Origin of the sequence: Chryseobacterium sp. AG844 (assembly GCF_003182335.1) — a bacterium.
Taxonomy (GTDB): domain Bacteria; phylum Bacteroidota; class Bacteroidia; order Flavobacteriales; family Weeksellaceae; genus Chryseobacterium; species Chryseobacterium cupriresistens.
In genome coordinates, this window is the sequence record NZ_QGTV01000027.1 from 1 (window position 1) to 57,671 (window position 57,671).

Here is a 57,671-nt window from a genome sequence, read left to right on the forward strand (position 1 = left end):
CGGAAGAGGCTGCAGCCGAGGAAAACGCAGCGCCTGTAAAGGATTCAGTGAAAGTTACCGGGACCGTTACTGAAAATCCTGCAAAAACTGAAACTACGATCACAGAAGCTTCAAAACTGGATCCAAAGCAGTTGAAAATTGCAACCATCGATTTCAAAAAGCCATTGACAGATTGCGGTACTGCGTCTGCCAAAGTGGATGAAAATTACTGGACGTATCTATTCCTTGGATTTATCGGAGGATTAATCGCTTTGCTTACGCCATGTGTGTTCCCGATGATCCCATTAACGGTTTCTTTCTTTACCAAAGGAAGTAAAAACAAAGCCAAAGGAAAAAGAGACGCTCTTATTTATGGCTTTTTTATCCTTCTGATCTTTGTTTTATTAAGTATTCCTTTCCATATTATTGATGGAATTGCCGGAAATATCTTCAATGAAATTTCCACAAGTGTATGGCTGAACATTGCGTTCTTCATCATATTCATCTTCTTTGCCGGAAGTTTCTTCGGGTATTATGATATCACGCTGCCAAGTTCTATCGCCAACAAATCTTCCAAAGCGGAAGAAGCGGGAGGAATTATCGGTATTTTCTTCATGGCATTAACGTTGGTGATTGTTTCTTTCTCCTGTACAGGACCTATTTTAGGAAGTTTACTGGGAAGTGCAGTAACAGGTTCATCCAATGTTCCTATGCTGCTGACCTTTGCTTTGGCTGGATTCGGGCTGGCATGGGCGATTATTTTTGGACTGCTGGCATTATTCCCGCAGGCATTACAAAGCCTTCCGAAATCCGGAGGATGGATGAATACGGTAAAAGTTGTTTTAGGATTCGTAGAACTGGCATTAGCATTGAAATTCTTGTCTAAAGCCGATCTTGTATCCAAAACATTCTTCTTAAAAAGAGAACTTTTCATTGCGATCTGGATTATTATCGCCTTAGGATTGGCATTATACTTATTAGGATTGATCAGATTCCCTCATGATGATAAAAAGCCTAAAATCTCTATCACCAGAAAAATATTAGGGGTATTGGGAATTGGTTTCGTGATCTATCTGGTTCAGGGGTTAATCCCATCTGACCGTCCGAAACTTCAGTTATTAAGTGGAATTTTACCTCCACTGAATGTAAGCTATTTCCATGATGAAAAAGACGGGATTTTAGGAATGCATCCGGAGCACGATTTCTTCAAAGCTGTAGAACTGGCCAAAAAAGAGGATAAACCCATCCTGATCGACTTTACAGGATACGGTTGTGAAAACTGTAGAAAAATGGAGGAATTTGTATGGAGCGAACCGGATATCTTACCGATTCTTCAGAACGATGTAGTACTGGCTTCTCTCTATGTAGACGACAAGGAAGAGCTTCCTGAGGATCAGAAAACCAAAATCGACCTTGGAGACGGACAGATCAAGAAGGTAAAAACAATTGGAGACAGATGGAGTTTATTCCAGCAGGTGAACTTCAATAATAACTCTCAGCCTCACTATGTTTTAATTACTCCTGATGGTAAAGTAATCAACACGCCTGTTTCAGGATATATGCCTAAAGAGGATTTCAAAAAATTCCTTGAATGCGGGGTAAATTTCTATAAAAAGAATAAATAATTTATTAACATATCATTTAAAAACTCACACTTTATCGTGTGAGTTTTTTGTTTTAAAGAATTAAATAAACAATAAAACACCAAACGTAGGCTAAAATTAATTATATTTGAATAACTATCAACCATTCAAATACATATGAGATATTTAACATCTACTTTTTTATTTCTTATCTATTCCGTATTAGCAGCCCAGTCTGCCCCTTCCATAGAATGGCAAAAAGCATTGGGAGGCACCCATGGTGAATCTGCCAATGCCATTCAGCAAACCTCCGACGGAGGATACATTGTAGCCGGACATTCTATGTCCAATGATGGAGATGTCACCGGGAATCATGGAGGAGGAGATTACTGGATCGTAAAATTAAACCCTGCAGGAGGCATACAATGGCAAAAAACGTTAGGAGGAAGCCATGTTGATGATGCACAATCCATCCGTCAAACTACCGATGGAGGATATATTATTGCCGGATCATCCAATTCCAGTGACGGGGATATCAGCGGAAATCATGGAAATTATGATTACTGGATTGTAAAACTTGATTCCAACGGGAATATGCAATGGCAGAAATCGCTGGGTGGAAGCAGTATGGATATGGCACAATCTATTCAGCAGACTTCTGAAGGAGGATATATTGTAGCCGGATCTTCAAGTTCGAATGACGGAGATGTGAGCGGAAATCATGGAGGAGGAGACTATTGGATCGTAAAATTAGATATTAACGGAAATATACAATGGCAGAAATCGCTGGGTGGAAGCAGCAGTGAACAGGTCAATTCTGTGCAGCAAACTTTTGATGGCGGGTATATTATTGCAGGAACCACCGTGTCTACAGATGGCGATATTACTGTAAGCTACGGAAACAATGACTTTTGGGTGGTAAAACTCGATTCCGGCGGAAATATGCAATGGCAAAAAACGTTGGGCAATATTGGTGATAACATAGGATATTATGCGCAACAGACTTTTGATGGCGGTTATATTGCCGTGGGCACTTCTTTTAATTCTTCAAATCTTGAGAGCGGACTTCCCGATTATTGGGTTATCAAACTAAGCAATAACGGAACCATCGAGTGGGATAAATATTTTGGAGGAAGTTTTCATGACAACGCCATAACTATTCGCCAGACTCCCGAATGGGATTATATTGTTGCAGGTTGGACAGCTTCCAACAACGGACAGGTAACCAATCACCACGGTAATCTGGATTACTGGATCATAAAACTGGACAGCAGCGGAAATCTGAAGTGGGAGAAAACCCTGGGAGGCCCCGATTTCGATTACTTAACTGCTCTTGAACTGACCGCTGATAACGGGTATATTGTTTCAGGAAGTACAGGATCCACAAGTGGAGACGTTACCGGACATCATGGTATGACCGATGCCTGGGTAGTTAAATTAAGTCCGGAACAACTTGGCATTCCGGAAAATCAACAGAGGCATAAACCCAACCTCTACCCTAACCCTGCAAAAGACTTTTTCTATTTAGATCATCTGCCCCGGGAAAGTACTATTAGCATCACTGATATGTCCGGAAGAAAACTTTTCTCTCAAAAATATAACGAAGAAAAAATTAAAATCAGCACATCTGCATTCACGGAAGGAGTTTATATGGTACAGGTAAAAAACAGAGAAAAAATTATTCTTACAAAGAAAATAACAATCACCCGGTAACCCCCTTGAAAATATCATAATTACCCTTTCCCTTCAGGAAAAGTATTAAAAAACAGAAATATATAAAATTCACACGATAATAATCAATAGATTCATGAATCTATAAAGTTTTTAATAATCAAGGCATATGTTTTGTATGAATTATTCAAAAAAAATATAGTCTAACATTTAAAAACTTTAATCATGGCAGAAGTAATTGCACAAGAAAAACAAGGCGGAAAGCAAAAGAAAAAAATGATCCGAGTGGACATGACGCCTATGGTCGATCTGGGATTCTTACTTATCACTTTCTTTATGTTCACCACCAATTTTACAAAACCGAACGTAATGGACCTGGGACTACCCGCAAAAGACCATAATCCTAATCCAATCCCAACTGATCATGTAATTGGAGATCAAAACCAGATTACCTTTATTCTTGGAAAAGACAACCGCGTATTTTATCATCAGAGCAATCAGAAAGATCTGAATACAGGAAACCTGAAAGAAACAGATTTCAGTGGAATAAAAATTTCAAAGATCATTGCTGAAGCCTATAAGAAAGCTCCGGCACCCGATATATTCACTGTTATTGTAAAGCCAACGGATGAAGCCAATTACAAGAATTTTGTAGATATGCTGGACAATCTTGCTATTTCTAAAAAGGAAAGATATGGGGTTACAGATATCAAGCCCTGGGAAACAAAGGTTTACAAGGAATTAACTCAATAAAAGACAAGGGCATTTTTTAAATGCTCTTTTTTTTGACTAAATTTGAAAGGAGAAACGGATCTGCAGATAACCTGCTGTATTATTTTTAACCTTCTAAATTTTGGAATCATGCTGAACTTTGAAAGAAAAGGAAACGGAAAAGAAACATTGGTACTTCTTCACGGATTTATGGAAAACATATCCATCTGGAGCGATATGGAACCTCATCTTTCCAAAGATTTTTCACTGCTTAAAATTGACCTTCCCGGCCATGGACAGTCTGAAATTCTGGCAGAAGTTCATACCATGGAACTGATGGCTGAAGAAGTAAAAAAAGTACTGGATGATCAGCATTTAGAAAAAATACATCTTCTGGGACATTCCATGGGAGGATATACGTCTCTCGCTTTTGCAGAAAAATATCCCGGTTCTTTAAAAAGTCTTACTTTATTTTTCTCTACTTATTTTCCGGATGATGAAGAGAAAAAACAGCAGCGTATCAAAAGCTACAGAATCATCAGGGATGCTTTCGCACACTATGCAAGAGCCGGAGTTCCCAATTTATTCAATCCAAATGAAAGGGATATCCTGGAAGGTAAAATTGAAATAGCTCTTGAAACAGCCCTTTCCACCAACAATCTGGGAGCACTTGCCTGTGTAAAAGGTATGGTGGAAAGAACCGACAAAAAACATCTCCTTGAAAACCTGGAAGCTAAAATCTTAGTACTGGCAGGTAAACATGACAATGCTGTAAAAACAGATATGATGATCAAACATCTTCCGGACAGGACCAATATCAAATCTTATATTCTTGACTGCGGACACAACGGGCATTGGGAAAAGCCAGGAATCTGTGCAGAAATTATCAATACAGAACTTCTTCACAATCTTCCTAAAAAACTGGTTTTATAAAACAGGTTACCTGACAATTAAGCTGTGCATAACAAAAAATCCTGTATATTAGTAGAGGATAATTTTGGTAATGGCTTTATTTTCATTCAAAAAAAAGAAACCACCGGCACCACCGGTTATCGGACTTACACTTTCAGGCGGAGGAATGCGTGGGATTGCCCATATCGCCGTACTGAAAGCTTTGGAAGAATACAATCTGAAACCAAACATTATTTCAGGAACCAGTGCAGGTTCCATCATTGGTGCTTTTTATTCTTTTGGAAAAACGCCGGACGAGATGATGGAAATTGTAAAACAGACTTCTTTTTTCTCCAGATCATCCTTAAAATTATCCAAAAACGGAATTTTCAGTTCCAATTTTATTTTGAAACTGTTCAAAGATTATTTCCCGGAAGACAATTTCAGTATTTTAAAAATTCCGATGTATGTAGCCGCAACGGAAATGACTCATGGCATTGTAGATTTCTTTTCTGAAGGAGAGCTTTTTGGACCATTACTGGCTTCCTCAAGCGTTCCTTTTATTCTTCCACCGGTAAGAATTGGTGAGAAAATTTATGTGGATGGCGGCGTTCTGGATAATCTTCCCATTGAGCCTATCATGGATAAATGTAATTTTCTGATTGCCTCTCATGTCAATTCCATCAGCTATGATGAATTAAACAAAATGAGTCTGATGAAGGAATTTGACAGAATCCTTCACTTAGCCATTGCCAAGTCAGTATATTCTAAAGCGAAATACTGTAATATATTTTTAGATCCGCCTAAAATGACCAAATACAGTCTTTTCAACAAAAGATATTTGGATGAAATGTTTCAGCAGGTATATGATTACACCTGTCAGGAACTGGAAGAAAAAGGATATCGTAAAAATGTCTGATTATTCCGGAAGAATTTACAACCCTTTCACATCCCTACAAACCTTCTTCTTTCACTTTCTCTTTAAAGTTGACTATTGTTCCGGCTAAAGAATCTAAAGATTTTCCTCCGGCTGCATTAATGTGACCGCCACCGTTGAAATATTTTCTTGAGAATTGGTTTACATCCACATCATCTTTACTTCTGAAAGAAATTTTAACGAAGTCTTCATATAAATCTTCCATAAAGAATGCTGACATTTTTACACCAGCAATACTCAAACCATAATTAACAAAGCCTTCTGTATCTCCTTTCTGGAAACCGAATTCTTTCAGTTCGTTTCTTGTCAGGCTTAAAACCGCTACGGTTCCGTCATTCACCACTTCTATTCTTCCAAGAACCAAAGCAAGCAAATGCAGGCGGGAAACCGTATTGGTATCCCATGTATTGGAAGTAATCATGGCAGGATCTGCACCGTGTTCGATAAGATTAGCGATAATTCTGTGGGTAGTAGCACTGGTAGAACGAAAACGGAAACCTCCTGTATCAGTCATGATTCCGGTATAAAGACATTCTGCCATATCCTGATTCACCAGCTTTTCATCCTCCATTGCTTCAATGAAATGATAAATCATTTGTGAAGTGGCAGGAATGACTGTATCAGAATACACAAAATCAAATTGTTCCGGCTGTTGGTGATGATCAATAAGAATTTTCTTCCCCGGTGCTTTTACCAGCCAGTCGCCCAATAATCCGATTCTTGACGGAGAATTAAAATCCAGGCAGAAAATAACATCTGCTCCCGCAATCAAATCCGCAGCCAGTTTTCTTTTATATTCTGCAATAATAACTTTTTTAGATTCCGGCATCCATTTCAGAAATTTCGGAAAATCATTGGGTACGATAACCTCCGCATGAATTCCTTTTGCTTTCAGATAATGTTTTAATCCAAGGCTTGAACCAATAGCATCTCCATCCGGGTTATAATGGGTAAGGATCACTATTCTGCTATCCTGGGTAAGTAATGTATTGATATCTAAAAGTTCTGCTGGTGTAAACATCCGGTGTTTATTTTTCGTTAAAATTAAAGTTTTCAAAGATAGAGCTTTTATATAAATCATTTAAATATTATTTTTGTACCGGAAAAATGGTTTTGTGATGAGGGTTTGTTAATACCCGACCAAAAAACATTACATTTAATTTTAAAAAAAGATAATTAAAGTTTGTAACTTATAAAAATTTATATATCTTTGCAACCTGAAAATTAATAGATTAATTACGATTTAAACATATAGTAATGAGTAAAAGAACATTCCAGCCATCAGAAAGAAAGAGAAGAAACAAACACGGTTTCAGAGAAAGAATGTCTACGCCAAATGGAAGAAGAGTTTTGGCTGCGAGAAGAGCTAAAGGCAGAAAGAGATTAACTGTAAGTGCTGCACGCGCTAAGAGATAATTTCTAATTATCATATACAAAACATGCTTGAGAAGATCCTTTTCAGGCATTTTTTGTTGTTAAAATTTACTAAAATTTAGGCTACATCAACATCTTTTTTCTATTTTTAGAAGTTGAAATATTTTTATAAGAAACAGCCTTTAAAATTAAATTATGCCACATACCAATATCTCCGGAGACAATATTATAAGTTTGCAGCACGCGAAGATTGCGCAAAAAAATTTCACTGTTCTTTCTGATGTAAATCTTAACATTAAAAAAGGTAGATTCTGCTACCTTATCGGAAAAACAGGTTCCGGAAAAAGTTCCCTTCTGAAAACGCTTTACGGACACATTCCATTAGCATCAGGACACGGGGCTGTTGTAGGATTTGATCTGGCAAAACTAAAGCCGTCTGATATCCCTAATTTAAGAAGAAAACTGGGAATTGTATTCCAGGATTTCCAGCTGCTTTCAGACAGAACGGTTGAGAAAAACCTGAAGTTCGTTCTTGAAGCAACAGGATGGAATGATAAAGTAAAAATGGAAGACCGTATCAACGAGGTGTTGGGAAGCGTGAACATGAAAAGCAAGAAGCACAAAATGCCTCACGAACTTTCCGGAGGGGAACAGCAGCGTATTGCCATCGCAAGAGCCCTTCTGAATCACCCGGATCTTATCTTAGCCGATGAGCCAACAGGAAACCTTGACCCTGAGACTTCCAACGAAATTATGACGCTATTAAAGCAGGTTGCCCTTGAAAATGGCGCTGCTGTAGTAATGGCAACACACGATTATCACATGATTCAGAACTTTCCTGGTGAAGCCATCAGATGTGAAGACGGAAAAGTTTCTGTATTGGATACTTCAGAATTATTCGAATAAGAATAAAAAGAAACAAGAAGGTCAGAAATAACTAACTTCTAATCTAATTTCTAACTTCTTTATTTAAAAACATGAAACTCTTTGGTGAGTTCAAGATATTGGTCCGAGTATTGTCTCGGACTTTTTTCTATAATAAAATCAGATTCGTTGATTTCTTTTTCTTGTAACGAAAACTCCAGAATCAATCTTTTTGCCTTTGCATTTTCAATTCCTCTGATATTCGCTTTTCTGTTCAGATGCAGGTTATTTTCTTTACCAATTGAAATAAAAACTTCCCCTGCTTCCACAGGTATGATTACAGAAAATATCCCTTTTTCTGACAATAATTCTGCCGCCTTACTGATCAACTGCATGAAGTTCAATTCTACGGTCTGACGTGCAACCTTATCTTTTTCAGATCCTGATTCTTCAAAATACGGAGGATTGGACACAATAAGATCAAACCGGTCTTCCGTTTCAAAAGTTTTAAAGTCCTGATGACTGTTTTTCAACCTGGCATGAAAAGGAGAATTTTCAAAATTGAGCTGGGTAAGTTTTGCTGCCTCTTCATTAATATCTAATCCCAAAAAGCCGGCCTGAAGATTTCTTTGCGCCAGCATAAGAGAAATTAGTCCCGTACCTGTTCCTACTTCCAAAACACTGGAAGCATTTTCAACATCTGCCAAAGCTCCAAGCAGAACACCGTCTGTTCCTACACGGAAGACATCTTTAGACTGCTGAATTTGAAATTGTTTAAATGTAAATGGCTTCACTATAAATTGGTAGGCAGTGTAATAATGAATGTAGATCCCTTCCCTACTTCTGATTTCACGGAGATCTCACCTTTATAATCTTCGATCATTTTTCTCACCATGGATAAGCCAAGCCCCATCCCACTGCTTTTAGATGTAAAGTTTGGCTCAAAGATTCTTTCGTACATATTTTCAGGAATCCCGACTCCGTTATCCTGAACAGAGATAATGACTCTTCTCTGGTGCTGTTCGACATCTACATTGATGATCAGTTTTCTCTTATCACTTTCTGCCTGCTTTGCGTTGGTAACAAGGTTTGTGATAATTCTGGAAAGATAAATCCTGTCCATATTGATCATAATATTCGCCTTGTTGGCATGCATGAAAATACTGTCATCGTTGAATACACGGAGAATATCTTCAACTTCGGTATTCAGATTGATCACTTCATTATTCTTTTCAGGAAGTTTCGCAAATTCTGAGAATGCTGAAGCTACGGTAGCAATCAGATCAATCTGATCAACAATAGTTTTACTCATTTGCTTTACTCTTTCTCTGATATTCGGGTCTTCAGGATCAAATTTTCTTTCAAAATTCTGAATCGTCAGCTTCATTGGCGTCAGCGGATTTTTCACCTCATGAGCCACCTGCTTGGCCATCTCTCTCCATGCTTCTTCGGATGCTTTGAATCTAAGTCTTTCTTTCTGGTCCTGAATCTGTAGAATCATTCTGTTATAAGCTCTTGCCAAAGCATTAAGCTCATCATTCTTATAATATCTGATAGGGCGCATTTCGTTTTCAAACAAGGTAATACGGGTAATCATATCAGAGAATTTCGTAATGGTTTTGGCAAGACTATTAGACGTAACCCAGCTAATCCATATACTAAAAAGGATAAGAAATATATCTACTAAAAGAATATACTTTACATACTGATGAAGAACTTCAAGATAAGCAGATTCATTGTGGTATAAAGGAATATAAACAATTCCGATAGGCTCAAGTTCATTGTTTTTCAGCAAAAGATAGGAAGAGGTAAGCTTTGCATCCTTAGCCGCATCATAATTCACCATGTCTACTCTTGCGTCAGTAGACAGGATCTTATTGATGATTTCTATAGGAATTGTTTTCTGCTCAATTAATCCTTCATCTTTGTTGGAAAGCAAATAGTTTCCTTTCAGATCATAAATAAAAATATCATGCTGGTTGATATCCGCTATTTCAAAGATTTTATTCCCCAAAACCTCCGGAAGATCTTTTGTTTCAATAAGTTTCTGGCTTACCGCATAGTCCAGATATCGCATTACAGCATTGGTTTTATCCTGCATATCGATATTACTCTGCTGTAAAGAATGATTTCTCAATACAAAGTAAGGAACAAGTGATGTAGCAACCACACTTAAAAAACATACCAGCAGAAAACCGAAAAACACACGATTCCTTAAGCTATATCCTTTATACTTATTTATTGACATTCTACTTTTTAATTAACCTAGCAATATACTTACCAATGATATCAAATTCCAGGTTTACTTTGTCACCAATTTTCAAATGTTTCATATTCGTAAACTCCCAGGTATAAGGAATAATAGCTACGGAAAACTGATTATCTTCACTTTTAGCAACAGTAAGACTGATTCCGTTTACAGTAATGGATCCCTGAGGTACCGTTACAAAACTTCCGTCATTATCATACTTCATGGTAATAAAATAACTTCCGTCTTTATTTTCGATACTCACCACTTCACCGGTTTTATCAACATGTCCCTGAACAATATGACCATCGAGTCTTCCATCCATTTTCATACAGCGTTCAAGGTTGACAACGGTTCCCAATTCCCATTTTCCAAGGTTGGTTTTTTCCAATGTTTCATTGATTGCCGTCACCACATAATGATTGTCTTTTATTTCAACAACTGTAAGACAACAGCCGTTGTGCGCAAGGCTTTGATCAATTTTCAGTTCATTTGTAAAAGGGCAAGTCAGGGTAAAATCTATATTGCTTCCTTTTTCTTCAATCTTCTCAATAACACCAACTGCTTCAATAATTCCTGTGAACATATTATTTTTTGCTAAATTTGTAAATTATAATCTTCAAAGATAATCAAAATGAGCCCAAAAAACCATAAAGTACGAGTAGGAATTTCAATCGGTGATTTCAACGGCATCGGCCCGGAGATCATTATGAAGTCTCTGAAAGACAAAACTATTACAGATTTTTTCACACCTGTAATTTTTGGGTCGGGAAAATTATTCACTTATCAGAAAAATATTTTTAAGCTGAATCTTAATTTCAACTATGTGAATGAACCTTCGCAGGCACAGGCAGGGAAACTCAATATGGTGAACCTTACCAAAGAAAACGTGAATGTAGAACTGGGAGTTCCGACCGAAGAATCTACAAAGATGGCCATTGATTCTCTGGAAGCAGCTACTGAAGCTTTGATGAAAGGAGACATTGACGTTCTGGTAACCGCTCCGATCAACAAGGATGAAATGGTAAAGATGGGTTTCAAACATGCAGGACACACAGGATATTTTGAAGAGAAATTCAATAAAAAAGGATTAATGTTCCTTGTTACCGAAGATCTTAAAGTGGCTGTTTCCACACATCATATCCCAATTGCAAAGGTAGCTGAAAATATTTCCAAGGAAAAAATAAAGAAACAGATCCGAGTTTTAAACCAGACGCTGATAGAAGATTTCTGTATTCAAAAGCCTAAAATTGCAGTGCTGGGATTAAATCCTCACGCAGGAGATGGCGGTGTTATCGGAAATGAAGAAATCGAGATCATCAGCCCAGCTATTAAAGAACTTTCTGACAACGGAATACTGGCATTCGGACCTTTTCCTGCAGACAGTTTCTTCCAGCCGGACAAATACAAAAATTTCGATGCTGTTTTAGCGATGTATCACGACCAGGGGCTGGCTCCTTTCAAAACATTAGCGTATGAAGAAGGAGTAAATTATACGGCAGGACTTCCTTTCATCAGAACATCTCCGGATCATGGAGTTGCTTATGACATTGCAGGAAAAAATATGGCTGATGAGCAAAGTTTTACAGAAGCAATCTTTACTGCTATTAAGGTTTTCAAAAACAGAAGTGAATACAGCGAACTGATGAGCGACCGCCTGCAGCCTAGAAAAATGGCTGTAGACAACGGAATAGATGAAGATCTGCCGGAGGAAACTGAAGCATAAATCTTTAAAACAAATTTTAAATTAATTTGTTTCAGATTTTATTTGTTATTATAAAAAAAATGCATATTTTTGCACACTCATTTTATGGACAAGTTAAGAAACTATGACGTAAGCTTTTCCGGACTTAAAAACGGAAGACACGAGTTCAAGTTTGAGATAGATAAAACGTTCTTTCAATTATTTGACACTGAGCAGGAATTTACAAATCCTAGAATAGAAGTGAATGTATCGCTTGATAAACACACTACTTTTCTAGAATTTGAGATTAAAATTAATGGATTAGTTGAATTGGTTTGTGATATCACCAATGAAAATTTCGACTATCCTATTGAGAATGAAATCAAGATTTTGGTGAATTTCGGGGAAGAATATGATGACAGCAATGAAGATGTGATTACCATTCCTACCGGAGAGCATGCTTTCAATGTAGCACATTTGATTTATGAAAATGTAATGCTTTCTATCCCGATGAAAAAGATTTCACCGAATGTAAGTGATGAAGATCTTAAAATTCTTGACCAGTTCAGTCCTAAAGATATTGAGGTAACTGAAGAAGAAGAACATGAAAGTGACCCAAGATGGGATGCTTTAAGAAAATTAAAAGACAATAATTAAATAGAATAATTTAAATATGATGAGATGATGAATCTCATCGCTCATCAATTAAAAAAGTTATTAGAAAATGGCACATCCAAAGAGAAGACAGTCGTCTACAAGAAGAGATAAGAGAAGAACTCACTACAAAGCTGTAGTTCCTCAATTAGCTAAAGATGCAACAACAGGAGAGCTTCACCTATACCACAGAGCTCACTGGCATGAAGGAAAATTATACTACAGAGGTAAAGTAGTATTGGAAAAAGAAGTAGCTGCTACTGAAGAAAACTAAGAGTCGCTTTTCGCTGAAAAAGCCTCATTTTAATACAAAAACCGCCCAATTTTGATAAAATTCGGCGGTTTTTTGTTGTTTTTTACGTTTTTTTGGTATCTTTGGCATCAAATCAAATATCAAATTTATGGACATTAAAGACATACAAAATCTTATCAAGTTTGTATCTAAGGCTGAAGTTTCAGAAGTTAAGTACAAAACTAAAGATTTCGAAATCACTATTAAAACTCCATTAGCTGGAAGCGATGCTGTTTATGCACAACCTGCAGTATACCACACTGCTCCACAAGCGGTAGCTGCTCCGGCACCTGTTGCAACTCCGGCCGCTCCTGTTGCTGAAAAAGCTGAAGCTGCATCTGATGACAGCAAATATGTAACAATCAAATCTCCAATGATTGGTACTTTCTATAGAAAACCATCTCCTGATAAAGATGTATTTGTAAATGTAGGGGACGAAGTTTCTGTTGGTAAAGTAGTTTGTGTTATTGAAGCAATGAAGCTATTCAACCAGATTGAATCTGAAATCAGCGGAAAAATTGTTAAAATTTTAGTTGACGACGCTACGCCTGTAGAGTACGACCAACCTTTATTCTTAGTAGATCCATCTTAATTAAATATTGATTAATGATGATTGATAATTGATTATAAAATCAATTTCAAATTTCAAATTTTCAAATTTCAAATCGTATTAAGATGTTCAAAAAAATATTAATAGCCAATCGTGGCGAAATTGCAATGCGTATTTTACGTACTTGTAAAGAAATGGGGATCAAAACCGTTGCAGTATACTCTACTGCTGACAAAGACAGTCTTCACGTAAGATTTGCTGATGAAGCAGTATGTATTGGTCCTGCAATGAGTAAAGACTCTTATCTTAAAATCCCTAACATTATTGCTGCAGCGGAAATTACCAATGCTGACGCTATTCACCCGGGTTACGGATTTTTATCTGAAAATGCTAACTTCTCAAGAATCTGCCAGAAGAACGGTATCAAATTTATTGGTGCTTCTCCTGAACAGATTGAAAAAATGGGAGATAAAGCAAACGCTAAGGCTACTATGAAAGCAGCAGGCGTACCTTGTGTACCAGGTTCTGACGGATTGATCGAATCTTATGAACACGCTGTAAAGATAGCTGAAGAAACAGGATATCCGGTAATGATCAAAGCTACTGCTGGTGGTGGAGGTAAAGGAATGAGAGCTGTTTGGAAAGCTGAAGACCTTAAAGATCACTGGGAATCTGCTATTCAGGAAGCTGTAGCTGCCTTTGGAAATGGAGGTATGTATATGGAAAAACTGATTGAAGAGCCAAGACACATCGAAATTCAGGTTGCTGGTGACCAATTCGGAAAAGCGTGCCATCTTTCTGAAAGAGACTGTTCTGTACAGAGAAGAAATCAGAAATTAACTGAAGAAACGCCTTCTCCTTTCATGACAGATGAACTTCGTGAGAAAATGGGAGAAGCTGCCGTAAAAGCTGCTGAATTCATTGGATATGAAGGTGTAGGAACTATCGAATTCCTTGTAGACAAACACAGAAATTTCTATTTCATGGAAATGAATACAAGAATCCAGGTAGAGCACCCTATCACTGAGCAGGTAATTGATTATGACCTGATCAGAGAACAAATTCTTCTTGCTGCAGGAACTCCTATTTCAGGAATCAACTATTATCCTAAGTTACACTCCATCGAGTGCAGAATCAACGCAGAAGATCCTTATGCAGATTTCAGACCGTCTCCGGGGAAAATCACAGGATTAAATATTCCTGGCGGACACGGAATCAGAGTAGACACTCACGTTTATTCCGGATATACAATTCCTTCCAACTATGATTCAATGATTGCTAAGCTTATTACTACGGCTCAGACCCGTGAAGAAGCCATTGCAAAAATGAGACGGGCTCTTGAAGAATTCTATATTGAAGGAGTAAAAACAACTATTCCTTTCCACAGACAGCTGATGGATAATGAAGATTATCTTTCAGGGAACTATACTACAAAATTCATGGAGGATTTTGTAATGGATAGAAAATACGATAATCACTAAGATTATTTTATATACAAATTAAAACTGCCTCAAAAGGGGCAGTTTTTTTATTTAAATCCATCAATAATTCTGCCAGTCAACATATCATAAAAATCAATGAATCAAGTCCTTATTAATCGTTAATAAAAATTAATAAACAATCAGAAAATAAAATTCTGCCGGCTTAAAGATATAATACCTAAAACAAGCAATCAACAAAGAAAATATTTTCTGATACGATATTATTCCAACCTAAAATCTACTTCAATTTTCCCCCCGAACGATACTGGGTATTTGTTTATGCATATCATTAATATTGTGTAAATTTGTAAAAAACAACAATATGTCAACAGCAGAACAAACAAAAAACTCACAGTATTTTATTGACCTTGAAGACAAACATGGAGCGCACAACTATCACCCCCTTCCAGTAGTTCTGGACCGTGGAGAAGGTGTTTTCGTTTGGGATGTGGAGGGCAAAAGGTACTATGATTTTCTTTCAGCATATTCTGCTGTGAACCAGGGACACTCTCATCCAAAAATCGTAGGAGCCCTGGTAGAACAGGCTCAAAAACTGGCGTTAACTTCAAGAGCTTTCTACAACTCTAAATTAGGAGAATATGAGCAGAAAATAACCACTCTTTTTGGATTTGACAAGGTTTTACCAATGAACTCCGGAGCGGAAGCTGTGGAAACAGCGGTAAAATTGGCCAGAAAATGGAGTTATGAAGTAAAAGGAATTGCAGAAAATGCAGCGAAAATTATCGTTTGCGAAAACAATTTCCACGGAAGAACAACCACTATTGTTTCTTTCTCCAATGATCCGGATGCCAACCAGAATTACGGACCTTTTACACCAGGATTTATCAAAATTCCTTATAACGATATCGCTGCATTGGAAGAAGTATTAAGCAGAGAAGCAGGAAGTATTGCAGCGTTCTTAGTAGAACCAATTCAGGGAGAGGCCGGAGTGTATGTTCCGGATGAAAACTTCCTTAAAAATGCTTCTGAACTATGTAAAAAATATAATGTCCTTTTCATTGCTGATGAAGTTCAGACAGGTATTGCAAGAACAGGAAGACTGATTGCCTGCCACCATGAAGAGGTACAACCGGATATCCTGATCTTAGGGAAAGCACTTTCCGGAGGTATGTATCCTGTATCTGCTGTTTTAGCGAATGACAACATTATGAATGTTATCAAACCGGGACAGCATGGCTCCACGTTCGGAGGAAACCCTATTGCGTGTGCCGTAGCAGTAGCCGCATTGGATGTAGTAGCTGACGAAAAACTGTCTGAAAGAGCAGAAGAATTAGGAAAGCTTTTCAGAGCTGAAATAGAGAAGCTTATTGAAAAGACAGACCTTATTACCAAAGTAAGAGGAAAAGGTCTTTTAAATGCTATCCTTATCAATGATACACCTGATAGCTCTACTGCATGGAACCTTTGCTTGCAATTAAAAGAAAACGGATTGCTGGCAAAACCTACGCATGGCAATATCATCAGACTTGCACCGCCATTGGTCATTACTGAAGAACAATTGCTGGATTGCGTGAAAATTATTGAAAAGACTATTCTTGAGTATAAATAAACTGATATTCATCGGATATTTTAAATCGGATATTTTAATATGATCAACACTATTTGAATTGTTGATTTCCGGAAAAGATTAATGGGTATGGTAGTTAAAAACCATACCCTTAATGTATCTCATCAATACATGTATTTCCCTAGAAATACCGTCAGCAATGACTTCAAAAAAGCATAAAAAAAATCATATTTTTTCACTTTTTAAAAATTTAGGAATTGTATTTGCTATATACATCCGAATACAATAATGTATAGTCTTCGAAGGCGGCATTTTTTCGAAATTTGCATAATAGAGATAAATGACAAAGATTGGTCTATAAAATTCAAATTTAGACTTATCTTTGAAAGATTAAAACTATTTAGAATGACCTTAAGAGAGATAGTACATATTTCCTTATTAAACAAAACGTTGTGATGAATATAAGTGGTTTAATCATAACATATAATGAAGAAAAAAATATACAGGATGTCCTTGAGTCTTTTGATTTTTGTGATGAAATAATTGTGGTAGACTCTTTTAGTACGGATAAAACTGTAGAAATTGCAAAGAAATTCCCTCATGTAAAAGTGATTCAGAATAAATTTGAGGACTTTACAAAGCAGAGAAATTTAGCTCTTGATCATGCAACCAACGACTGGGTATTATTTTTGGATGGTGATGAAAGAATTACTCCGGCCCTGCAGCAGGAAATTATCGGTGAGCTGAACAAACCCGGGCAAAAGGATGCCTATTATTTTTACAGGAAATTCTTTTTTGCCAAAAAACCGATTCACTTTTCAGGAACACAGTCTGATAAAAACTTCAGGCTATTCAGAAAATCGAAGGCCAGATATATGGCGGGAAAAAAGGTACATGAAACTCTGGAGGTTAACGGAACCATCGGTATTTTAAAAAATAAATTACTCCACTACTCCGTTTCAGATTATGAATCTTATAGAAAAAAGATGATTCATTACGGAGTTTTAAAGGGGAAGGAACTGGCTGCAAAAGGGAAAAAGTACAGTGTTTTGGTTCAATATCTTAAAACAGCTTTTAAATTCTTTAAGGCCTATATAATGAGACTGGGTATTTTAGACGGAAAAGAAGGCTATCAATTATCTTATCTGCAGTCTTTAAGCGTTTATGAAACCTATGAATCATTAAAAAAAGAGCAAAATTAGTTAAATGAAGATTTGTATCATTAGTTATGATTTTTGGGATTATGATAAGTATATTGTTGAGACATTATGCAAAAGAGATATTGATGCTCATCATATAAAGATCAGTAGCGTTACTCATTCCAACTTCAATGAAAGAGCTGTAAATGCTTTAAGCAAAACTTTTTTAAATAAAAATCTCAAGACTGAAAAAAGACAGAAATATGTTCTGGACTCTCTGGAACAATTAGGCCATCAGGATCAGATTCTGGTGATGAATCCGGATACATTTGATCTTTCTACTCTCAAAAAAATTAGAAAATATACAGATCGTCTGTTGACCTATCTTTATGATAATCTTGAAAGAGTTCCTGTAGAAGATAAGCTGTATCTTTTTGACAAAGTATTCTCATTCGACTATGTTGACGTCAAAAAGCACGGGTTCGAAAAGTTAACAAACTATATTTATCTTCCCCATTGTTCACAGGAAATCCAACAGCCTGAAATGGATCTTTTCTATATCACATCTTATGATAACAGAAGAGTTTCATTAATAAAATTACTGGCTAAAAAGCTGATTGAACAGGGATTAAAATTCCAGATTATGATCATTGGTAAAAAATCCTGGAAGCATCAGCTGACCAATATTTTCATGACGGTACCGAAAAATCTTTTTCTGATTTTCAGTATCAAAAAAATTCCGCATAACGATCTTCCAAAGTATTATAAAAACTCTAAAGTTTTACTGGACCTTATGCGTGAAGGGCAATACGGGCTCAGCTTCAGGGTTTTTGAAGCCATGGCTCTGGATAAGAAAATCATTACTGATAACGAAGCCATTAAAACCTATGACTTTTACAATCCCAATAATATTTTGATTTTAAACAAAAATATTAGTAATCTTGACAAATCTTTTTTTGAAACACCCTACGAGAAAATTCCGGAAGAAATCTATTACAGATACACTTTGGATAGTTGGGTGAATAAAGTTTTTGAACTTGATACTAAAAACTGACAAATGGGAATCTTAAAAAAAATAAAAAAGCACTTCGAAAGAAAAGAAAAACTTAAATATCTTCAGTCTAAGGATATCGTCAACATTAATCTGTATGATGCTTCCCAAAAAACGATCCTGTTTGCATCAAGAGATTTCCCAGCCCATGATAAAGAATCCGGGGCTAACAGACTGAAAGAACTTATATTTATTTACAAAGAATTAGGATACAACTGCATTATATTTGCTCCCCATATGTTTGAAGACGATTCTTATGTGAAGTTTTATCAGCAGCGCAATGTTATCATTTACATAGAGAACACTAAGTACAGGAATATTTATGATTTCCTGTCTTCTTTTAAAAAGATAGATTACGTTTGGTTCAACGGGCCTCTGGCTCTGAATCTTTTTTATAAAAAAATGAAAGCCGTTTTATCTTCTGCCAAATTTATTTATGATATGGTGGATATTCATTTTTTAAGGTTTAAAAGAGCCATAGAACTGGAACCTACCCGTATTTCATTAAAGAAGAATTATAAACATTTTTTCCGCCTGGAAACAGTTGTTGCACCACAACTGGATTATATCATTGCCATATCTGATAAGGAGAAAGCAATTATGAGCCAGTATGCAGATAAAAATAAGATCATTACAGTATCTAATATTCATTATCCCAAAATTGATATTTCTGAAAGAAAAAGTTTCAGTGAAAGCAAAGGAATTACCTTCATCGGATCTATCCACGAGCCTAATATTGATGCGGTAAAGTTTCTCTATGAAAAAATAATGCCTATTGTCTGGAAAACCAATCCTGAGCTGGAAGTAAGCATCATCGGGAATGTCGCTGAAAAACTTGATCTTAAATTATTTCCTAAGTTTAAATTTTTAGGCTTTGTGGAAAGCATTGAAGAGCATTTTATGAATTCCAGAATTATGGTTGCACCCTTACGATTTGGAGCTGGAGTAAAAGGAAAAATAGGACAGGCATTTGAATATTTCTTGCCTGTAATCACAACAGATATCGGAGCGGAAGGAATGAGACTCGCCAACCATAAAAATGTATTGATAGCGAATGATGAAAATAGTTTTGCTCAGGCAATTCTACAATTAAATAATGATGAAGAGCTTTGGAATACATTAAGTCAAAATTCTATTGACAGTCTGAAACCATTTTCCATTGAGTCCGTAAGTTCTACATTGAAAAAAATTTAATTAAGAATGGATAATTCTTTTTTTTTAATCAGCATTATTGTTCCGTGCTACAACGCTTCTTATTATGTAAAAGAAGTACTCGAAAGTATACAGAACCAAACTCATTACAATATTGAATGTATTGTTATTAATGATGGCAGTACAGATAATACTCTTGAAATCATCAATTGTTTTTCAGACGAAAGATTCCATATATACAACCAGAAAAACAAAGGTCTTTCAGATACCCGAAATTTCGGATTGGAAAAAGCCTCCGGAGATTTTATTTTTTTCTGTGACAGTGATGATCTTCTTCCTTCTAATGCCTTGGAATCACTCATATCTGAGTATACAGGTAAAGAGGATATTATTGTGGGAAAAACATCAACCTATTCATGGGAAGAGAAACGAAACGTTTCATTCTTACCTCAGCCTAAAGAAAAACAACGCTTAGAAAATAAAAATACGGAAGTCCTGCTTAAAAAAATAACGGAAAACTTAAGTCCAATTGCCCAGAATAAATTATATAAATCTTCATTTTTAAAAGAAAATAATCTCACATTTTTAAGTGGAATTTATCACGAAGATGAATTATGGTTCTTTGAAACGATGTTCCAGGCAAAGAATGTTGTCTTTATTCCTGATATTACTTATTTCTACACTATCGACAACGCACAGTCCATCACTAAAAAGAACAGTGATAAAAATCTTTTAGGATACCTAAGTGTTATTCAAACGATATATAACAACTACTATTTACAATATCCTGAACAAAGCAATATTGCCTACTATATTGCCTACTTAAAGAAAATTATTATTGGAAATTACAAGCATCATTCAAACTATTCCAATACAGCAATTCATAAGATGGAAACGATATTCAAAGAAGTTAATCCTAAATTCAATGATAATATTTCATTGAAAAGTATTGAGAAAAAATATTTCCGGTATATTAATACCCTCAGTTTAAAAGATGCTGAGACCATAAAAAAAGAATATTTCAATAATCCTGTCAACAGTCTCAGAAAATACTACAAAATATTAAGATTCAGTATACTTAACTTAAATTAAAAAAGTGAAAAAAAGAAAATTTCTTTTGGTAATGCCTGATTATTCCGATTTTCCAAAGCTATTTTTAGAAAACTTGGAGAAGGAAGGTTTTGAACCCTATTTAATCACAGACAATGTTTCAAGATTTAAATACAAGGGCTGTGAAAGCATAAAAAATTTTTTCATTAAAAATATTCTTAGAAATAAAGAGTATAAACAATATCTTATTCAAAAGCATTTTCTCGATGAGCTGAATAAAAACCTTTCTGCCATTACGGAAGAATTGGATTATGTCCTGGTGATTCGTCCGGATAATTTCCCAATTACATTTATAAAGAATCTAAAAAGTAAAACCCAAAGATTAATTGCTTATCAATGGGATGGTATTGAAAAATTTCCAGAGATCAGAAACTATTTCAATTTATTTGATATCTTCTTTTGTTTTGAAAGGGTAGAATCTCAGCCCAATATTCAACCTATTACTAATTTTTATTTTGATCACCTTCCTTCTCCCGAAAAAAAATATAATGCAGAAAAGCCTAAGCTTTACTTTGTAGGTTTATATTGGAAAAGCCGTGAAGAAAAAATTAACCGATTTATTGATGAAGTCTCAGGTTTATCTATTGAACTTTCTATTTTCATTCAATATTTTCAGGAACCTGAAACGAAAAATGATAAAATACAATATATTCAAAACAGAATTAGTTTCAGAGAAAATCTGGATCTTGTTAAAAGTTCAGACATTCTTTTGGATTTTGTTGATCCATTACACAACGGACTTTCCATTCGTTTCTTTGAAGGAATATACTATAAGAAAAAAGTAATTACGGATAATGTGACGGTTAAAAAATACGATTTTTACCATCCTGATAATATCTTTGTTGTGGAAAATAATAATTATAAAAATATTGAACAGTTTCTAAAAAAACCTTATTTTACATTATCAGATGACATTGTAAAAAAATATGGTTTCAGTAATTGGATCAAAAAAATCATAACATAAAAAATAAGCTTTATTGATAAAAGCCTTCTTTATTTAATCTTTAAATCCTAAATAATTTATAATATTATTGATATTCTTTTCCTGTTGCCCAACTGAGAACTTAGCCAGTGGTAGTGCGCTGTTACTATGAAGAGTTTTCCACAAATTTTCATCGTAATATAGTTCCAATATCTTATTTGCGAAATGCTGCGGATCTTCATTGGAAACAAGGGCTGTTTTCTGATCTTCCAAATCCATTCCTTCTGCCCCAATAGATGTAGTGACTACAGGCAATCCAAACTCCAGAGCCTGCCCGATCTTTCCCTTCACTCCAGCTCCATATCGTAGAGGAGCAACAAATATTCTCGAATTTTCAAACCAGTAATCTACACTCTTCTGATAGCCTAATATCTGAAACTTCTCAGAATTATATTTTCCTTTAATCTCTTCGGGAAAATGTGGTCCTAAAATATATACTTTAATAGAATCGTCTTTGGCCCAAACTAAAGGCATTATATCTTCATACAAAAACTTGACGGCATCCATATTGGGCATGTGATAGAAACCTCCAATGAATAAAACACCTTCCCGAACAGAATAATCCATATCTCTGCATTCTACAGGTTCATGAATATTACTAACAGTAAAGATCTTTTCATTTTTGATCCCTTGGCCCGAGACAATTTTCTTTTCTTCATCACTGATGGAAATAACCACATCTGACTTTTGCATTCCAAAATATTCCTTTTCCTTAAAGAATCTCATCTCTTTTTTACGGGACTTTGTCACTTCAATATATTTGTTTTCTCTCTCCATTCTTAGATAATGAAGATCGACCATATCATAAATAATCCTCTTTCCAGAGATATCATTTTTAATTTTCCCATACCAAAAATCAAATCCAATCGGTCTGAAAATCCAAACAATATCAACATAATGAAGAGCTTCTTTCACTTGATCCAAAACTCTTACAATTTTGTTCTGAGCATTTACATAGTCTTTACAAACTTCCACACCAATGCTCCGAAAAAAATCAACGTAGATATCATCCTCTTGGTTGGGCTGCTGAATCCCTAAAATAACTCTATGATTATTTTTTTGCAGAATCTTTACAATTTCAAGAAACCTTCTTGAGCCAGAATCCTTATCAGGTTGTGGCATACGTTCCTCCAGAATAAGAATATTGGGCTTTTTATAAAATCTATTAATATTATTTCTTCCTTCATTATCCAGAAATCTTGAATCAGTAAAATACGAATCCCATCTATTCATAAAGACAGTTCTGTTTTTCTGAAGCAAAAGTTCCTTTCCATTATCTTTTCCATTATAAGAAATATTTTCAAAATGAACAATTTCCGATTTAGGCTGATAATAAATATCCAGATTCTGCTCATATTTCAAGCGTTGGCATAGATCTGTTTCTTCATAATAGGCAGGTAAAAAAGCTTCATCCAAAAGATTAAGTTTTCCATCAGTATCAGTTCTATGTAATAACAAACTACATCCTGAACAATAATCTACTTTTCTTAAAAAGTTATATTTCGGAGTATCAATAGCTTCACCTCTTCCTAGATTAACAATTTCAGTATTATTAAAAATAAGACAGCCCGCCTCTTGCAATGTATTGTCTGCAAATACCATTTTAGAGCCAACTGCACCTACATTTTTATTGTTCTTAAAAACCTCCAACAGACTGGATAAATAGTTTTCCTGAACTTCTACGTCATTGTTCAACAAATAAATATACCTTCCTCTTGCCTTCCGAATTCCTTTATTTATATTTCTTAAAAATCCTAAATTTTCAGTATTATTAATAATTGTAATTCCGGGAACTGTATCCAGATACTTTAAAGTTTCATCTGAGCTGTTATCATTGATAATAATAATTTCTTTTGATACGTCTTTATCATACTGTTCAATTGTATATAAACAATTAAGAGTATATCTGATCTGATTGTAAACAGGAATTATGATAGAAACTTCTGGCTCATTTTCATTAATAAAGTCAAATGTATGTTTTTTAAAAAAGTCGAGTTCAAAATGATTGATCTTTAGTTTTCTCTTATTATTGATAAAATTCCGATCCTTTATTTTATTTTTAAAAAACCTTTTAATTCCCATTTTAAATTTATTATTTTGTCCAGCCTTTTTAGAAAAACAAAATTAAGCATTTATTGTAAACTATGAGAGTAATAAGTTGGTTATCTTTTGTTCCTGGAGTGCAATAAATTCACTTCTGTTTATAAGATTTGATTAATCAACAAAATCATTTAATGCCTAATAAATACCGAAAACTTTAAAGGATATTGATTTCCGCTAATCAAAACATATATGGAAGCATTGTATTCAAAAACAGTAATCTTATTATGAAAAAAAGAAAGATATATTTTGTTTGCCCATCAGTTTCTGTACCTTTTGGGGGTATAAAACAAATTTATAAATATGTAAATATTTTAAACAATCATGGTTATAATGCTACTGTTTTATTAAAAAAAAAGAGAAAAAGAGATAATATCTGGTATCGTGACACAAAAATATCTTATCATTATGAACTTTTAAAAAACATAGAAAATAGTAATAATCCTAAAGAACATAAAAATAGTTTTTACGAAAGATTAAAACTGTTCTATAACAATTTATTTTCACATCCCATAGAGAAAGATGCGCTATTTGTTTTTCCGGAAATATATGGAAAATCATTCCATAAAACTATTCCCAATCATCAGTACGTAATACTTAACCAGAATTGCTACTACACCTTTCAGGGGTATGGATTTGATTATAATGAAAAGAATCCTTATTTAGATAAAAATTGTTTAGGAACTATTGTAGCATCAGAAAATGCACAAAAATATTTTAATGTTGTATTTCCTGCTCTTGGTCTATATAGAGTCCGTTTAGGAATTGATACCCATATTTTCAGTTTTGAAAATAAAAAAAAGAAAAAAATTGCTTTTATGCCAAGGAAACTTGCTGAGGATTCTTTACAAGTTATTAATATTTTAAAAGCACGAAAAAAGATGGATGATTGGGAGTTTTTCCCAATTGACAATATGGATGAACAGGAAGTTGCAAAACATTTAAAAGAATCCGTATTTTTTTTAAGCTTCAATCATAGAGAAGGCTTTGGGCTTCCTCCTATAGAAGCTATGTCTTGTGGATGTTTTGTAATCGGTTACTCTGGACAAGGAGGAAAAGAATATTTTAAAGAAGAATTTTCTTGCCTGGTTGAAGAAGGTAACATTATTGATTTTGTTGAAAAAATAGAAAGCCACGCATTAGAATATCATGAGAATCCGACTCTTTTTTCTGAAAAAGGGAAAATAGGGTCACAATTTGTGATGAAAAATTATTCCCTGGAAAATGAAACACAAGATTGGATCAGTACGTGGGAAAAAATAATTTCCCAATGCTAGAGTACGATATTCTTTACAAAAGAAACGCTATATTAGGACGAGACAAACTGCATAAAAAAAGCTAACCTTTTCGGCTAGCTTTTTTTATACTTAACTTTTTTTTTATTAAATTATTATTTTTTATTTGCCCAAACAACACTACCGTTGTTATTGTAAATCACAATATTTCCATCATTCTGAACTGAAAGTCTTTCAATATTTGATGAGCTTATACCTGTACTGTAAACAGGTTTATGTGAAGAATCATAGACTACCAGATTTCCATCTTCCTGAAAAATAGCGCTTCTTCCACTTCCTGCTGTTGCCGAAGACCAGATATCATTTTTAGTTCCGTTACTATACATTACCAAATTACCATCTGTCTGGAAAATTAAATAATAGTTATAATTTTCAGAAAATATCTTTTGTCCTTTTACAAATCTAAATCCTTTGTAAATATTACCATTATTATAACTTCCTGTATTAGAACCTCCGTTTCCACCGAAATTGTTTCCGTCATAACCTCCCTTAGAAGACCACAAAGCATTTCGTCTCCTGTTATAAATTACAAGATTGCCATCATCCTGCATCTCAAGGTTGGCTGCATTCTTGTTGGTGGTGTTGGTACTGAATAAGGGTCTGTTTGAAGAATTATAAACGACAAGATTACCATCTTCCTGAAAAATAGCCCTTGAACCTTCACCAGGAGTCCTGGAACTCCATTCCGGCTGATTCTGGCTATTATAAACTACCAAATTTCCATCATTTTGAAAAATCAGAAAGTGCTGATTATTTCGGGAATAGTATCTTCTATCCTTTACCAAATTAGTGCCAAGTGTAATATTTTGAGCCATTATACAAATTCCTGCCAATAGCCCAAACATTGCTAATAAATGCTTTCTCATAAGTTTATGTTTTTTATTTCCTTATGTAAAGATAAATAATAAAAATCATACTTCTATTTACCCCATCAAAATTAGTTGTAAAAGAAAAAATCCAACATCAATTTAACATTTGCTTAAGTCCATATATGTACACCCTGGAAAAGGAATAATTAACAGCACATTATTATAATCAATGAAAATGAATACAAACAGTAAGGCAGTACTATCTTTTAATGGTAAAAAAATATATCATATTATTTATCATTAAAAACCGTCTCAAAACTGAGACGGCTTGTAGTTATAGAATATCAATATTTTTAATTAATAAGCATAGAATTCAATTCCCTCCTTAATATAACCTGAAGGTGTTACGCTGGATCTTGAATAATAATGATCTTTACCGTTCCAATATTGGTAGATAGGAACTGTATTAGGCTGCTGAGTAGCAAAAGCATTAAACTCGATTCCTTCATCTACATATCCCGGATAATATCCCGGAGTTTTTGTATAGTAATGATCTTTACCATTCCAGTATCTGTAGATAGGAACTGTATTGGGAGCTTTGTACAAGAATGCGTGAAACTCTGTTCCTTCAAAAGAATATCCGCTGTAGCTTCCAGCAATTTTTGTATAGTAATGATCTACTCCGTTATAATATCTGTAAATTGGAATGGTGTTAAATTCTAAATACACCTTATTATCAATCAGATATTGATCTACATAGGCTTTAAGCTGAGCTTTTTTAGCAGGGTCTTTTACAAAGTCATAAATAATAATCAACCCGTTGCTTCCAAAGTCAACCAAAACAGAATTATTTACATTTGAGCTGTTCTGCCAATTGGAAATATTAACTTTAGTATTGGTCTGATCTAGGTTCAAATCTCCTACTAAGCCTTTTGAAGGATCCCCGCCTCTGGTTTTGTAAGTCAACTTTTTAGAAAAATTCATGTGGTATTCAGAAGTATTCACATCATTATCCACATTCACATTAAAAATATTCAGCATTCCTGCCTTTATTCCGATTCTGGCTGCCTTATCACGAGTCTGGCTCGTTGTTTCAGACTGGAATAAAATATCAAGTTTTGCTCCTGTATAAATATCCGTCATTACGTGAGTTCCATAATCCTGAACAATCTGCTGCGGAGTTTTTGTCTGTAAATCCTGAGCAAATTCAGGAGTTATATAATCACCCAGCATATCGGTAGTAGCATTGAATCTTACTCTTTTCTGTTTGATCGTAAGGTTATAACTTCCGTAGATATATTTTGCATCAAACTTATTGTTGGTTGTTACCGCTGAGCCAAAACCTACAGAAAGTATTTTTTTAAACAGTGGAAAATTAACTGTTGCATCCACTTTGGTTGAAACCATTTTGGAATAAGCCTCAGCATTTTCACCATAATCTTCGGAGTACTCCTGAGAATTTGTGTTTTCGCTGATTAATCTGTTGCTCTGCTCTAATTTAAAGCGATCAATATCAACCACTTTAAAACCCGCAGCTGTTGCATTGGCATATTCACCGGTAACGTTGTAACCATGTCCCAGAACATCATAAATTCCGTCTCCCGCAAATTTGGAGGCAGATAAGCGATTATTAGCTTTTACCGCAGGGCTTTCAGGGGTTATCTCGCTATTCAGCTCCTCCGTTGAACATGAACTCATAAAAAGCATCAGTAGACTACTGAAGCAAAATAAAATTTGTTTTTTCATAGATTATTTAAAAGTTTCAGCAAATATACTATTCCACAATGAGTGAAGTAAGTAAAACGAGATGATTTATATCATCATTTAGTGAATTTAATAATTAAATGAAATAACCTTTAATAAAGCATAACCCATTCACGTAAAAGGGATTTAATAAATAAAATTATTTGCAGAAATAAATTTGATCAGATATAGAAAACAACATTATCATCAATTTAACAACAAGCCAGGCGAAAAAAAACAATCAACGGCTATAAATCATCCCGTAAACGTATAATTTTAAGTAAATTTGCAAAAATTAAAATTGAAATGGAGAAAGTAAGAGTACGTTTTGCTCCAAGTCCTACAGGACCATTACATTTGGGAGGCGTAAGAACCGCATTATATGATTATCTTTTTGCTAAAAATCAAGGGGGAGAATTTGTATTAAGAATTGAAGATACAGACACGGCCAGATATGTAGAAGGAGCTGAAGAATATATTGAAGAAGCTTTAGAATGGTGCGGAATAATTCCTGATGAGAGTCCTAAAAAAGGAGGAAAATTCGCTCCTTACAGACAGTCTGAAAGAAGAGACATCTACGACAGATATACTGAGCAGATCCTGAAGACAGACTATGCTTACATTGCTTTTGATACTGCAGAAGAACTGGATGCAATGCGTGCAGAATATGAAGCGAAAGGTGATGTTTTCTCTTATGATAATAAAACAAGAAACCGTTTAAGAAACAGCCTTGCCCTTTCTGAAGAAGAGGTTCAAAGGTTATTAGACGAAAAGACGCCTTATGTAGTACGGTTTAAAATGCCTGTTGACAGAGTATTAAATCTTGAAGATATTATTCGTGGAAAATTTTCAGTCAATACCAATACTTTAGATGATAAAGTTCTGGTAAAGAATGACGGAATGCCAACGTATCATTTTGCCAATATTATTGATGACCATGAAATGGAAATCTCTCACGTGATCCGTGGAGAAGAATGGCTTCCATCTTTAGGACTTCACACTTTATTATATGAAGCAATGCAGTGGGAAGCACCACAGTTTGCCCACCTTTCTTTAATCTTAAAACCTGAAGGAAAAGGGAAATTAAGCAAAAGAGACGGAGATAAATTCGGATTCCCGGTGTTCCCGCTTGATTTCAAAGATCCTTCTACCGGTGTGATTTCTAAGGGATACAGAGAAAACGGATATCTTCCTGATGCTTTCATTAATATGGTTGCATTATTAGGATGGTCTCCGGCAGATGATAAAGAAATACTTCCTCTGGATGAAATGATCAGGGAATTTGATCTTCATAAAGTACATAAAGCGGGCGCAAGATTCAGCAAAGAAAAATCTGAGTGGTTCAACCATCAATATATTCAGATGAAGTCTGATGAGGAACTTCTTCAGATCCTGAAAAACACAGATCTTGATCTTTCCGGTGTATCGGATGAAAAACTGTTGAAAGTAATTCATCTGATGAAAGAAAGAGCTACTTTCCCGAAAGATATCTATGAAAACGGCAAGTTCTTCTTCGAAGCTCCTGCTTCGTATGATGAAAAAGCATCAAAAAAAGCATGGAATGAAGAGACATCGGCAATTTTAGGTGAATTGGCGACTGCTTTTGAAACGACAGACTTTGTGGCTGAGACATTAAAGCAGACCATGCATGATTTCGCGGAAAACAAAGGATTAGGAATGGGTAAAGTAATGATGCCGTTACGATTATCTTTAGTAGGAGAATTGAAAGGACCGGATGTTCCAGATATTCTGGAAATCCTTGGTAAAGAGGAAAGTATCTCCAGAATAAACAATGCTGTAAATAATTTTAAATAGAATAACCATAATTTTTCATACATTTGAAAGATTTAATTTACTTCAAGAAATGGAATATTTAAGTTTCGAACTTCCTATCAAAGAATTGATGGATCAATACCAGACGTGTTCTTTAGTAGGAGAAGAAAGTGGTGTTGATGTAAAATTAGCATGCAGCCAGATTGAGGATAAGATTTTAGAAAAGAAAAAAGAAATCTATGGAAATCTTACACCTTGGCAAAGAGTACAACTGTCCCGTCATCCGGATCGTCCTTATACATTGGATTATATTAACGGAATGGCAGACAAGGGCAGTTTCTTAGAACTTCATGGAGACAGAAATTTCGCTGATGATCCGGCAATGATTGGAGGATTGATTACCCTTGATGGTCATAAAGTAATGATCATAGGGACTCAAAAAGGAAGAACGACCAAAGAAAGACAGCACAGAAGATTTGGGATGCCAAATCCGGAAGGATACAGAAAAGCTTTAAGATTAATGAAGCTTGCTGAAAAGTTCAATATCCCTGTGGTAACTTTAGTAGATACACCGGGAGCTTATCCGGGGCTGGAAGCTGAAGAAAGAGGACAAGGTGAAGCTATTGCAAGAAATATTTTTGAAATGGTTCAGCTGAAAACTCCAATCTTCACGTACATCATCGGAGAAGGTGCCAGTGGCGGAGCATTGGGAATAGGTGTAGGAAATAAGGTATATATGTTGGAGAACACATGGTATACAGTAATTGCACCGGAAAGCTGCTCTTCTATCTTATGGAGAAACTGGGATCACAAAGAAGATGCAGCCAATGCATTGAATCTTACTCCGGCAGATGCCTTAAGAGAAAAGTTCATCGATGGTATCATTGAGGAACCGCTTGGAGGCGCTCATTATGATCAGGAAACAACCTATCTGAATCTGAAAAATTCAATTTTACAAAATATCAAAGCTTTTTCCAAATTTACAGGACAGGAGCTTGAAACCCAGAGACAGGACAAGTTCATTGCAATGGGTCAGTTTAAAGGATAAAAAATAAAAAAAGGTTAAGAATTTTTTCTTAACCTTTTTTCTTTAGTTTTCTTCTGTTTTCTATTCTGCAACATTCAGTGCAATTTCAATATCCTGGCTGATTTTCTTTAAGGAAGAATATTTGGCATCACAAACCATTGTGGTCAGCACGTACTCTCCTTTATCTACCAGAATAAAATTTTCTCCTTTGGCAGGTACACTGAGATTATAATATTTTTTACCACTTATCTTTACAATAAGATTGCAGGTAGATCTGTTTTTAATATTGATATATGCTTCGTTTTTATTAATATCATTATTAAAAAGGTGGGTAAGCATTGCTGCTGTTCTTTTATTTTCTTCACTGGGTCCTGCTTTAGAAGTACCGGCACTTTTTGCAGAACTTACTGATGCAAAGGTAGTTGTTCTTCTTTCTTCTTTTAAAGCTTCTATAGCAGCTGCTGTATTATTAGAGACAGGTTTTCCATTAGCAGTATATGTTTTTTTTGCGGCCATCGTCTTTCCGCTGTTCAATTCATTATTTTTAACGATATTTTCAATTTTTTCTTTGCTGATAGGTTTTATGGTAGGTTTTGCTTCCGGAGAATTCCCTGCCATGATAATATCAATCAGCTTTCTTTTAAAATAGTCTGTTTTAGCATGTCCGGGATTCTGCTTCAAAAAGCCGGCAATTACCCTTGCCTCTTTTGAGATCTCGGCTTCCTGTTCGGTATAGATGATTACCGTTTCTTTTTCAACAACCGCTTTAGATTTTGTTTTTTTCTTTTTTTGAGAAAAACCTAGTGCAAAAATGCATATAAATAGAAGGAAGAAGATTTTTTTCATTAATCAAACCTTTAAAATAGTATTAAATATATTAATAACGTGAAAAGTCATTTTTTAGTTTATCATTAAAATCATTATCTTTGCACTGCTCTAAAATTAAGCTAAAAATTAATACTAATCTTAAATAAAAAATAATAGATATTATGTCTTATACACCAGTTGCTGCAGATGTAGCTAAATTAAGAAACCAAACAGGTGCAGGTATGATGGACTGCAAGAAAGCTCTAGTTGAAGCTGAAGGAGACTTCGAAAAAGCGGTAGATATCCTTAGAAAAAAAGGACAAAAAGTTGCTGCTAACAGAGCAGACAGAGAGTCTACTGAAGGGGCAGTAATCGCAAGAGTAAACGAAGACAACACTTTAGGTGCTGTAATTTCTTTAAATTGTGAGACTGACTTCGTTGCTAAAAACGAAGCATTCGTTGAGCTAGCTTACGAATTAGCTGAAATGGCAATCTTCGCTGCTACTAAAGAAGAGCTTTTAGCTACAGATTTCCACGGAATTACTGTTGCTGAGAAATTAGTTGAGCAAACAGGAGTTATCGGTGAGAAAATTGAGATCGGATCTTTCGAAAGAATCCAGGGAGCTTTCTTAGGAGCTTACATCCACGCTGGAAACAAAATTGCTGCAATCACTTCTCTATCTGCAAAAGTAGACGGAGCTGAAGAAGCTGCTAAAGCTGTTTCTATGCAGGTTGCTGCAATGAACCCAATCGCTCTTGACGAAACTGCTGTTTCTCAGGAAACTATCGACAGAGAGTTGGAAATCGAAAGACACAAACTTACTGAAGAAGGTAAGCCTGCTAACATTATCGACAACATTCTGAAAGGTAAAATGCAGAGATTCTACAAAGACAACACTTTGGTACACCAGGATTTCATTAAAGACGGAAGTATCTCAGTTGCTGATTATGTAAAATCTGTAAACGCTGACTTAAAAGTAACAGGATTTGTAAGAGTAAGCCTATAAGCTGACTTTTTCAAGAAATATATGATCCCGGTGAATTTCACCGGGATTTTTTATTAACATTATTTATACCTATCTGTACAATAAACATTTAAAAAAATTAACAAATATAAATAATTCACCTACTAAAGAACTAACTAACGATAATCAAAAAGATTAAGCCCAACAGCTATTACCAGTTTCATACCCAAGAAGGCTTTTATTTAAAAATAGAAGGCTTTTATTTAACATTTATTTAAATTTTATTAAAAGTATTTCATTTTTTATTTTATTTTTGTAGAAATCCTAATTCCATACTCATGAAAAGATTTCTACTCAGTTTGGTATTAATTTTTTTGACAATTAATACACTCTTTGCACAAAGGGATACCGAGCACTGGATAGCTCCCTATTACGACAGTGTTGGCGGCAACAGCTATGTCAACATGCTCTATCTTTCCACAGACTCTCCAACTCCCGTTGATGTAACCATTTACAATTACAATGCTCCAGTAACCACCGTTACCATCAGTAAAGGTAATCCGCAGACTTACAAAGTTACCAATAGTCTTATTTCTGCTACCACTACTACTGATGCATTTGTTGTGGGTAATAAGGGACTGTATTTAAAAGCAGCCAAGCCTTTTTACTGCAGCTTAAGACTGGCTCAGAGTGTTCACGGGGAAGTAATAACCAGTAAAGGTAAAGCCGGAATTGGAAAAACATTTTTCGTGGCTGCCGCTCCCAACACCAATACCAGCAGTATTCAGAATTTTACAGCAGGTGTACTTGCAACCGAAGACAATACCAATGTAACCGTATCATGGAATCCAACTGCAGGAGTTGTTTTTATTAATGGAAGCCCCACTGGAAATACTCAGACTTTTACTTTACAAAAAGGACAATCTTTCATTCTTGCAGGATCCGGCTCTCAGTCCGGAAATAAAACAGGCTTTATCGGTGCCAAAATTGTTTCTGATAAGCCGGTAACACTGACCAATGGAAGCTGTAATGCCAACTTCTCTGCTTCAACAACCGGAAGTGATCCGGTTCTTGACCAATCAGTTCCGGTTGACAGACTTGGGAATACTTTTGCCATGGTAAAAACAAGATCTACTCAACCTTCATTAAACATGGAAGGAGGCCTTATTGTGGCTACCGAAGATAATACTGAAGTATATTTAAACGGCGGAGGTACTGCTGTTGCAACACTTGCTGCCGGAGAATGGTATAGAATTAATGAAACCAGCTATGTTGCTCAGGGTACATCAGGGCATTCCAACATGTTCATTTCCACCACCAAAAATGTATATTTATACCAGTTTATCGGAGTATTGCAAAGTGATGCTACCAATGGATTCAACTATATCCCGCCATTAAACTGTTTCCTTCCAAGAAAAATTGATGAAATCGGGAAGATTAATGAAATGCCTCTTGGCGTGGGAGGAGCCAGCTCTACTCCCAGTGATCTGGTAGTAAAATTGAACATTCTAACAGAGGCTGGTGCTACTGTAATGTTGAATGACGCGCCTCTTCTCCCTGAAGCTGGTCCTTATCCCCTTGCAGGAAATGCCAACTGGGTAACGTATGCCATCAACAGTGTAACCGGAAATATTAAGATTACGTCTACAAAAGCTGTAACAGCAGGTATCAACGGAGGATATAGCTCTGCAGGATATGGAGGTTACTTTGCAGGATTCTCATCAATCCCTGTTATTGCAAAAAAGACAGGTGAATGTGTTCCGGGAATCGTTCTTGAAGTAGATGATGGATATGAAACCTACCAGTGGTTCCGTGACGGGGTGGCTATCCCAGGTGCTACCAGTTATACGTATACTCCTACACAATCTGGAAATTATACCGTAAAAGTAACCATGGGAACATGTCCTCCTGTGACGACTCCTATTTATAAAGTACAAAATTGTTTAAAAGAAACCACACAGGCTCTTAATGCTTGTTCTACTAAAATTATTACCCCGACGTTTACTTCTTCCACTCAGACTGTGGTTCCAAGTACAGTAGTAATTTTGACTCCTCCTACCAAAGGAACAGCCGTGGTTAATCCAAACGGAACGATCACTTATACACCTAATCCCGGATATCTGGGACCAGACAAAATCGTTTATAAATTCTGCGGAAACTCAGTTGAGTTTACAGATTGCGAACAGGTAACCTTAAACCTTACTGTAGTACCATTCATTGTAACGGATACTTCTATTAAGGCTTGCTGGTATGATGTAGATCCTTATGCTTATTTTGACCTTACCAAAGCAAAGGTAACAGATTATAATGCTGTTACAAAAAAATATTACCGTACAATGAATGACCTTACTGCAGGTATCAATGCAATTACAACACCAGAAAATTTCCCTTCAACAGGAGGATTTGTATATGTGAAAGTAACTACTGCTGAAGGATGTACGGCAAATGCCAAAATTGAATTAATTGTACTTCCAATTAAAAAGTCTCCGGTCCTTGTAGATCAGTACATCTGTATGGATGCTAAAACTAACCTGGATGCTGGTCCTGGATATGATTCATATCTATGGAGCACAGGAGCTACCACATCAGGTATCAGAGATATAGGTGTTGGGGAATACACCGTAATCCTTGGTAAGAACGGATGCTTCCTTACCCAGACTGTAAAAGTTAAAAAAGTGGAAGATCCGGTAATCCAAACTATTGAGATCAATAATAATACAGCTACTGTCATTGTAAGCGGTGGTAAAGCACCTTTCAAATATGCGGTTGATGGAACTGCTAACTGGCAGGATTCAAATACCTTCACAGGTTTAACAAGAGGTCAGCACACGTTCTATGTAAAAGATTTTTATGACTGTACGCCTATTGCTGTAGAAGTCACAATTCCTAATCTGCTCAATGCAATTACCCCTAACGGAGATAATGTAAATGATTATATAGATTACAGCGAACTGGCTTATAAGGAAAATCTGAGCTTTGTAGTGTATGACAGATACGGAAACATGGTGTTTACCGGAAACCGATTCAACAACTACAGATGGGATGGAAAACATTTTGATAAAAAGCTGGGAACAGGAACATACTGGTACCATATCAGCTGGAATGAATCCAACAAAGAAAAGACTCCAATAAAATATACAGGTTGGATTCTTGTTAAAAACAGAGAGTAATAATTAGTTTAAAACTATATTGAATAAGCCGCGATCAAACAATCGTGGCTTATTTTTATTATATTTCCAAGTAATCAACGCTTTTTATTATTAAATTTGCTATAAATACTAATACTGAATGAAGAAAATTCTATCTTTTTTATTTATATTTTACATTTTCAACTCTGTTTTTGCCCAACTGGACAGGGAACATTGGTTTGCTCCGATGGTAGACAGAACTGGCGCCCCGAATCCTAATCAGAAACTGTATTTATCTACCAGCAGAACGACTCCTTTCCCGGTAAGCATTTACAATAATAATGTTTTGATTGGTACAGTAACAATCAGTAAGAGCAATCCACAGAAATTTGATGTTTTAAGAAATTATATTATTACCACACAGCAGACAGATTTGTTTACTCCTACGACAAAAGGGCTGTACCTTAAAGCAGAATTTCCTTTTTATGCCAACTTAAGATTCTCAGTATTTAATCATGCTGAAATCATTACTTCAAAAGGGATCCCCTCTACAGGACAAAAATTTTATGCAGCTTCCGCTCCCATCACAGTAAGCAATCCTATCTTGAATTTTATGACAAGTGTATTGGCAACTGAAGATAATACATCCGTTACAATTTCCGGATACAGCCCTACCGTTCAATTTTCAAACGGGACGACCGGAGCAACTAATCCAACAATCACTTTCACTTTAAATAAAGGACAATCTTATATTATTGATGGGATTGGGAATATAGCATCAAACTTTGACAGTTTCATTGGTTCAAAAATTACGTCAAACAAACCCATCAATGTTACCAACGGAAATTTTAACGGACAATACGCAGGAAATTTCCCTTCCAGTTCAGATATTTTAATGGATCAGGCAGTACCTGTCGACAGACTTGGAAATGAATTCGCACTCGTAAAAGGTAATGGTCCCATTGACTCCCATATGGAAGGAGCTATTGTTATTGCTACCGAAGACAATACACAGATTTTTGTCAATAATGAAATTCCACCTTTAGCAACCATCAATGCCGGAAAATACTTTGTAATCCCAGATTCAAAGTATATCCTTCAGGGAAACGGACATTACAATTTGTATCTCAAAACATCAAAAAATGCTTATGTGTACCAAATTTTAGCAGGAGACTCCAATATAGGAAATGAAACAGCCACCGGTGGATTTAATTATATCCCTGCTTTGAACTGTTATCTACCGAAGCAAATCAATGAACTTGGCCTTATCAACGAAAATTTTGTTCATTCCAATGGTAATCCCGGAGGGATTCTAAATATTCCAACAAAGTTAAATCTTATCACAGAAAGAGGAGCTACCATTACAGTGAACGGAGCAAATCCACCTGCAATAACCGGCCCATACAATATGACTGGTACAACCAATTGGGTTACCTATGGTATTCCCAATGTAACAGGTACCATTACAGTGGTTTCAGATAAAGCAATTATGGCTGGAATTACTGCCGGAAGTGATGCTGTAGGGTACGGAGGATTTTTTGCCGGCTTTCCTACACAACCTGTAATTCTGCAATCTGGAGGTGGCTGTATTCCGGGGATGGTTCTAACGGTAGATCCTTTAATCTATGATACCTACCAATGGTACAGAAACGGGATTATCGTCCCCGGAGCGACCACATCATCAATCACCCCTACACTACCAGGGTATTATACATGCTCAGTAACAATGGGAAGTTGTGCTCCTTTAGTTACCCAACAGTTTAAAGTCCTGAACTGTACAAAACTAAGTACTAAAACCTACGATGTATGTACCTCGCTGACCATAAGCCCAACATTAAGCAGCTCTACACAAACAACTGCGCCTAATACAGTAGCGATTACAACAGCTCCTACACTGGGAACCACAACAATAAATGCAACAACAGGAGTTATTACTTATACTGTAAATACGCCTGGAACATCCGGAACAGATACATTCACTTATACATTCTGCGGCAATGATCCTGATTTCCCGGATTGTGAAACAGTTACGGTTACCATCAATATCCAGGCTCTTACGGTAATGAATGCAACATTATTTGCCTGTGATATCAATGGGCAGGGAACCTTCAACCTGACGACAGCAAATGTCACCACCAATTCCCCGGTTACCTTTACTTATTATCCTACCATGTTGGATGCCCAGAATGAAAATGCAGCAGCTTTGATTAGCAATACAACAGCTTACAATGCACCCAACGGTACCATTGTATATGCCGTCGTAAAAAACAATATCGGATGTAAAAGTATCGCACAAATCACATTATCCCTCTTCAATAAAGCGATTGTACTGGATAACTACAATGGTGTTTTCTGTGATGATAATCTGGACGGAACAGTTACAGTCACACTTTCCAATATAACCCCAATTGTACTTAACAATCCGAATTACTTTACTAATGTAAGATACTATGCCAGTCTTGCAGATGCCAACGCAGGAAACAACAATACCCTTCCAAACAACTGGAGCTATACAGCAACCACTATCATTTACATCAGAGTAGAATCTCCTGACGGGTGTGCTTCTGTGATCAAGCCTTTACAGTTCAGTATTGGAGCTAAAGTAACATTGATTACCAAAACGGTTAAGGAAAATGTTTGTGATGATGATCTGGATGGAATAAAAAGTGTGAACTTAGCGCAGTTTATTCCTCTGTTTACCCTGGATCCCAATGTAACTTACACCTTTCATGCAACTTTAGCAGATGCCCAGAATAATGTGAATGCAGTTTCATCCCCGGTTAATATTTCAACTTCACAAACCTACTATATCCGTTTCGAAAAAAATGGAGTCTGCCCGGAAGTAGGCACTCTTAAAATCAACATTAAAGTTCCTAAAAAATCGGATGTATTACAAGATAAGGCTATGTGCCCTAAAACTACTACTACACTGGATGCTGGACCTGGTTTTGAAAGGTATTTGTGGAGTACAGGGGCAACAACTCCTTCCATCACCAATGTAGCACCGGGAAGTTATTGGGTAGAACTCACTTTCAATGGCTGTGTATACAAGCAATATGTAAATGTTACGGAACTGCCGCTGCCTATAATAACCGCTATTGAAATTGATGGAACAACTGTAAAAGTTGGGGCAAGCGGCGGTACACCTCCTTATGAATATTCTTTAGATGGGGTGGTATGGCAGAGTTCCAATATTTTCTACAATGTACCAAGAGGAGCACACAATGTGTTTGTAAGAGACTCTAAAATGTGTGAAGATGTTAAAAAACCATTTGCCATTATTAATCTGATCAATACCATTACTCCGAATGGAGACGGCGTTAATGAAGTAATAGACTATTCTGCCTTAATGAATAATGACAATCTCGTATTCCGGATCTTTGACCGATATGGTGCAGAAGTCTTCAGAGGTACTCCTGAAAACAGATACATCTGGGACGGAAGAGTGGGCGGCAGATATGTTCCTACCGCAAATTACTGGTACTTTATCACCTGGACTGAATATGGCTCCAGCCTGATGATAAAATACACGAGCTGGCTGCTGGTAAAACACAGATAAAACACAAACACGGAAGAAAGAGCACCTGAAATTTCAGTAATTCTTTCTTCCGGTTTTTTTTATCGAAATCTCCCATTTTTAACTATATGACAAGTTTCTAACACTCCTTAACAATTAAATCCCAAAGTTTAATATAACTTTAACCACTATTCTTCATCTAATTACACAGAATTGCTTTATTTCTATGTAATTTTGCGCATTATATGAAGAAACTGTTTACTCTACTGCTATTGGTTTTTCTGGCAAAAATTAATGCACAAATATATTCCGGGGAGGTATTTCTGAGAGACAACTCTATTTTATATCTCAATCAGGTGTATGTCACCAACCTGAACACACAGAAAACCGTTCTCACGGATTACAATGGTAATTTTAATATTCCTGCCAATATCGGGGACGTGATCCGGTTTACCTCTATTGTGACCGAAAGAAAAGACATCAAGCTGACTCCTCAATCTATGGAGCAGAAAAATCTGGTTGAGCTCAAAATCGCGTATTACGAAATTCAGGAAATCGTTCTCAGCAGGTTTAAACCTACCGGAAATCTGCGGTATGATGTAAACTCTTTAAGAAAAGAAGACAAAGCATACGCTCTAAAAAAAGTAATTGGTCTTCCTGAACCAAAAGGTGACGGAACACCTCCGGAACTTCCTGTTGCCGGACTCCGGGATGGTGGGCTTACCTTCAGCCTTGAAAGCATCTATGATATTCTTTCCGGAGAAAGAAAGAAAAAACAGCGTTATCAAGCTTATGAAAGAATGAACAGCTCTATAGCACAGATTAAAAATTATCTGGGTAAAGATTATTTCACAAAATTTAAAATACCGGAAAACTTAATTGATAACTTTCTTCAGTTTGTGTATTCCTCAGAAAATATTCAGGCTTATGTTTTGGCGGGTAACTTTGAAGCAATAAAAGTCCCTATTGAAAAATATCTTCCTATTTATCAGAAAAGATTAAGAAGCTCACATCTTCAGGAAGTTGTAGGCAGCAATTAATAAAAGAATCATTTGAAATATTTTATACCTCATGTACGTTACATGGGGTATTTTTTGTTGAATGGCTGAAAAACAGCAATGATGCTTCATTAGAGCAGCTACACTATGAATTATTCAACTTTTAGAACATATTATTCTTCAATATTCAAAAATATGTTTAATTTTATCTCACAAACAAGTGTTTAAAATAAAAACACTGGTATTTCGTTATCCAAATAAAAACTAACCGATCCGTGAAAGCAAATTAAAAGAGAAACACCAAATTTCTAACTTAATATGAATTAATGAAAAAAGTACTTTTACTTCTTTGTTGTATGTTTTTCGTTACTATGTCTTCTCAAAAAAAAGGGAAAGACTACAGTGATATTTTGAAAAGTAAGAATATTTACGAGATCAATGCTTTTTTACGGGATGCCCATCCTGATGATCCCCGAAGGTCCGTTCTTAAACCAAGGGTCATGGAAATGATGAAAGAGTATATCAAAAATGCACATCCTGCTGATCAAAAAGTAAAAGATATGCAGGAAATGCTTGCTATGCTACGGAGAAGACCTTCTACCAAAATTACTTTTGATGAAATGAATGCCATCATCAAACAAAAACAGATTGCAAAATATAAAGCTGAGCTTGCGGCAAAACAATCTACTACAGTGTATACACCCAGCACTGCTCAAAATACATATGTTGTAAATGCTGCTGCCAATACTGCCGTTCCCAATACTGAAGCAGAAGAATTCAACATGCTGATGGCTGTATCTCCTGTAGAACATAAAAACAGAACTGTAAAGATCCTGAATTCCTTATTTGATAATGATCCCAATACTAAAGAATGTATCGTTTTGATACAAAATAAATCAGACTGTAATATCATTGTAAGAATGGAAGGTGTAGGAACTACCAAATACAGGCTGGCAGTTCCTGCTCAGGGTGAAGGTTCCATTGTGATAGATAAAGGGCAATATCTTTTCACCAGCCTGGTTTGCGGGGCTCAATATGCGTCGCAAAAAACAATTGAAAGGCCAATTATGGTGGCTTTAGGAAGCCATTAACAGAAACCAGGAACGAATGATCTCTATGTCTTTTACTACCAAAAGACATAGAGACTCCATAAATTTTCACTATTTTTGCACTCATTTTATAACTCAATGGGCAAGAATAAATTAGCAAGATTTGCAGAAAACAAAATATTACCGAATGTCATTCAACCAACAAGAGAAGATGCTTTGAATGGTTTCGAACTTAAAGGAAAATGGAGAGAAAATTTCTTTAAAAATGACAATCCTATTGTACTGGAGCTGGGCTGCGGAAAAGGAGAATATTCTGTAGGACTCGCAAAAACATTTCCTGAAAAAAACTTTATCGGGGTTGATATTAAAGGGGCAAGATTTTGGTTTGGCGCTAAAGAAGCTGTAGAAAACAACATGACTAATGTAGCTTTTCTGAGAACTCAGATCGAACTTGTAGATTATTTCTTTGCAGAAAATGAAGTAGATGAAATCTGGATTACATTCCCTGATCCACAGATTAAATACAAAAGAACAAAACACAGATTAACACATCCGGATTTTTTAAACCGATATAAAAAGTTTCTGAAGCCAGGAGGTATCATCCACCTGAAAACCGATTCAGAATTCCTGCATGGGTATACGCTGGGATATTTACAGGGAGCAGGTTATGAGATCATTTCTGCTCATCATGATATCTATGGTGCCCCGGAATACGACCCAAATACGGAGCATTTGAGAGATATCAAAACGTATTATGAAGAGTTATTCTCAGCGAAAGGGAAAACTATAACTTACATCAAATTCCGGATAAGCTGATGAAATAAAAACCTGATGAAAAAAAATTTTTTAACGATTTTATTCTTCACATTTCTTATTCCCGGCTTTACACAGGCTCAGAAAAGCAGTAAAGATATTCTAAAAAGCACGAATATTAAAGAAATTGAAGAATACCTAAAGAATGCACACCCTGATGATCCCAAAAGAACTGTGCTGAAGCCTAAGCTTATTGCTTTAAAAAACTCTGAATGGACAAAGGGAGCCCGTACTGCCAAACCTATGGAAGCAAGGCCTGTTATCTCTGATATCCCTAAAAGCATTATGAGAAACCCTAATTCAGATGATGCTGAAGAGTTTAAAAAACTTATCGCAGAGACTTCTGCTGAACATAAGGAGAAAACAGTGAAGCTTCTGAATGCAATGTTCAATGAAGATATTACACGCAAGGAGGCTATACTCTTATTTAAAAATAATTCTGATTGTAATATTGTATTGAGAGTTGAGGGAAAAGACTTCTATAACCTCGCTGTTCCTGCCCACGGAGAAAATTTTATTGTGATCAATAAAGGTTCATACACGCTCAGCAGTAATATCTGTGATATAAAATATTTCTCCCAGAAAGATATTAAAAAAAGTATATTTGTAACGGTGGACAGCCCAAAAATGTCCGAAACGCAAGCCACTGCAATCAAAAAGGATGAGGTTCAGAAAAACAGGCCATCAAACAAAAGAAAAATCAAAAAATAAAATAGTATGAAAAAACTATTAGTTTTTGCCGGAGTTTCAATAATCTTTGCCGGTTGTAATGTAAATTACGGCGGTTATCCGGGAAGAACCTCCTATCCTTATCCTGCCGGTAATTCAACAGGCAACAGAGCCAATACAGAAAGAGAATATAATGAACTTATAAAGACCTACAAACCGGAAACAGCTGAAGTTCTGAACGACCTTCTGAATAATGATGATCCGAAGAATCCCAGGACTTCTATTTCTGTAGAAAACAAATCTCCATGCAATATGGTGCTTACGGTAAGCGGGGGTAATTTCTTCAAGAAAATCCCCATTGGTGCAGGGAAAATTGGATACACTATGGTTCCTAAAAATCAAAATTACAGACTATCGGGTATTCTTTGCAACTCGGTATACCAGTCTACAAAGTTTATCACAACTTCTTATTCTATAAAACTTTCAAATTAAGATATGACCTGCAGAATTCTGCAGGTTTTTATTTTAATGAATGTTCTGACCCTTTATTAAGGTCTGCAGAAACCAATAGACTTAAGCATAGAAAAACATAAAATCAAAAATAAGAATCCAAAGAAATGATTTCTGATATAAATAAAAAACGCTGGATCGAAATCCAGCGTTTTTCCTATATTAAAGAAAATCTTCAATTATTCTGCATCGAAATCAGCATCTGTATCAGCAGATACTTTTTCTCCTTCTTCTTTAGATTTTTCTTTATCAGCTTTTCTTTGAGACTGACCTTCTTTGATAGATTCAGAAACTACGCTAAGGATCATATCAATAGACTTAGAAGCATCATCGTTTCCTGGGATAACGAAGTCAACTTTTCTAGGGTCAGAGTTTGTATCAACGATACCGAAAACTGGAATACCTAGTTTCTTAGCTTCAGTTACCGCGATGTGTTCTCTCAAGATATCAACTACAAATACAGCAGATGGAAGTCTCACCATGTCAGCGATAGAACCTAAGTTCTTCTCAAGGTTAGCTCTTTGTCTGTCAACTTGTAATCTTTCTTTTTTAGATAAAGTTTCGAATGTACCGTCTTTTTTCATTTTGTCGATAGCATTCATCTTCTTTACAGCCTTTCTGATAGTAACGAAGTTCGTTAACATACCACCTGGCCATCTTTCTGTAATATAAGGCATATTAAGTTCAGAAGCGTGTTTTGCAACTACTTCTTTCGCTTGCTTCTTAGTAGCTACGAAAAGAACTTTTTTACCTGCAGAAGTTAATTTTTCTAAAGCGTTGCAAGCTTCATCCAATTTAACTGCTGTTTTATGTAAGTCTACAATGTGAATACCGTTTTTCTCCATAAAAATGTATGGAGCCATATTTGGATTCCACTTTCTGGTCATGTGACCGAAGTGTACGCCAGCCTCTAAAAGGTCTTTTACATTTGCTTTTGCCATGTTTTCTGTTTTTGTTAGTTTACTTTCCGTCTTTTAAACAATCAACAACTTCTTTAGATGGGAGAAGCGTTTGGATGCTAAACGTAACGGGCAATTGGCGGTCTGCTTTTTGCTTTTGGCAATGGGCTTTTCGCCGAGATTAAGTTTAAAAAAAATTTAATACATTCCTGTAGCCAATAGCCATAAGCCATCTGCCAACGAGAAATCTTAACGTTTTGAGAATTGGAATCTCTTTCTTGCTTTTTTCTGACCTGGCTTCTTTCTTTCCACCATTCTTGCGTCTCTTGTAAGTAAACCAGCTGGCTTCAATGCTAATCTGAACTCAGCGTTGATTTCGCATAAAGCTCTAGAAATACCTAATCTGATAGCTTCTGCCTGACCTGTATTACCACCACCGAATACGTTTACGGTAACGTCATACTGACCAACAGTCTCAGAAAGGATAAACGGTTGGTTTAATTTGTAAACCATCACGTCTGTAGAGAAATATTCTTTAGCATCTTTACCGTTTACTGTAATAACACCAGAACCTGGTTTTACATAAACTCTAGCTACAGAAGTTTTTCTTCTTCCGATTTTGTGAACTATAGACATAATTAATTATTTAAATTCGTTAACATTAATTGTTTTTGGCTGTTGAGCTTCATGTTTGTGCTCAGTTCCTTCATATAAGTAAAGGTTCTTAAGGATAGCAGCTCCTAATCTGTTTTTAGGTAACATACCTTTTACAGATTTCTCTAATACCTTTAAAGAATCTTTCTTCTGAAGTTCAGCCGCAGTCATAGACTTCTGTCCACCAGGATATCCTGTATGCCAGATATAAGTCTTATCAGCCCACTTGTTTCCGGAAAGTGTAATTTTCCCAGCATTCAAAACGATTACGTTATCACCACAATCTACGTGAGGTGTGTAGTTCGTTTTGTGCTTACCTCTCAAAATCTTTGCAACCGTAGAAGCTAATCTACCTAACGGCTGTCCTTCAGCGTCTACCACAACCCATTCTTTATTAGCAGTAGCTTTGTTCGCTGAAACAGTTTTGTAACTTAATGTATTCACACGTTTTAGTTAAAGATTAAACATAATTTACCCCTAAAAGGGTGTGCAAAGGTACAAATTATTTTTGTAACCCAAAAACATATTTTATTTAATCTATATAATCCATGTGTTATACCCCTCTATCAATAGATTTTAACATTATTTACAATTTGGCATAAAACTTGCGAACTTATGAGCCGGTGAAAAAAACACTTCGAAGATTCTAAAAACACAATGAAACAGCAAAGAGTTTATTCCCTCAACTCTTTCTTTTTATTAAATTTACTTTAAAGATTTCCGTAAAACACCTGGATATAATTATAATATCATTGAAATAATTATATTTGCGTTAATCATATTCTATATCCATGAGTCACGGAAAACTAAGAGAAGACAAAACCTGCCTGAACTGCGGGCATCAGGTTGAAGAAAGGTACTGCCCTCACTGCGGACAGGAAAATACTGAAAGACGGCAGCCCTTTTATTTTCTTTTTACCCATTTCATTGAAGATTTCACGCATTATGACGGTCAGTTCTGGGGAACTGTAAAAAACCTGTTATTTAAGCCTGGTAAACTGACTAATACTTATCTTGAAGGGAAAAGACAGAAGTTTGTACCCCCTGTAAAGCTTTATATTTTTGTCAGTTTCATTACATTTTTTGTGTTTGCCCTTTTTCCTATGGTTAATATTGGTTCTTCGAAAGAGAGAAATACCGGAGAAAATGGCAAGACGAATCTTCTGAAAGTCATGAAGCCTGTTGAAAAACAAAAGCTGATAGACAGTATAAAAGCAAAAAAACATCTGAATGGGGAAGACTCTCTTGCCATTGAAGGACTGAAAGCAGTTCCCGACTCTTCTGAAATAGAAGATATCATTGACATGGACAAAAAGATAGATCCGGATGTCAGTTTTGGTGAATACAAAACCCGAAAGGCTTATGATTCGGCTAAAGCCAAAAATCCGTCATCTCTTACTTTTATTGAAGCCCCAATTGTTCACAAATTCTTTGAACTTAAAGAAAAAGGGGTGAAGAAAAAGGAGATTATGGCCGGTATGGTAGAAAAGTCTTTTCACAATCTTCCCAAAGCACTTTTTATCTACCTTCCACTGTTCGCATTCTTTTTATGGGTTTTCCATAGCAAGAAAAAATGGTGGTATTTTGATCACGGAATTTTCACGCTGCATTACTTCTCATTTTTACTACTCACCATCTTACTCATTTTCTTACTCTCCAAATTAGCAGGTCTCACAGACCTCTGGCCGGTTAATACCATTTTGTATTTAGCAATATCACTCCTGTCATTGTACACGATGGCCTATTTCTTTATTGCCCACCGGCGCGTATATCGTGCTCATGGTCTGGTAAGCATTATTGTCGGGATGATATTATTCACCATTAACTTTATTGCCTTCATGTTTTTACTGCTGGGTCTTGCCCTGATCAGTTTCATGATGATTCATTAATAAAAAAAAAGAGACTGTCGTATCGGACAGCCTCTTTTTTATTTATTTTCTCAGTGACTTTGTTGCCCTGAAACTTGCGATGACATAATAGGCCACAAATACCATGGAAAACTTCAGTATAGATGGAATAGCCAGTTCAAGTTTAAAAATTAAAGTACCTGCCCCAACCAGTATAGCCATCACTACAAAAGATAGCCCCAGCTTTTTAGCCAATGTGAAATCCGGAGTATCCAAATAATAAGCAATACCCCAGGCAGCACCAAAAGCAACGGCATAATATAACTCCAAACCGATGTTTTCTGAACTTAAAAAGAAATAATTAATCAGGAAGCTTACTACAGTTCCCAATGCGAAATATATCAACGCTTTTTGCATGTCTGTAAAAATATGCTGCAAAAATAGAAAATTTAATTGTGGCGCAGAATCATTGGAACTATTTAATTATTGGATAAAAGACTGCTTTTATATTTTAAAGCAATACAAAATCACCCAAAAAGGTAATTGAATACCAATATTACAAATTATACATTTGAAATAGAATTAAGAGCTGAATCCACAAACCCAAAAGTCAACAGACATGAAAAAAATCCCTCAAAAAACAGTAAAAATCACTCACTTTAAAGAAAATAATGTTGAAGTGAATGTAATCATCAGTGCCAACACACAATTTGGCGACCCTCATTTTATCATTAATGGAAAGAGAATAGATGATAATAATTTAAATGACGATAAATTCTCTTTCACCATTCCAAAAGCAGATTTAGCATCAGATCATTTACTTTTCGCAACTTCTTTCAATATTAATATGCAGGTAAATCATCTGCAGATTTTAATCAATACATGCAGGATAAAGTTTGAATTTCCTCAGATTCCTTCCAGGAATTTTCATTTCAATCCTTTTGAAGGTAAAACCACTGATGATTTATCCGGTAAGTTTATCTATGGTGTTTATAAATACATAAAAGTTGAGCTATGAAAAAGATAGTACTACTAGCAGCGCTGATGTTAAATATAACATTATCGTTTGCTCAAAGCAAAGAAATCAGTGCAGAGTTAAATAAACTCGAGCTTTCCAATGCACCAAGTGTAATGCTTCTCGGCTTGGCAAGTTCTGATCTGGAGACCCCGAAATCAAAAAAGGCTTTTATGTCCAGTATTGTCAATTCATTCAGCGAAAATGAAGGTCTTCCCAACGCCTATGCTGTAGAACTTACTCCCACTCATTTATTTCCCTTGACAGAAATGGATGCATTGAAGTATGCCGGCATTAAAACGATCAAAAACGCTGACCATACAGAAGAGTATAGAAATAATATTTTCAGTGAAGCCAAAAACGTTTCCGTCTCATTTGCCTTTCTGAGAAATTATAAAATTGAAGATCTTAATACGGAAAATCCCTCGGTCTCTTTTTCTTTGAGAACCACTGTGTTTAAAGTAAGGAATAAAAAAAATATAGAGGCTATTGCGGCTTCAAATAATAATATTTCCAGAGAATTAACCGATATTCAAAGAGAATTTGAACAATCACCCAAGTTCATGGATATTATGAAATCCGATATAAGTCAAAGCGAAAAGGAAGAAAAACTTTCAAAGGCACAAGATGACTTTGTCACAGATTACTATAAAACCGAAACTGAAAAATATAAAAAGTACCTGGACGAAAAACCTGCTTTTCAGCTGGATGTCGCTTCTGCCTACAGTACTTTCTTTTTAGACAATCAGTTTAAGAATAATCAATTCGGGAAATTAGGATTCTGGATGACCATGAGTTCCGGGATCAATCTGGAAAGAACAAAAACTCCACAGAAAAAAGAAGATCAAAACAATGAAAAATCAAAAGTAATCATCAAAGAAGCCTCCACCACAGATGCTTCAAAAATTGAGAAAAGATTAAATTTCTATGCCGTTGCGAGATACATGCAGGATAAAACGGTTTATGATGCTGCCAGCGGATTCAGCAGGACTGATAATTATGATTTCGGTGGAAAAATAGAGCTTGTATACAACAGATTCTCTATTGGTTATGAGTTCATCTACAGAAGCAGCGATTTGGATGACACCTACCGTTCCAATGGAGTCATCAACTATAAAGTGTCTGACAGTGTGTATATCAATGCTGCCTTTGGAAAAAATTATGGTGACAAGAATAATCTTATTACATTTTTAGGATTAAACTGGGGGCTGGACAGCAAAAGAAAAACACTTTTTTCAGAAAAATAATAATACAGATCATTTTTTATGAAATAAAGACTAAACTTCATGACACAAAAGAAAAAATGTCAGCGGGTTATTATCTGCTGACATTTATATTTTTACAGAATAGTGTAGTAATCTGTAAAATACAGACCTAGCCTCTAACAAAGTATTTCGAACTTAAAAAACAATCATCATAAACGTTTAAAAATCAGAATTTTATCCTACAATACGAGGTTTTTATTTTATTGCTATATTTGAGAACTTAGAAACTGTCTAGAATTTTTATGGAAACCCAAAAATATACTCCAACCAACAAGGTAAGAATCGTAACTGCTGCCTCATTATTTGATGGGCACGATGCTGCGATCAATATTATGCGTCGTGTCATTCAGGGAACAGGATGCGAAGTGATCCACCTGGGACACGATAAATCAGCAGAGGAAGTTGTAAATACAGCCATCCAGGAAGATGCCAATGCTATTGCATTAACTTCATATCAGGGAGGTCACAATGAATATTTCAAATATATCTATGACCTTTTGAGAGAAAAAAACTCACCGCAGATCAAAATTTTTGGCGGCGGAGGCGGTGTAATCCTTCCGGAAGAAATCAAAGACCTTATGTCTTATGGTATCGACAGAATTTATTCTCCGGATGACGGCCGTGAGCTTGGGCTTCAGGGAATGATTGATGACCTGGTACAACGATCAGATTTTGCAACAGGAAAAGATGTTACAGCAAAAGATCTTGATGATATCAGCTTTGAAAACCCTTCAAGCATTGCACAAATTATCTCAGCCGTTGAAAACTTTTCAGAGGAAAAACCTGAGCTTGTAAAAGCTATTGACGAAAAGTCTAAAGACCTGACTATTCCAATCATTGGTATTACAGGTACCGGAGGAGCAGGTAAATCTTCATTAACGGATGAACTGGTAAGGCGTTTCTTACGTTCCAATACAGACAAAAAAATCGCTATTATTTCCATTGACCCTTCGAAAAAGAAAACCGGAGGTGCTTTATTGGGAGACAGAATCCGTATGAATGCAATCAATGATCCAAGAGTTTATATGCGTTCTATGGCAACCAGAGAAAACAACGTTTCTGTTTCTCCATTTATTCATTCTGCACTGAATGTATTAAAACTGGCTCATCCGGATGTCATCATCCTTGAAACTTCGGGAATCGGGCAGTCTGGTTCAGAAGTTTCTGATTTCGCAGATGTTTCCATGTATGTAATGACTCCTGAATATGGAGCATCTACTCAGCTGGAAAAAATCGACATGTTAGACTATGCGGATCTGGTAGCATTGAATAAATCTGACAAACGTGGAGCACTGGATGCTCTTCAGGCCGTAAGAAAACAGTTCCAGAGAAACCATTTGCTATGGGAAAGCCCATTAGATGATATGCCGGTGTATGCTACCAAGGCGTCTCAGTTTAATGATCATGGAACAACAGAATTATACAACAGATTAATTTCAAAAGTAAACGATAAATTCTCCGGATTGAATCTAAAAACTTTTGTAGAACAGGAAGTGACAGAAGAAGTAACGATTATTCCTCCAAAAAGAGTCCGTTACCTTTCTGAAATTGTTGAAAACAATAAACAATACGACATCAATATTGAGAAACAGGCTGAACTGGCCAGAAAAATGTATCATATTGAAGGCGTAAAAAATATCATTTCCAATGATATTCTGGATGCTGAATACCAAAAGGCGGAAAAAGAGCTGCAACAAGAAAATATCGATTTCCTGAAGACCTGGGATGATACAAAAAAAGCATTCCATGCAGAGTTTTATTCTTATTTCGTAAGAGGAAAAGAAATTAAAGTTGAAACTTCTACTGAGTCTTTATCTCACCTGAGAATTCCTAAAATTGCATTACCAAAATACAATGACTGGGGTGATCTGATCAGATGGAAAGGCCAGGAAAACCTTCCGGGAAGCTTCCCTTACACGGCAGGTATTTATCCGTTCAAGAGAACCGGTGAAGATCCTACAAGGATGTTTGCAGGAGAAGGAGGCCCTGAAAGAACCAACAGAAGATTCCATTATGTTTCTGCAGAAATGCCTGCAAAACGTTTATCTACTGCATTTGACTCTGTAACCTTATATGGCCAGGATCCTGCTTTACCACCGGATATTTATGGTAAAATCGGGAATGCGGGAGTTTCTATTGCAACACTGGATGATGCTAAGAAATTATATTCCGGATTTGATCTTGTCAACGCACTAACTTCGGTTTCAATGACGATCAACGGTCCTGCACCGATGCTGTTGGCCTTCTTTATGAATGCTGCCATCGATCAGAATGTTGAAAAATATATCAAAGAAAACGGTTTAGAGTCTAAAGTAGAAGCTAAGCTTAAGGAAAAATTTGACGATAAAGGGTTAGAAAGACCTAAATATAACGGTGAACTTCCTCCATCCAACAATGGTTTGGGATTACAGCTTTTAGGATTAACCGGTGATGAAGTGATTCCTGCTGATATATACGCAGAAATTAAAGCTAAAACAATTGCTACGGTTCGTGGTACTGTTCAGGCGGACATCTTAAAAGAAGACCAGGCACAGAACACCTGTATTTTCTCTACAGAATTTGCCTTAAGATTAATGGGTGATGTTCAGGAATATTTCATCAGAGAAAAAGTAAGAAACTTCTACTCTGTTTCTATTTCGGGATACCATATTGCTGAAGCTGGAGCCAATCCGGTTTCCCAATTAGCATTTACACTGGCTAACGGGTTCACTTATGTTGAATATTATTTAAGCCGTGGAATGGATATCAATGATTTTGCACCGAACTTATCTTTCTTCTTCTCCAACGGTATCGATCCTGAATACTCAGTAATCGGACGTGTAGCAAGAAGAATCTGGGCAAAAGCGATGAAATTAAAATACGGAGCAGACGAAAGAAGCCAGATGTTGAAATACCACATCCAGACTTCGGGACGTTCACTGCACGCTCAGGAAATTGATTTCAACGATATCAGAACCACGCTTCAGGCACTGTATGCGATCTACGATAACTGTAATTCACTTCATACCAATGCTTATGATGAAGCGATCACTACTCCTACCGAGCAGTCTGTAAGAAGAGCGATGGCAATCCAGTTAATCATCAATAAAGAATTAGGATTGGCTAAAAACGAGAATCCGCTTCAGGGATCATTCATCATTGAAGAATTAACGGATCTTGTAGAGGAAGCTGTATATACGGAATTCGACAGAATCACAGAAAGAGGCGGTGTTCTCGGAGCGATGGAAACGATGTATCAGCGTTCAAAAATCCAGGAAGAATCTATGCATTACGAATGGCTGAAGCATACCGGTGAATATCCTATTATCGGAGTGAATACCTTCTTAGGAAAAGATGGTTCACCAACCGTTCTACCGGGAGAAGTTATCCGTTCTACGGAAGAGGAGAAACAGGCACAGATTGAGTCTCTTCACAACTTCCAGCAGGCCAATGAAAATAAGTCTGAGGAAGCTTTAAGAAAACTTCAGCATGCAGCCATCAACCAGCAAAACTTATTTGAGGTGATGATGGATGCTGTGAAGTACTGTTCTTTAGGACAAATTACCAACGCTTTATTTGAAGTAGGCGGTAAATACAGAAGAAATATGTAAGGCTATACAGCAAACATTTTTATAAATCAAACCTCAAAGGATTTCTTTGAGGTTTTTATTTTTAATGTGAAAAAATGCTAATTTTTGATAAGCAGATTGATAATGTTTGTTAAAAATTAAAAATAAACTATCTTGACCCTATATATTTGTCATCAAAAAATTCGAATGAAAACATGTATTAAAATTATTTCGGTGTTTGGTCTTTTTGTGGTATTAAGTTCTTGTAAAACTACTCCTGTGGAAAATGCTCACAAAAGCGATATGGCTAGAAATGCTGAAGAATTACAAAAAAGAGAACAGACAGAAAAGGAAAAGCTTGATATTACAAGCCCCCAAAATAACTACGGAAAGCCCGTTTCAAAATAAGAAAATCTCCCTACTTTTGGGAGATTTTTATTTTTACAATGAAACCAAAAGCATTATTCAACTGGAGCAGCGGAAAAGATTCTTCCCTTGCTCTTTATAAAATACTAAAGGAGGATCAATATGAGATTTCTACACTGCTTACCAGCATCAATCAGGAGTTTCAAAGGATTTCTATGCATGGAGTTCATGTATCGCTTTTAGAAAAACAGGCAGAAAGCCTTGGGATTCCTTTGATCAAAATGGAACTTCCCAAAGAACCATCCATGGAAGAATACCAACAGATCATGAGTAAGACAATGACTGAAATTCAGGCTCAGGGCATTACCCATGCCATTTTCGGAGATATTTTTCTGGAAGACCTGCGAAAATACAGGGAAGACCAATTAAATGCTATCGGTATGAAAGCCTTATTTCCCCTATGGAAACAAGATACAACTGACCTCATCCGTGAATTTTTAGATCTTGGCTTTAAAACGATTGTAACGTGTGTGAACGGATCTTTTCTTGATAAAAGCTTCGCCGGAAGGATTATTGATCAGCAATTCATTGATGACCTTCCTGAAAATGTAGATCCGTGCGGAGAAAACGGAGAGTTTCATACCTTTACTTTTGATGGACCTATTTTCAAAAATCCTGTTGAATTTAAAATCGGGGAAACCGTCAAAAAGACTTATCCTAAGCCTAAAACAAGTCCTGAAGAAGAAGACGGAGAATATGTTTTCTGGTTCAGTGACCTGATATTAAGATAAACCTGTGAGCTTCCGTCCACAGGTTTTTTCAATATATTTTTTTTCTCAGCAATTCCCTTATTCATAACATTGAAATATTCCACAAAAGCTGATTAAATCTATATAAAGTTGTTCCAGCAGCCTGTCCTAGCACGCAATTTGCTTCTCTTAATGCTCTTCAGGATATTTTAGTATCTTTAAGAGTATAATCATCATTTAAAAATACAACACCTGTGATCAAAAATTTATTATTCCTGTCTTTTTTCTGTTTTTTATTTTCCTGTACAACAACTGAGGGTCCAAAAATTACCCCGGTTGATAAAAAAGCAATTATAGATTCCACCATCTCGGCTTTTCAGAAAACACTTTTGGAACAACAGATTGATTCTGCTTTTAAAAAGTATCATTTCAATGGGAGCATTGCCGTTTTTAAAGACACCATTCCTCTTTACAGAAGAGAAAACGGATATTCTGATTTTAAGAAGAAAACTAAAATTGACAGCAATACCATTTTTGCGATAGGATCTGTGAGCAAACAATTTACCGCTGTTTTGATCTTACTTCAGATGGAGCAGGGAAAACTGAATGTGACAGATAAGGCTTCAAAATACCTGAAGGAATTTCAGATCAAGGAATATGAAAACATTACGATTCACCAACTCTTAAACCATACTTCGGGATTAAATCTGATGGGTGGAAAGCTGATGTTTAAAAGCGGATCAGATTTCTATTACTCCAACGATGGTTTTAATGCACTTGGAAAAATTGTGGAAAAAGTCTCGGGAAAATCCTATCATGAAAATGCATTGGAACTTTTTAAAAGAACAGGGATGACTCACTCCTCAACAGGAGACATTTTCAAAGGAAATAACTTTGCCAATGCTTATGTTGGGACACCTTCCAAGTTCTCAGAAGTTCCCAATATGCCGAAAAGATTAGGCGGATCAGAAATCGGAACACCTGCCGGAGGAATACTGTCTACCATTGAAGATCTTCATTTGTGGAATAATGCTCTGTACAGCGGGAAAATTCTAAAACCCGAAACGTTGAAGCTCTTCATGGCCAAAAGTGCGGAAAGACACCATGCTATCTTTGGGAAAATGGGTTATGCTTACGGAATTATGCTTAACATCGGCCAGCCCAATTCCTATTTCCACAGTGGTTATGTAAAAGGTTCTCCTTCTTTAAATATTTATTATCCGGAGACCAGAACTTCCGTAATCATTCTTTCTAATATTGCTGATGAAGAAAGAGGAAAGGGAGCGATCTTCAGACCTCATATTGAAGTAAAAAAGATCACTGATCATCTTGAGAATACGCTTACACAGCTCAGGATAAAACATTAATTCCCGGAAGTAAAAAAAAAAATTGCCGTATGAAAAAAATGTATTTCATTGCAGTTTATCCGCCGCAGGAGATTATTGAGGAAATAAAAGTCTTTAAAAAAGATCTGGCAACCAATTATGCCAATTCCAAGGCTTTGAAAAATGAAGCACATATTACACTCTTCCCTCCCTTTTCAAGAGAAATTGAGCTGGAGGAGGATATTCATATTGCTTTTCAGAAGATCAATACTGAAATTATACCTTTTGAAGTAGAACTGGATGGTTTTGGAAGCTTTCCCAATCCTAAAAATCCTGTCCTCTATATTCAGCCCAAAGAAAGTAGTCAATTAACAGAACTTTATCATAGGGTAAAAGAGCGTTTTAATTTCGCAAAGTATTCGTTTAATCCGCATATGACTATAGGATACAGAGATCTGACCTGGGAAAATTATCTTAAAGCCTGGGAAAAATATGAAAACATGGAATACAAAACTAAATTCTTAGTAGATAAAATAATACTTCTTCGCCATGACGGACGGTGGGTACCCATAACAGAGAAAAAACTGGAAAAATAAAACCGGCTCCCAGAGCCGGTTTCATGTAACTATTCTTTAATGATTTTCTGAGAAATGATCAGGTTTTTATTTTCTTTTACATTCAACAGATACGTACCTGCCGGATAGTTTTTAATATCAACCCGTATTGCAGAATCATTCAGTTCAAATCTGGATGGAATAAGTTTTCCTGAAGCGTCATACACTTCTACTTTTACATCTTTTGAAAAGCCCTGTTTGCCCTTAATAAAAAATTCGCCATCTGTAGGATTAGGGTAAATACTGAAACGACGCTCTTCCGCTTTGACTTCTGAGAGTTTAAGAGTTGATTTGCTCAGTGTCCATGAAACATTGGTAACATGGAGTGTGCTGTGATTGTCTACTTTTAAAAGCGGATTGTTATCCACTACCGATAATATCAAAGTATTATTTCCGTTGTTAAGTTGTCCGGGAGTAATCGTTATGCTATTTCCCGTTGCTCCCAGAGCCGTTCCGTTTAAGCTCCATGAATTGACCAGCGTGTTCGGAATGGGAAGAATTTCATTCACAGTGAAGGTAACATTGGATGTAGCATCAACGGCTGTATTATTGGCCGGAGTATAGGAATCCACAGGGGAAACCAGAGTATGAATCCTTTCAATAATTGCCTCTTTACACACAGAGCAGAACTGCTGGTTAAGATATCTCATTTCACAGCTCTGATGGGGTCTGAACCAGCTTGGGCTTTCAGCATGGGCATATACTCCTACCCCATTTAATCCTACCCAGTTTTTCCATTTTATCGTTGCCGGATTAGAATTTTGTGTTTTATTGGGAGATTCCAGCGAACCGGAAAACCAATATTCATCGGCCAATTTTCCAAAGGAATGTCCCAGTTCATGCACTACAATTTCATTGGAAGAACCGTTGAGTGAAGCAAAAGCATAGGTACCGCCACAACCTCCGTATTCTGTAGAATTACCCAGCACATAAGTAATATCATAATCCGGGATATTGGCGGCCAGAACCTGTCCTACTTTATTGGTAGTATTGCTGTATATACATCTGTGAACTCCTACATCGAAAGTAGACCCAAGATAGTTATTGGGATTAGTTACAGGAATTACAGGTTCTGCAACATCTGCTGCGGTTCCGGGATGCTTTACTCCTGATTCTGTGGAAATTACTTTTACCGCATAGGCATTAAAGTAATTCTTATATTCTGTATAAGGACTTTTCGTAAAAAGATAGTTGATCGTATTCTGAGCCGATGTTGTAAAAGCAGTTTGCTGTGCAGCGGTAAACCCGTCTCCCAACACTGCAATAACAATCCGCTTACTGTTGTCCCCGTTCTGTAATAGCGGAACGGTCTCAAAAGTCTGGGCAAAACAACTGCTTCCTATTAAAAGGGATAATAAAGTTTTTTTCATGATTATAGTTTTTGTGTGAATATTACTTGTGCACCATCCTCAGTTGCTTTTTCAATCTTTACCGACTGTACATTTTCAGAGTAAGAAAACCTGGCACTGAATTCGGTATTTTGAAGGGAAGCTTTATGTCTGGATATTCCCTCTTTTTCATATACTTCCAGTTCAGGATTGAAAGGATCTTTCACCAGCTGTTTACCCATTTCTTTTCCGTCAGCTCCTGTTAATGTAATCACAAGATCACCCTTACGGATGTTGTTTCTTTCAAATGAAGGCATCTGTTTCAATCTGCCATCTGCAATTTTAGTACTCTGGAGAGTAATTTTTGCATTTCCCGACTGATCTTTATCTGCTTTGAAAAACAAATAAATGATCCGTTCGCTCTTTGCTGTAAAAGCTTCTGAATGCTTATTCTGAACTAAATTATTTCTCTCTTTAAGGCTAAACAAGAGAAAGACAGGAACAATTAATACATTAAATACATTTTTCATGATCATTTTTATTTAAAGATATTAAAATTTTAAACATAAACGAAAATCATTACCAATACTTTTTCCACTAAAAAAACATAGAAAGTCCTATCTTTGAAGCAATGATTTCAGAGAAAATAATTTTAGGAATTGACCCGGGGACAACGGTAATGGGATTTGGTATCATCTCCGTAAAAAAAGGAAAAATGGAGATGGTTTCTATTCATGAACTTATCCTGAAAAAATATCCCAATCACGAAACCAAGCTGAAGTATATTTTTGAAAGAACCCTTTCTCTTATTGATGAGTTTCATCCTGATGAAGTAGCTCTTGAAGCTCCTTTCTATGGGAAAAACGTTCAGAGTATGCTAAAACTTGGCCGTGCTCAGGGCGTTGCTATGGCAGCCAGTCTTTACAGAAATATTCCTATAACCGAATATTCTCCAAAAAAAATCAAAATGGCGATCA

Annotated in this window: 52 protein-coding genes (1 of these 52 running past the window's edge); 38 read left to right on the forward strand and 14 right to left on the reverse strand. The window is 36.0% G+C overall.

Features of this window, described 5'->3' with window-relative positions; genetic code table 11:
• The 5 genes from DEU40_RS19810 to DEU40_RS19830 all read left to right on the forward strand — a co-directional run.
• Positions 1-1,604, forward strand: a 1,604-nt coding sequence (locus tag DEU40_RS19810) for a protein-disulfide reductase DsbD family protein (RefSeq protein ID WP_228406574.1), incomplete at its 5' end; no start/stop codon positions are given.
• A 135-nt stretch (positions 1,605-1,739) separates the two neighbouring features.
• Positions 1,740-3,275 carry a T9SS type A sorting domain-containing protein gene (locus tag DEU40_RS19815; protein ID WP_110011453.1) on the forward strand — a complete coding sequence of 512 codons (1,536 nt, stop codon included), beginning with the start codon at positions 1,740-1,742 and terminating at the stop codon, positions 3,273-3,275.
• A 183-nt stretch (positions 3,276-3,458) separates the two neighbouring features.
• Entirely contained in the window at positions 3,459-3,986 is a 528-nt protein-coding gene (locus DEU40_RS19820) for a biopolymer transporter ExbD (protein WP_110011454.1), read from the forward strand.
• A 108-nt stretch (positions 3,987-4,094) separates the two neighbouring features.
• The gene (locus tag DEU40_RS19825) at positions 4,095-4,877 is read left to right on the forward strand and encodes an alpha/beta fold hydrolase (protein ID WP_110011498.1); all 783 of its coding nucleotides are present in this window, start codon (positions 4,095-4,097) and stop codon (positions 4,875-4,877) included.
• 70 nt (positions 4,878-4,947) lie between these two features.
• On the forward strand, positions 4,948-5,754 hold the full coding sequence (locus DEU40_RS19830) for a patatin-like phospholipase family protein (RefSeq protein ID WP_110011455.1): 807 nt from the start codon (positions 4,948-4,950) through the stop codon (positions 5,752-5,754).
• Positions 5,755-5,788: 34 nt separating this feature from the next.
• Here DEU40_RS19830 and DEU40_RS19835 read toward each other — a convergent pair whose 3' ends face one another.
• Positions 5,789-6,793 (reverse strand): DHH family phosphoesterase, encoded by a 1,005-nt coding sequence (locus DEU40_RS19835; protein WP_110011456.1) that lies wholly within the window; start codon positions 6,791-6,793, stop codon positions 5,789-5,791.
• 236 nt (positions 6,794-7,029) lie between these two features.
• On the opposite strand from DEU40_RS19835, the gene rpmH reads away from it, so the two are divergent.
• Both rpmH and DEU40_RS19845 read left to right on the forward strand, forming a co-directional pair.
• Positions 7,030-7,188, forward strand: a complete 159-nt coding sequence (gene rpmH, locus DEU40_RS19840; protein WP_002976260.1) for a 50S ribosomal protein L34 — start codon at positions 7,030-7,032, stop codon at positions 7,186-7,188.
• Positions 7,189-7,341: 153 nt separating this feature from the next.
• Positions 7,342-8,052: a cell division ATP-binding protein FtsE gene (locus DEU40_RS19845; protein ID WP_076594903.1), complete on the forward strand. Its 711-nt coding sequence runs from the start codon at positions 7,342-7,344 to the stop codon at positions 8,050-8,052.
• Between the two features lie 59 nt (positions 8,053-8,111).
• On the opposite strand, the gene DEU40_RS19850 is transcribed toward DEU40_RS19845, so the two are convergent.
• Genes DEU40_RS19850 through DEU40_RS19860 form a run of 3 tightly spaced genes read right to left on the reverse strand, consistent with a single transcriptional unit; the run spans position 8,112 to position 10,844 of the window.
• Positions 8,112-8,804, reverse strand: coding sequence for a tRNA1(Val) (adenine(37)-N6)-methyltransferase (locus DEU40_RS19850; RefSeq protein WP_110011457.1), 693 nt, complete (start codon positions 8,802-8,804; stop codon positions 8,112-8,114).
• Complete coding sequence (locus DEU40_RS19855; protein ID WP_110011458.1) at positions 8,804-10,258, reverse strand: sensor histidine kinase; 1,455 nt, start codon at positions 10,256-10,258, stop codon at positions 8,804-8,806. Before DEU40_RS19855 ends, DEU40_RS19850 begins: the two co-directional genes overlap by 1 nt.
• Before the next feature lies 1 nt (position 10,259).
• The gene (locus DEU40_RS19860) at positions 10,260-10,844 is read right to left on the reverse strand and encodes a riboflavin synthase (protein WP_110011459.1); all 585 of its coding nucleotides are present in this window, start codon (positions 10,842-10,844) and stop codon (positions 10,260-10,262) included.
• Between the two features lie 48 nt (positions 10,845-10,892).
• Here DEU40_RS19860 and pdxA point away from each other — a divergent pair, with 48 nt between their 5' ends.
• The 11 genes from pdxA (at position 10,893) to DEU40_RS19915 (ending at position 21,863) form a co-directional block, all read left to right on the forward strand.
• On the forward strand, positions 10,893-11,984 hold the full coding sequence (pdxA, locus tag DEU40_RS19865; protein ID WP_110011460.1) for a 4-hydroxythreonine-4-phosphate dehydrogenase PdxA: 1,092 nt from the start codon (positions 10,893-10,895) through the stop codon (positions 11,982-11,984).
• Positions 11,985-12,068: 84 nt separating this feature from the next.
• Positions 12,069-12,599: a YceD family protein gene (locus tag DEU40_RS19870; RefSeq protein WP_110011461.1), complete on the forward strand. Its 531-nt coding sequence runs from the start codon at positions 12,069-12,071 to the stop codon at positions 12,597-12,599.
• A gap of 67 nt (positions 12,600-12,666) precedes the next feature.
• Positions 12,667-12,870, forward strand: coding sequence for a 50S ribosomal protein L32 (gene rpmF, locus DEU40_RS19875; RefSeq protein WP_002976251.1), 204 nt, complete (start codon positions 12,667-12,669; stop codon positions 12,868-12,870).
• 127 nt (positions 12,871-12,997) lie between these two features.
• Positions 12,998-13,480 carry an acetyl-CoA carboxylase biotin carboxyl carrier protein gene (gene accB / locus DEU40_RS19880; RefSeq protein WP_034692974.1) on the forward strand — a complete coding sequence of 161 codons (483 nt, stop codon included), beginning with the start codon at positions 12,998-13,000 and terminating at the stop codon, positions 13,478-13,480.
• Positions 13,481-13,563: 83 nt separating this feature from the next.
• Positions 13,564-14,919 carry an acetyl-CoA carboxylase biotin carboxylase subunit gene (gene accC / locus DEU40_RS19885; protein WP_110011462.1) on the forward strand — a complete coding sequence of 452 codons (1,356 nt, stop codon included), beginning with the start codon at positions 13,564-13,566 and terminating at the stop codon, positions 14,917-14,919.
• Positions 14,920-15,241: 322 nt separating this feature from the next.
• Positions 15,242-16,489, forward strand: a complete 1,248-nt coding sequence (rocD, locus tag DEU40_RS19890) for an ornithine--oxo-acid transaminase (protein WP_110011463.1) — start codon at positions 15,242-15,244, stop codon at positions 16,487-16,489.
• Positions 16,490-16,902: 413 nt separating this feature from the next.
• Positions 16,903-17,649, forward strand: a complete 747-nt coding sequence (locus tag DEU40_RS19895) for a glycosyltransferase family 2 protein (protein WP_110011464.1) — start codon at positions 16,903-16,905, stop codon at positions 17,647-17,649.
• A 4-nt stretch (positions 17,650-17,653) separates the two neighbouring features.
• Complete coding sequence (locus tag DEU40_RS19900; RefSeq protein WP_110011465.1) at positions 17,654-18,640, forward strand: hypothetical protein; 987 nt, start codon at positions 17,654-17,656, stop codon at positions 18,638-18,640.
• A gap of 3 nt (positions 18,641-18,643) precedes the next feature.
• The gene (locus DEU40_RS19905) at positions 18,644-19,831 is read left to right on the forward strand and encodes a glycosyltransferase (RefSeq protein WP_110011466.1); all 1,188 of its coding nucleotides are present in this window, start codon (positions 18,644-18,646) and stop codon (positions 19,829-19,831) included.
• 6 nt (positions 19,832-19,837) lie between these two features.
• Entirely contained in the window at positions 19,838-20,881 is a 1,044-nt protein-coding gene (locus DEU40_RS19910; RefSeq protein WP_110011467.1) for a glycosyltransferase family 2 protein, read from the forward strand.
• A 4-nt stretch (positions 20,882-20,885) separates the two neighbouring features.
• Positions 20,886-21,863 carry a hypothetical protein gene (locus DEU40_RS19915; protein ID WP_146207883.1) on the forward strand — a complete coding sequence of 326 codons (978 nt, stop codon included), beginning with the start codon at positions 20,886-20,888 and terminating at the stop codon, positions 21,861-21,863.
• A 33-nt stretch (positions 21,864-21,896) separates the two neighbouring features.
• On the opposite strand, the gene DEU40_RS19920 is transcribed toward DEU40_RS19915, so the two are convergent.
• Entirely contained in the window at positions 21,897-23,963 is a 2,067-nt protein-coding gene (locus DEU40_RS19920; RefSeq protein ID WP_110011469.1) for a glycosyltransferase, read from the reverse strand.
• Positions 23,964-24,208: 245 nt separating this feature from the next.
• Here DEU40_RS19920 and DEU40_RS19925 point away from each other — a divergent pair, with 245 nt between their 5' ends.
• Positions 24,209-25,258 (forward strand): glycosyltransferase, encoded by a 1,050-nt coding sequence (locus tag DEU40_RS19925; protein ID WP_110011470.1) that lies wholly within the window; start codon positions 24,209-24,211, stop codon positions 25,256-25,258.
• Positions 25,259-25,371: 113 nt separating this feature from the next.
• Here DEU40_RS19925 and DEU40_RS19930 read toward each other — a convergent pair whose 3' ends face one another.
• Together DEU40_RS19930 and DEU40_RS19935 are read right to left on the reverse strand one after the other, a co-directional pair.
• Positions 25,372-26,142, reverse strand: coding sequence for a hypothetical protein (locus tag DEU40_RS19930; protein ID WP_110011471.1), 771 nt, complete (start codon positions 26,140-26,142; stop codon positions 25,372-25,374).
• A gap of 300 nt (positions 26,143-26,442) precedes the next feature.
• Positions 26,443-27,831: an MAC/perforin domain-containing protein gene (locus DEU40_RS19935; RefSeq protein WP_110011472.1), complete on the reverse strand. Its 1,389-nt coding sequence runs from the start codon at positions 27,829-27,831 to the stop codon at positions 26,443-26,445.
• A gap of 303 nt (positions 27,832-28,134) precedes the next feature.
• On the opposite strand from DEU40_RS19935, the gene gltX reads away from it, so the two are divergent.
• On the forward strand, positions 28,135-29,643 hold the full coding sequence (gltX, locus tag DEU40_RS19940; protein WP_110011473.1) for a glutamate--tRNA ligase: 1,509 nt from the start codon (positions 28,135-28,137) through the stop codon (positions 29,641-29,643).
• Positions 29,644-29,692: 49 nt separating this feature from the next.
• Positions 29,693-30,649, forward strand: a complete 957-nt coding sequence (locus tag DEU40_RS19945) for an acetyl-CoA carboxylase carboxyltransferase subunit alpha (protein WP_110011474.1) — start codon at positions 29,693-29,695, stop codon at positions 30,647-30,649.
• 60 nt (positions 30,650-30,709) lie between these two features.
• Here the strand turns inward: DEU40_RS19945 and DEU40_RS19950 are convergent, their stop codons facing one another.
• On the reverse strand, positions 30,710-31,474 hold the full coding sequence (locus DEU40_RS19950) for a DUF6759 domain-containing protein (protein WP_110011475.1): 765 nt from the start codon (positions 31,472-31,474) through the stop codon (positions 30,710-30,712).
• Positions 31,475-31,617: 143 nt separating this feature from the next.
• Between DEU40_RS19950 and tsf the strand changes: the two genes are divergently transcribed.
• The 8 genes from tsf to DEU40_RS19990 all read left to right on the forward strand — a co-directional run bounded on the left by tsf (position 31,618) and on the right by DEU40_RS19990 (position 43,066).
• Complete coding sequence (tsf, locus tag DEU40_RS19955) at positions 31,618-32,442, forward strand: translation elongation factor Ts (protein WP_110011476.1); 825 nt, start codon at positions 31,618-31,620, stop codon at positions 32,440-32,442.
• 296 nt (positions 32,443-32,738) lie between these two features.
• Positions 32,739-35,570 carry a gliding motility-associated C-terminal domain-containing protein gene (locus DEU40_RS19960; RefSeq protein WP_110011477.1) on the forward strand — a complete coding sequence of 944 codons (2,832 nt, stop codon included), beginning with the start codon at positions 32,739-32,741 and terminating at the stop codon, positions 35,568-35,570.
• Positions 35,571-35,688: 118 nt separating this feature from the next.
• Complete coding sequence (locus DEU40_RS19965) at positions 35,689-39,087, forward strand: T9SS type B sorting domain-containing protein (RefSeq protein WP_181398009.1); 3,399 nt, start codon at positions 35,689-35,691, stop codon at positions 39,085-39,087.
• Positions 39,088-39,290: 203 nt separating this feature from the next.
• Entirely contained in the window at positions 39,291-40,085 is a 795-nt protein-coding gene (locus tag DEU40_RS19970; RefSeq protein ID WP_110011478.1) for a hypothetical protein, read from the forward strand.
• Positions 40,086-40,369: 284 nt separating this feature from the next.
• Entirely contained in the window at positions 40,370-41,134 is a 765-nt protein-coding gene (locus tag DEU40_RS19975) for a DUF6759 domain-containing protein (protein WP_110011479.1), read from the forward strand.
• Positions 41,135-41,230: 96 nt separating this feature from the next.
• On the forward strand, positions 41,231-41,908 hold the full coding sequence (gene trmB / locus DEU40_RS19980) for a tRNA (guanosine(46)-N7)-methyltransferase TrmB (protein WP_110011480.1): 678 nt from the start codon (positions 41,231-41,233) through the stop codon (positions 41,906-41,908).
• 15 nt (positions 41,909-41,923) lie between these two features.
• Entirely contained in the window at positions 41,924-42,616 is a 693-nt protein-coding gene (locus tag DEU40_RS19985; protein ID WP_110011481.1) for a DUF6759 domain-containing protein, read from the forward strand.
• Between the two features lie 6 nt (positions 42,617-42,622).
• Positions 42,623-43,066, forward strand: a complete 444-nt coding sequence (locus tag DEU40_RS19990; protein ID WP_110011482.1) for a DUF6759 domain-containing protein — start codon at positions 42,623-42,625, stop codon at positions 43,064-43,066.
• Positions 43,067-43,263: 197 nt separating this feature from the next.
• Here DEU40_RS19990 and rpsB read toward each other — a convergent pair whose 3' ends face one another.
• The 3 genes from rpsB to rplM form a co-directional block, all read right to left on the reverse strand.
• A complete protein-coding gene (gene rpsB / locus DEU40_RS19995) occupies positions 43,264-44,025 on the reverse strand; it encodes a 30S ribosomal protein S2 (protein WP_002976219.1) in 762 nt (253 codons plus the stop codon).
• Positions 44,026-44,232: 207 nt separating this feature from the next.
• Positions 44,233-44,619, reverse strand: a complete 387-nt coding sequence (gene rpsI / locus DEU40_RS20000; protein ID WP_002976218.1) for a 30S ribosomal protein S9 — start codon at positions 44,617-44,619, stop codon at positions 44,233-44,235.
• Between the two features lie 6 nt (positions 44,620-44,625).
• Complete coding sequence (gene rplM, locus DEU40_RS20005) at positions 44,626-45,081, reverse strand: 50S ribosomal protein L13 (protein ID WP_002976217.1); 456 nt, start codon at positions 45,079-45,081, stop codon at positions 44,626-44,628.
• A 347-nt stretch (positions 45,082-45,428) separates the two neighbouring features.
• On the opposite strand from rplM, the gene DEU40_RS20010 reads away from it, so the two are divergent.
• Entirely contained in the window at positions 45,429-46,526 is a 1,098-nt protein-coding gene (locus DEU40_RS20010) for a DUF3667 domain-containing protein (protein ID WP_110011483.1), read from the forward strand.
• A 42-nt stretch (positions 46,527-46,568) separates the two neighbouring features.
• Here the strand turns inward: DEU40_RS20010 and DEU40_RS20015 are convergent, their stop codons facing one another.
• A complete protein-coding gene (locus DEU40_RS20015) occupies positions 46,569-46,901 on the reverse strand; it encodes a hypothetical protein (RefSeq protein ID WP_110011484.1) in 333 nt (110 codons plus the stop codon).
• A 202-nt stretch (positions 46,902-47,103) separates the two neighbouring features.
• Between DEU40_RS20015 and DEU40_RS20020 the strand changes: the two genes are divergently transcribed.
• From DEU40_RS20020 to DEU40_RS20050, 7 genes are all read left to right on the forward strand, one after another.
• On the forward strand, positions 47,104-47,502 hold the full coding sequence (locus DEU40_RS20020; RefSeq protein WP_047435683.1) for a hypothetical protein: 399 nt from the start codon (positions 47,104-47,106) through the stop codon (positions 47,500-47,502).
• A complete protein-coding gene (locus tag DEU40_RS20025; RefSeq protein ID WP_110011485.1) occupies positions 47,499-48,746 on the forward strand; it encodes a hypothetical protein in 1,248 nt (415 codons plus the stop codon). The genes DEU40_RS20020 and DEU40_RS20025 overlap by 4 nt, the downstream gene beginning before the upstream one ends.
• Before the next feature lie 260 nt (positions 48,747-49,006).
• The gene (locus tag DEU40_RS20030; protein WP_110011486.1) at positions 49,007-52,354 is read left to right on the forward strand and encodes a methylmalonyl-CoA mutase family protein; all 3,348 of its coding nucleotides are present in this window, start codon (positions 49,007-49,009) and stop codon (positions 52,352-52,354) included.
• A 165-nt stretch (positions 52,355-52,519) separates the two neighbouring features.
• Positions 52,520-52,720, forward strand: a complete 201-nt coding sequence (locus DEU40_RS20035) for a hypothetical protein (protein ID WP_110011487.1) — start codon at positions 52,520-52,522, stop codon at positions 52,718-52,720.
• 38 nt (positions 52,721-52,758) lie between these two features.
• Positions 52,759-53,469: a diphthine--ammonia ligase gene (locus DEU40_RS20040; RefSeq protein ID WP_110011488.1), complete on the forward strand. Its 711-nt coding sequence runs from the start codon at positions 52,759-52,761 to the stop codon at positions 53,467-53,469.
• A 212-nt stretch (positions 53,470-53,681) separates the two neighbouring features.
• On the forward strand, positions 53,682-54,794 hold the full coding sequence (locus DEU40_RS20045) for a serine hydrolase domain-containing protein (RefSeq protein WP_110011489.1): 1,113 nt from the start codon (positions 53,682-53,684) through the stop codon (positions 54,792-54,794).
• Between the two features lie 29 nt (positions 54,795-54,823).
• Positions 54,824-55,348 (forward strand): 2'-5' RNA ligase family protein, encoded by a 525-nt coding sequence (locus tag DEU40_RS20050; RefSeq protein WP_110011490.1) that lies wholly within the window; start codon positions 54,824-54,826, stop codon positions 55,346-55,348.
• A gap of 29 nt (positions 55,349-55,377) precedes the next feature.
• Here the strand turns inward: DEU40_RS20050 and DEU40_RS20055 are convergent, their stop codons facing one another.
• Positions 55,378-56,736 (reverse strand): M64 family metallopeptidase, encoded by a 1,359-nt coding sequence (locus DEU40_RS20055; RefSeq protein ID WP_110011491.1) that lies wholly within the window; start codon positions 56,734-56,736, stop codon positions 55,378-55,380.
• Between the two features lie 2 nt (positions 56,737-56,738).
• Complete coding sequence (locus DEU40_RS20060; RefSeq protein WP_137905656.1) at positions 56,739-57,224, reverse strand: hypothetical protein; 486 nt, start codon at positions 57,222-57,224, stop codon at positions 56,739-56,741.
• A gap of 101 nt (positions 57,225-57,325) precedes the next feature.
• Between DEU40_RS20060 and ruvC the strand changes: the two genes are divergently transcribed.
• Positions 57,326-57,671: the 5' portion of a crossover junction endodeoxyribonuclease RuvC gene (ruvC, locus tag DEU40_RS20065; RefSeq protein WP_034692903.1), read on the forward strand. It continues 209 nt past the right edge of the window; only the first 346 of its 555 coding nucleotides appear in the window; its start codon is at positions 57,326-57,328; the stop codon falls past the right edge of the window.

Excerpts from the sequence above, each read along its gene's own strand:
- accC (WP_110011462.1), top strand. The coding sequence starts at position 13,564 with ATGTTCAAAAAAATATTAATAGCCAATCGTGGCGAAATTGCAATGCGT.
- DEU40_RS20060 (WP_137905656.1), bottom strand. The coding sequence starts at position 57,224 with ATGAAAAATGTATTTAATGTATTAATTGTTCCTGTCTTTCTCTTGTTT.
- rpmH (WP_002976260.1), top strand. The coding sequence starts at position 7,030 with ATGAGTAAAAGAACATTCCAGCCATCAGAAAGAAAGAGAAGAAACAAA.
- DEU40_RS19860 (WP_110011459.1), bottom strand. The coding sequence starts at position 10,844 with ATGTTCACAGGAATTATTGAAGCAGTTGGTGTTATTGAGAAGATTGAA.
- DEU40_RS19975 (WP_110011479.1), top strand. The coding sequence starts at position 40,370 with ATGAAAAAAGTACTTTTACTTCTTTGTTGTATGTTTTTCGTTACTATG.
- DEU40_RS20050 (WP_110011490.1), top strand. The coding sequence starts at position 54,824 with ATGAAAAAAATGTATTTCATTGCAGTTTATCCGCCGCAGGAGATTATT.
- DEU40_RS19855 (WP_110011458.1), bottom strand. The coding sequence starts at position 10,258 with ATGTCAATAAATAAGTATAAAGGATATAGCTTAAGGAATCGTGTGTTT.
- DEU40_RS19910 (WP_110011467.1), top strand. The coding sequence starts at position 19,838 with ATGGATAATTCTTTTTTTTTAATCAGCATTATTGTTCCGTGCTACAAC.
- DEU40_RS19930 (WP_110011471.1), bottom strand. The coding sequence starts at position 26,142 with ATGAGAAAGCATTTATTAGCAATGTTTGGGCTATTGGCAGGAATTTGT.
- DEU40_RS19900 (WP_110011465.1), top strand. The coding sequence starts at position 17,654 with ATGAAGATTTGTATCATTAGTTATGATTTTTGGGATTATGATAAGTAT.
- DEU40_RS19815 (WP_110011453.1), top strand. The coding sequence starts at position 1,740 with ATGAGATATTTAACATCTACTTTTTTATTTCTTATCTATTCCGTATTA.
- DEU40_RS19990 (WP_110011482.1), top strand. The coding sequence starts at position 42,623 with ATGAAAAAACTATTAGTTTTTGCCGGAGTTTCAATAATCTTTGCCGGT.
- DEU40_RS20020 (WP_047435683.1), top strand. The coding sequence starts at position 47,104 with ATGAAAAAAATCCCTCAAAAAACAGTAAAAATCACTCACTTTAAAGAA.
- trmB (WP_110011480.1), top strand. The coding sequence starts at position 41,231 with ATGGGCAAGAATAAATTAGCAAGATTTGCAGAAAACAAAATATTACCG.
- DEU40_RS19935 (WP_110011472.1), bottom strand. The coding sequence starts at position 27,831 with ATGAAAAAACAAATTTTATTTTGCTTCAGTAGTCTACTGATGCTTTTT.
- DEU40_RS19960 (WP_110011477.1), top strand. The coding sequence starts at position 32,739 with ATGAAAAGATTTCTACTCAGTTTGGTATTAATTTTTTTGACAATTAAT.
- DEU40_RS19905 (WP_110011466.1), top strand. The coding sequence starts at position 18,644 with ATGGGAATCTTAAAAAAAATAAAAAAGCACTTCGAAAGAAAAGAAAAA.
- DEU40_RS20030 (WP_110011486.1), top strand. The coding sequence starts at position 49,007 with ATGGAAACCCAAAAATATACTCCAACCAACAAGGTAAGAATCGTAACT.
- DEU40_RS20010 (WP_110011483.1), top strand. The coding sequence starts at position 45,429 with ATGAGTCACGGAAAACTAAGAGAAGACAAAACCTGCCTGAACTGCGGG.
- DEU40_RS20040 (WP_110011488.1), top strand. The coding sequence starts at position 52,759 with ATGAAACCAAAAGCATTATTCAACTGGAGCAGCGGAAAAGATTCTTCC.
- accB (WP_034692974.1), top strand. The coding sequence starts at position 12,998 with ATGGACATTAAAGACATACAAAATCTTATCAAGTTTGTATCTAAGGCT.
- DEU40_RS19925 (WP_110011470.1), top strand. The coding sequence starts at position 24,209 with ATGAAAAAAAGAAAGATATATTTTGTTTGCCCATCAGTTTCTGTACCT.
- DEU40_RS20015 (WP_110011484.1), bottom strand. The coding sequence starts at position 46,901 with ATGCAAAAAGCGTTGATATATTTCGCATTGGGAACTGTAGTAAGCTTC.
- DEU40_RS19970 (WP_110011478.1), top strand. The coding sequence starts at position 39,291 with ATGAAGAAACTGTTTACTCTACTGCTATTGGTTTTTCTGGCAAAAATT.
- DEU40_RS19895 (WP_110011464.1), top strand. The coding sequence starts at position 16,903 with ATGAATATAAGTGGTTTAATCATAACATATAATGAAGAAAAAAATATA.
- pdxA (WP_110011460.1), top strand. The coding sequence starts at position 10,893 with ATGAGCCCAAAAAACCATAAAGTACGAGTAGGAATTTCAATCGGTGAT.
- DEU40_RS20055 (WP_110011491.1), bottom strand. The coding sequence starts at position 56,736 with ATGAAAAAAACTTTATTATCCCTTTTAATAGGAAGCAGTTGTTTTGCC.
- DEU40_RS19965 (WP_181398009.1), top strand. The coding sequence starts at position 35,689 with ATGAAGAAAATTCTATCTTTTTTATTTATATTTTACATTTTCAACTCT.
- DEU40_RS19820 (WP_110011454.1), top strand. The coding sequence starts at position 3,459 with ATGGCAGAAGTAATTGCACAAGAAAAACAAGGCGGAAAGCAAAAGAAA.
- rocD (WP_110011463.1), top strand. The coding sequence starts at position 15,242 with ATGTCAACAGCAGAACAAACAAAAAACTCACAGTATTTTATTGACCTT.
- DEU40_RS19985 (WP_110011481.1), top strand. The coding sequence starts at position 41,924 with ATGAAAAAAAATTTTTTAACGATTTTATTCTTCACATTTCTTATTCCC.
- DEU40_RS19845 (WP_076594903.1), top strand. The coding sequence starts at position 7,342 with ATGCCACATACCAATATCTCCGGAGACAATATTATAAGTTTGCAGCAC.
- rpsB (WP_002976219.1), bottom strand. The coding sequence starts at position 44,025 with ATGGCAAAAGCAAATGTAAAAGACCTTTTAGAGGCTGGCGTACACTTC.
- rpmF (WP_002976251.1), top strand. The coding sequence starts at position 12,667 with ATGGCACATCCAAAGAGAAGACAGTCGTCTACAAGAAGAGATAAGAGA.
- tsf (WP_110011476.1), top strand. The coding sequence starts at position 31,618 with ATGTCTTATACACCAGTTGCTGCAGATGTAGCTAAATTAAGAAACCAA.
- DEU40_RS20035 (WP_110011487.1), top strand. The coding sequence starts at position 52,520 with ATGAAAACATGTATTAAAATTATTTCGGTGTTTGGTCTTTTTGTGGTA.
- DEU40_RS19920 (WP_110011469.1), bottom strand. The coding sequence starts at position 23,963 with ATGGGAATTAAAAGGTTTTTTAAAAATAAAATAAAGGATCGGAATTTT.
- DEU40_RS19830 (WP_110011455.1), top strand. The coding sequence starts at position 4,948 with ATGGCTTTATTTTCATTCAAAAAAAAGAAACCACCGGCACCACCGGTT.
- DEU40_RS19870 (WP_110011461.1), top strand. The coding sequence starts at position 12,069 with ATGGACAAGTTAAGAAACTATGACGTAAGCTTTTCCGGACTTAAAAAC.
- DEU40_RS20025 (WP_110011485.1), top strand. The coding sequence starts at position 47,499 with ATGAAAAAGATAGTACTACTAGCAGCGCTGATGTTAAATATAACATTA.
- gltX (WP_110011473.1), top strand. The coding sequence starts at position 28,135 with ATGGAGAAAGTAAGAGTACGTTTTGCTCCAAGTCCTACAGGACCATTA.
- DEU40_RS19835 (WP_110011456.1), bottom strand. The coding sequence starts at position 6,793 with ATGTTTACACCAGCAGAACTTTTAGATATCAATACATTACTTACCCAG.
- DEU40_RS19945 (WP_110011474.1), top strand. The coding sequence starts at position 29,693 with ATGGAATATTTAAGTTTCGAACTTCCTATCAAAGAATTGATGGATCAA.
- DEU40_RS19950 (WP_110011475.1), bottom strand. The coding sequence starts at position 31,474 with ATGAAAAAAATCTTCTTCCTTCTATTTATATGCATTTTTGCACTAGGT.
- DEU40_RS19825 (WP_110011498.1), top strand. The coding sequence starts at position 4,095 with ATGCTGAACTTTGAAAGAAAAGGAAACGGAAAAGAAACATTGGTACTT.
- rpsI (WP_002976218.1), bottom strand. The coding sequence starts at position 44,619 with ATGTCTATAGTTCACAAAATCGGAAGAAGAAAAACTTCTGTAGCTAGA.